Source organism: Streptomyces sp. NPDC049837 (genome assembly GCF_040674455.1).
In the GTDB taxonomy this organism is placed as follows: domain Bacteria; phylum Actinomycetota; class Actinomycetes; order Streptomycetales; family Streptomycetaceae; genus Streptomyces.
Window position 1 is genome coordinate 1 of sequence record NZ_JBFAMP010000010.1, and the last position, 56,537, is coordinate 56,537.

The following is a 56,537-nucleotide window of genomic DNA, read 5'->3' on the forward strand; positions in this document are numbered from 1 at the left end:
TGCCCGGACCTGGAGGACCGCGCCAAGATCGCCGACCTGCTCCGGCCGGAGCGGATCGGGGTGCACCTCTCCGAGGAGTTCCAGCTCCACCCCGAGCAGTCCACCGACGCCATCGTCATCCACCACCCAGAGGCGAAGTACTTCAACGCGCGTTAATCGACGACGCGACGTACACTGGTCGGTCCAGTGCAGGCCGGTCGCTTTCCCACGGCGGAATCCGGGCGGAATCCCAGCGGAATTCCCTGGGACTTCCACCGGGCTCCCCGCCGGGACTTCCCACCGGGGAGAGCGATCGGCCTTCTCGTCCCTCTATGGAGGTGTGCCGGATGACCAGTACGGTCCCCGCGTCCTTGACCCGCATGGCTGAGGGCTCCGCCCTTCAGGCGGTCTTCCTCGACATGGACGGGACACTCGTCGACACCGAGGGGTTCTGGTGGGACGCGGAGGTCGAGGTCTTCGGTGAGCTGGGTCACACCCTCGACGAGTCGTGGCGCGACGTGGTGGTCGGTGGACCGATGACCCGCAGCGCCGGCTACCTCATCGAGGCCACCGGCGCCGACATCACCCTCGCCGAGCTGACCGTGCTGCTCAACGAGCGCTTCGAGGCGCGCATCGGCCGCGGCGTCCCCCTCATGCCGGGCGCCGAGCGGCTGCTCGCCGAGCTCGCCGCGCACAACGTCCCCACCGCGCTGGTCTCCGCCTCGCACCGCCGCATCATCGACCGCGTCCTGCACTCGCTCGGCCGCGACCGGTTCACGCTCACCGTGGCGGGCGACGAGGTGTCCCGTACGAAGCCGCACCCCGACCCGTACCTGCTGGCCGCGCGCGGGGTCGGCGCCGAGCCGGGCAGGTGCGCCGTGATCGAGGACACCGCGACCGGCGTCGCCGCCGCCGAGGCGGCGGGCTGCCGGGTGGTCGCCGTGCCGTCCGTCGCCCCCATCGCGCCGGCCGACGGCCGGGTGGTCGTGCGGTCGCTGGAAGAGATCGATCTCCGTTTTCTGCGCACATTGATCACGTCAATGAACTGATCACGCACTCTGCGTGTGCCGGCGAATAGCGCCGAAAACCCAGCGCAGCGGAACATGCCTTTTCCGTTACGCCGCCAATGGGTTTCGGAGTGAGCTTCGTCACTCAGCGTGGCGTGGACCGCATGGCCGGAAACGCCCGTATGCCCGGAGCGCAACGCTTCGACCCTGCCCATGTGTCCGGATTCATGGAGCGGTGTACGAATCATTCCAGCGCATAGCGATAGCCCCTCACGCATTACTGATCACTGTCTGATGCGGCCTCAACTCGGTCCCGTTCCTGCATGTGTGGCGTTGCCTACTAATCTCTTGCCGAGAACTTCGCCGCAGTTTCCGCGTGTCCCGTCCGGCCACCAAGCCCACGGGAACACAGGATCGATCGCTCTGTATCCCGGCCCGATCGCTCTGCCCCGACCGGGCGGACGCGGCGGAGTGTCCGTACGCCGCTGTACCCAGTGCCGGATGAGGAGAACGTCCAGAATGAACCGCAAGACTTTGGTGCTGCCGGCCGTGCTCGGCCTGCTCGCCCCCGTGCTCGTCGCATGCGGCGGCGCGGACGGCGGCTCCGGCGGTGACGCCATCGTCGTCGGTACCACGGACCAGTTCGCCGCCACCGAGGACGCCTCCGCCCCCTTCGACCCGGCCTTCGCCTACGACACCGGTGTCTGGAACGTGCTCCGCCAGACCGTCCAGACCCTGATGCACGTACCGCGCGGCGGCGGCGCCCCGGTGCCCGAGGCCGCCTCCCAGTGCGGTTTCACCGACCGGGCGAGCGAGAGCTACCGCTGCACCCTGCGGGACGGCCTGACCTTCGCGGACGGCACCCCGGTCACCGCCAAGGACGTGAAGTTCTCCATCGAGCGGGTCCTGGCCATCAAGTCGGACAACGGCGCGGCCGGCCTCCTGTCGAACATCGACACGATCGAGACCAAGGGTGACGACCAGGTCGTCTTCCACCTCAAGAGCCCGGACGCCACCTTCCCGTACAAGCTCTCCACCCCCGTCGCCGGCATCCTCAGCAGCGAGAAGTACGAGGCCAAGAAGCTCCGCGACGGCTTCCAGGTCGACGGCTCCGGCCCGTACACCATGAAGGCCGACGTCAGCGGCGACCGCGTCACCAAGGTCGTGTTCACCCGGAACGACCACTACAAGGGCGACATCAAGGTCCGCAACGACAAGGTCGTGCTGCGGTCCTTCGACGACGCCGCCGCCATGGGCAAGGCCCTGGAAGCCGGCGACATCCACATGATGACCCGCACGATGTCGCCCGAGCAGGTCAAGGACCTCAACGAGAACCCCAAGCCGGGCATCAGGATCACCGAGGTCCCCGGCCTGGAGATCCGCTACCTCGGCTTCAACACCGAGGACCCCTCCGTCAAGGACAAGGCGGTCCGCCAGGCCATGGCCGCCGTCGTCGACCGCAGCCGGATCGCCCAGACGGTGTACGGGGAGACCGCCACCCCGCTGTACTCGCTGATCCCCTCCAGCATCACCGCGCACACCAACTCCTTCTTCAACAAGTACGGCGAGCCGAACAGCAAGAAGGCCGCGGGCATCCTGCGCGACGCCGGCATCAGCACCCCGGTGAAGCTGACGCTCCACTACACCAGCGACCACTACGGCACCGGCACCGCCAAGGAGTTCGCCGCGCTGCGCGACCAGCTCAACGCCACCGGGCTCTTCGACGTCACCGTCGAAGGCGCCAAGTGGTCCGAGTTCCGCCCCGCGCAGAAGCGCGGTGAGTACGCCGTGTACGGCCTCGGCTGGTTCCCCGACTTCCCGGACCCCGACAACTACATCGCGCCGTTCCTCGACGCCGACAACTTCCTGAACACCCCCTACGTCAACAGCGCCACGCGCAGCCGGCTCCTCCCCGAGTCGCGCCGCGCGGCAGACCGTAACGCCGCGTCGTCCGCCTTCGCGCAGATCCAGGACATCGTCGCCACCGACGTCCCGGTGCTGCCGCTGTGGCAGGGCAAGCAGTACGTCGCCGCCCGCGACGACGTGACCGGTGTGGAGTGGGCGCTGAACACCTCCTCGGACCTTCAGCTCTGGGAGCTGGCCCGAGGTATCGCCTGACCCTGCTGTACCCGGCCGGGCACTCGGGCTCGGCCGGCGATGAAGATCCAGAGGCAAGGTTCCTGTGAAGGCACACAACAAGTGGCTGACGGCCCCGCTCGCAGCGGGGCTTGCGGCCGCCCTGCTGAGCGGCTGCGGCGAGGAGAAGAGCGGCGGCGCCGGTGACTCCGGCGGCTCGGTGACCGTCGGCATGTCCGACGAAGTTCTGGCGACGGACCCCGCCGCCGGTTACGACCCGGGCTCGTGGCTGCTGTTCAACAACGTCTTCCAGTCCCTGCTCAGTTTCCCCAAGGGCGCCTCGGTGCCCCAGCCGGAGGCGGCCGACAAGTGCGGCTTCGACCAGGGCGGCAGCAAGGTCTACCGGTGCACGCTGCGCGACGGGCTGAAGTTCAGCAACGGCAACCCCCTCACCTCCGAGGACGTCAAGTTCTCCTTCGAGCGGGCGCTGAAGATCAACGACCCGGCCGGCCCCGCGCCGCTGCTCTCCACGATCGCCAAGATCGAAACGCCGGACGACAAGACGGTCGTCTTCACCCTCAAGGTGCCCGACGCCACCTTCCCGAGCAAGATCGCTTCGGGTGCCGGTTCCATCGTCGACCACCGCGAGTACCAGGACGGGGCGCTGCGCACGGACGGCAAGGCCGTCGGCTCCGGCCCGTACAAGCTGGACTCGTTCGGTGACGGCGAGGCGGTCTTCTCGCCCAACCCCGAGTACCAGGGCGCGGCCAAGGTGAAGAACGGCGGCGTCAAGCTGAAGTTCTTCCACGGCGACCGCAAGGCGCTGGCCTCGGCCATGCAGAAGGGCGAGATCGACGTCGCGTACCGTGGCCTCGCCGCGGCCGACATCGCCGGGATCCAGGCCTCCGACACGTCGGCGGAGGCCGAGTTCGAGGTCATCGAGGGCTCCAGCGCCGAGGTGCAGCACCTGGTGTTCAACGTGGACGACCCGGTCGTCGGCAAGCTCGGCGTACGCAAGGCCATCGCGTACCTCGTCGACCGTGACGCCCTCGTCAACAACATCTACCGGTCGACCGCCACCCCGCTGTACTCGATCATCCCGGCCGGGATCGTCGGCCACAACACGGCCTTCGTCAACGAGTACGGCGACCAGCCGCAGCGCGACAAGGCCGAGCAGGCGCTGCGCTCCGCCGGTGTCGACGGCAAGGTGAAGCTCACCCTCTGGTCGACGCCCAGCCGTTACGGCCCCTCCACCGACGAGGAGCTCAAGGCGATCGCCAAGCAGCTCAACGACAGCGGACTGTTCGAGGCCACGGTCAAGTCCGTCGAGTTCGAGCAGTACGAGAAGGACATCAAGGCCGGCAAGTACGGCGTGTACGTGAAGGGCTGGGTCCCCGACTACCCGGACCCGGACAACTTCACGCAGCCGTTCTTCGGCGAGGGCAACGTCCTCAACAACAACTACGAGAACAAGAAGATCACCGGCACGCTCATCCCGCGTACCGCCGCGACCGCCGACCGTACCGCCGCCGCCGAGGACTTCGGCAAGCTCCAGGACGCGGTGGCCGAGGACCTGCCGATCCTGCCGCTGTGGCAGGGCAAGCAGTACGCGGTCGCCCGCGACGGCGTCACGGGCCTGGAGTGGACGCTGGACGCGTCCACCGTCTTCCGCTTCTGGGAGATCAAGAAGGGCTGATCCGGCCGACACGAAAGCGGGGTGCCCGACCACCGGTCGCGCACCCCGCTTCTCGGTACCGGGCTTCTCGGTACCCCGCTTCTCGGTACCGGCGGGCCGGTCACCGCGGGCCGGCCACCGCCAGGCCGGTCACTGCGCGCCGGGGCGCACCAGGCCGCTCTCGTAGGCGTACACCGCGGCCTGGACCCGGTCGCGCAGACCCAGCTTGGTGAGCACATGACCCACATGGGTCTTCACGGTCGTCTCGCTGACGAACAGGTCCGCGGCGATCTCCGCGTTCGACAGCCCCCGCGCCACCAGCTTCAGCACCTCGACCTCACGGTCCGTCAGCGTGTTCAGCGCGTCCGGCACGGGCTCCTCGCCCGACGGCAGATGGTCCGCGTACTTGTCGAGCAGCCGGCGCGTGATGCTCGGCGCCAGCATCGCCTCACCCGCCGCGACCACCCGGATCGCCTGCACCAGTTCATTGGCCGGCGCGTCCTTCAGCAGGAACCCACTGGCCCCGGCGCGCAGCGCCTCCACCACGTACTCGTCGAGGTCGAACGTCGTCAGCACCAGCACCTTCGCCGGTCCGTCCCGTCCCGGCCCGGTGATCTGCCGGGTCGCCTCCACACCGTCCATGCGGGGCATCCGGATGTCCATCAGCACCACGTCGGGCTGGAGCGCCCGCACCTGGTCGAGGGCCTGGAGGCCGTCGCCGGCCTCACCGACGACCGCGATGTCCTGCTCCGCCTCCAGAATCATCCGGAAGCCGGTGCGCAGCAGCGGCTGGTCGTCGACCAGTAGGACGCGGATGGCCACAGGTACTCCTTCACGGCTGAGCTGACCGTGCCCATTCTGCCCTGACCGCCCCGCTGCGGCTCCGCCGCCTCACTCCGGCCGTGGCGCCGGGACGATCGGGAGCGGATAGACCGGGGGAGTGCCACCGAACTCGGGGCACACCGACTGGTGGTCGCACCACCCGCACAGCTTCGTCGGGCGCGGCCGCCAGTCGCCCGTCGCGGTGGCATGGGCGATGGCGTCCCACAGCGCCTGGAGCTTGCGCTCCACCCGCAGCAGGTCCGCCTCCACCGGGTCGTACGTCAGCACGTCACCGCTGCCCAGGTACACGAGCTGCAACCGGCGCGGCACCACGCCCTTCAGCCGCCAGACCACCAGGGCGTAGAACTTCATCTGGAACAGCGCGCCCTCGCTGTACTCCGGGCGCGGGGCCTTGCCCGTCTTGTAGTCGACGATCCGAACCTCGCCGGTCGGCGCCACGTCGACCCGGTCGATCACCCCGCGCAGCCGCAGCCCCGACTCCAGCTCGGTCTCCACGAACAGCTCCCGCTCCGCCGGCTCCAGCCGCGTCGGGTCCTCCAGCGTGAACCACCGCTCGACGAGCTGCTCCGCCTCGGACAGCCAGCGCGCCAGCAGCTCCCCGTCCGCGTCTCCCTCGAACAGCTCCCCCAGCTCCGGCCGCGACTCCAGCAGCCGCGTCCACTGCCCCGGCACCATCGCCTTCGCCCGCGGCGCGGTCCGCTCCACCGCCGGATCGTCGAAGAGCCGCTCCAGCACGGCGTGCACCAGCGTCCCGCGGGTCGCCGCCACACTCGGCTTCTCCGGCAGTTTGTCGATCACCCGGAACCGGTACAGCAGCGGGCACTGCATGAAGTCGCTCGCCCGCGACGGCGACAGCGACGCGGGCGGCTTGGGGTCCGGGGAGGCGGACGGGCTCGGGGAGCTGGACGGGCTCGGGGAGCTGGACGGGCTCGTGGTCATGGCACAGAACCCTACGGCCCGCCACTGACAACGATCGGCATACCATCGACGCCAGACCCTCCCACACTGCATGATCGTCGTGTGACGCTTCACACCGAAGGGAACCTGTGAACAAGGACGACGAGAGCGGCGAGCACACCCGCCCGCGGTCCGACCCGGCCGGAGCCGCTCCCGACAGCGGAAAACCGCAGCGGCCACGGGAAGGCGGCGGCATCCTGATGGGCCGCCTCTTCGGCGTGCCCGTGTACGTCGCCCCGAGCTGGTTCCTGGTCGCCGCCCTCATCACCTGGGTCTTCGGCGACCAGATCGAGCGGATCCTGCCCGAGCTCGGCAGCGCCCGCTACCTGGTCTCCCTCTTCTTCGCGGTCGCCTTCTACGCCTCCGTACTGGTGCACGAACTGGCCCACACCATCGCCGCGCTCCGCTTCAAACTGCCGGTGCGCCGCATCCAGCTCCAGTTCTTCGGCGGCGTCTCCGAGATCGAGAAGGAGTGCGAGACCCCCGGCCGGGAGTTCGTCCTCGCCTTCGTCGGCCCGCTGCTCTCGCTGGCCCTCGCCGGGGGGTTCTACGCGGCCATGTACGCCGTCGAGCCCGGCACCGTGCCCGGGGTCCTGCTCGCCGGCCTGATGATCTCCAACCTCATCGTCGCGGCCTTCAACCTCCTGCCCGGCCTGCCGCTCGACGGCGGCCGCATGCTCCGCGCCGTCGTATGGAAGATCACCGGCAAGCCCATGAGCGGCACCGTCGCCGCCGCCTGGGTCGGCCGCGCCCTCGCCGTCACCGTCCTCATCGGCCTCCCGCTGCTCACCCACACCGGTGCCCTCGGCAGCGCCTCCCACGAGATCAGCGGCCTGGAGACCGTGATGGACGCGCTCCTCGCCGCCATCCTCGCCGCGATCATCTGGACCGGGGCCGGCAACAGCCTCCGCATGGCCCGGCTGCGCGAGCACCTCCCCGAACTGCGAGCCCGCACCCTCACCCGGCGGGCCGTCCCCGTCGAGTCCGACACCCCCCTGTCCGAGGCCCTCCGCCGCGCCAACGAGGCCGGGGCCCGCGCCCTCGTCGTCGTCGACGGCCAGGGCGAGCCCAAGGCCCTGGTCCGCGAGACGGCCATCGTCGGCGTCCCCCAGCACCGCCGCCCCTGGGTCGCGGTCAGCGGCCTCGCCCAGGAGCTCACCGAGGGCATGCGGGTCCCCGCCGACCTCGCCGGCGAGGCCCTCCTGGACCGGCTCCGCGCGAACCCCGCCACCGAGTACCTGGTGGTCGAGGAGTCCGGCGAGATCTACGGCGTGCTGTCCACCGCGGACGTCGAGCGGGCCTTCGTCCAGGCGATGGCACGGCCGGGTTCCTGAAGCCCATACACTGGTCACATGTCCGAACCGACCGGTGCCGCCCGCCGTCGCGGGCCCTTCGAGGTCGGGGACCAGGTCCAGCTCACCGACCCCAAGGGACGCCACTACACGTTCACGCTCGAGGCCGGGAAGAATTTCCACACCCACAAGGGTTCCTTCCCGCACGACGAGCTGATCGGTGCTCCCGAGGGCAGTGTTGTCCGTACCACGGGAAACGTCGCCTACCTCGCGCTGCGCCCCCTGCTCCCCGACTACGTCCTGTCCATGCCCCGCGGCGCCGCCGTGGTCTACCCCAAGGACGCGGGGCAGATCCTGGCCTTCGCCGACATCTTCCCCGGCGCACGCGTCGTCGAGGCCGGTGTGGGCTCCGGCTCGCTCAGCAGCTTCCTGCTGCGCGCCATCGGCGACAGCGGCATGCTGCACTCCTACGAGCGCCGTGAGGACTTCGCCGAGATCGCCAGGGGCAATGTCGAGCGCTACTTCGGCGGCCCGCACCCCGCCTGGCAGCTCACCGTCGGCGACCTCCAGGACAATCTGTCGGACACCGACGTCGACCGCGTGATCCTGGACATGCTCGCCCCCTGGGAGTGCCTGGAGGCCGTCTCCAAGGCGCTCGTCCCGGGCGGCATCCTCTGCTGCTACGTGGCGACCACCACCCAGCTCGCCCGCACCGTGGAGTCCATCCGCGAGATCGGCTGCTACGCCGAGCCGCAGCCCTGGGAATCGATGATCCGCAACTGGCACGTCGAGGGCCTGGCCGTCCGCCCCGACCACCGGATGATCGGACACACCGGTTTCCTGGTCACCGCCCGCCGCCTCGCGGACGGAGTGGAGCCCCCGATGCGCCGCCGCCGTCCCGCCAAGGGCGCGTACGGCGAGGACTACGAAGGCCCCAACAAGGGCTGATACCCGGGCAGACGCCCCTGGGGCTGACGCCCCGACAACGCACCGGCGCCGCCGTCGAGTTCCCGCCACCCAGCGGGGAACTCGACGGCGGCGCCTTCACGTTCGGCGTCCGTGGAGCGGGCGCGTCCCGCTCGGAGGAAACACGGCCCGACCCCCCTGTTCCGCGCCCGGTGTGACGTATGGCACGATGCTGGGCACCCCCACCGCACAGCCCACAGGAGACACCCCGCGTGCAGCCCTCCGCCCTCCCGGACCTCGCGCACACCCACGCCCGGCCGATCCACTGGCTGGCCACGGCAGCGGCGATGGCCGCGGTGGTCGCCGGCGCCGGAGTGCTCCAGCCCGAAGCCGCCACCGCCTCCCAGGCGGGCGGCATCCGGACCGCGGCCGCTCCCGCCGCCGGCCCCGCCCCCGACCCGGCCGCGGTGACCTATCCGCTCGAATGCGCCGGCGCGCCCAGCGTGGTGTCGAAGCGGGCGACGGGCGACATCGACGGCGACGGCCGGCCGGAGACGGTCGTGGCGGCGCACTGCCGCGCGGGTTCCGGAACACCGCCGAGCGGCCTGTACGTCCTCGCCCGTGGTGCCGGGGCCGGGGCGCGTGTGGTGGCCACGCTGGTGGAGCCCGCCGAGCGGCGCAGTGTGAGTGAGATCTCCGTGCGTGACGGGGTCGTCACCGCGACCCTGCTCGGCTACTCCTCACCGGACGTGCCGAGCTGCTGTCCCGATCAGCGGGAGACGGTCAAGTGGCGGTGGCAGGGCGACAAGTTCGTCCGCTCCGCCCCCGCCGAAGCCCACGGTGTGTGAGCGGTCACTCCGCGTCAGGGCCGTAGAGCTCCACCTTGTCCGAAACGCGACGCACATGGATGCAGTCGCCCGGACACTCCTTCGCGGAGTCGACCACGTCCTGAAGCAGGGGCAGCGGAACGGGCGTGGTGGCGCCCGGGTCCTGGAGCAGCTCGTCCTCGGCGCTCTTCACATACGCCAGGCCGTCGATGTCCAGCTCGAAGACCTCGGGGGCGTACTGCGCGCAGATCCCGTCGCCGGTGCAGAGGTCCTGGTCGATCCAGACCTCCAGGGCCTCGCCGGCGCCCGTGGTCGGAGCCTCGTGCTGCACGGTCATATTCCTGCCTCTGGTGTGGTAAGTCGGGCCAACCCTGACGGGTGTTGACCACTCCGACGATACAACCGCCCGCTTTCAGATGTTGATGGGTGGGTATCCCCCTGGTGCGAGGGAGAGCGCAAGGGTGAAGATCGGACACACCCCGAGAGTCTTTGTGATCTAGGGGTTTCAATCACCACCCACCCAGGTAGGGTCAGGAAGCGTCCAGCTCCCCTTGGAGGAGGTGAGGACCGTGGCAGCCCACGACGACGACATCAACCGCGGCATCCGGCCGGGGCGGGGGTCTGAAGACCCTGCCGGCCAGGTTGCCTATCTCGAGCAGGAAATCGCCGTCCTGCGACGTAAGCTCGCCGACTCTCCGCGTCACACGAGGATTCTCGAAGAGCGGATCGTCGAGCTGCAGACCAACCTGGCCGGCGTGTCCGCGCAGAACGAGCGACTCGCCAATACGCTCCGTGAGGCCCGCGACCAGATCGTGGCCCTCAAGGAGGAGGTCGACCGGCTCGCGCAGCCTCCGGCCGGCTTCGGTGTCTTCCTGCAGGCGAACGAGGACGGCACCTGCGACATCTTCACCGGGGGCCGCAAGCTCCGGGTGAACGTCAGCCCCAGCGTCGAGCTCGACGAGCTCCGGCGCGGCCAGGAACTGATGCTCAACGAAGCGCTCAACGTGGTCGAGGCCATGGAGTTCGAGCGTGCCGGGGACATCGTCACCCTCAAGGAGATCCTCGAGGACGGCGAGCGCGCCCTGGTGATCGGGCACACCGACGAGGAACGGGTGGTGAGGCTCGCCGAGCCGCTGCTGGACACCACCATCCGCCCCGGTGACGCCCTGCTGCTCGAGCCCAGGTCCGGTTACGTCTACGAGGTGATCCCGAAGAGCGAGGTCGAGGAACTCGTCCTCGAGGAGGTCCCGGACGTCGACTACAGCAAGATCGGCGGTCTGGGGAACCAGATCGAGCTGATCCGCGACGCGGTCGAGCTGCCGTACCTCTACCCCGACCTCTTCAAGGAGCACGAACTGCGGCCGCCGAAGGGCATCCTGCTCTACGGTCCGCCCGGCTGCGGCAAGACGCTGATCGCGAAGGCCGTCGCCAACTCCCTTGCCAAGAAGGTCGCGGAGGTGACCGGGCAGCCCGCCGGGAAGAGCTACTTCCTGAACATCAAGGGCCCCGAGCTCCTCAACAAGTACGTCGGTGAGACCGAGCGGCACATCCGCCTGGTCTTCCAGCGCGCTCGTGAGAAGGCCGGCGAGGGCACCCCGGTGATCGTCTTCTTCGACGAGATGGAGTCCCTCTTCCGCACCCGTGGCTCCGGTGTCAGCTCGGACGTGGAGAACACCATCGTCCCGCAGCTCCTCGCCGAGATCGACGGTGTGGAGGGCCTGGAGAACGTCATCGTCATCGGCGCCTCCAACCGCGAGGACATGATCGACCCCGCCATCCTGCGGCCGGGCCGGCTCGATGTGAAGATCAAGATCGAGCGTCCGGACGCGGAGGCCGCCAAGGACATCTTCGCCAAGTACCTGACACCTTCGCTGCCGCTGCACGCGGACGACCTGGCCGAGCACAATGGGTCCAAGGAAGCCGCGGCCCAGGCGATGATCCAGTCGGTCGTGGAGCAGATGTACGCGGAATCCGAGGAGAACCGGTTCCTCGAGGTCACCTACGCCAATGGTGACAAGGAAGTCCTGTACTTCAAGGACTTCAACTCCGGCGCGATGATCCAGAACATCGTCGACCGGGCGAAGAAGATGGCCATCAAGGCCTTCCTCGACCACAACCAGAAGGGCCTCCGGGTCTCCCACCTCCTCCAGGCTTGCGTGGACGAGTTCAAGGAGAACGAGGACCTGCCCAACACCACCAACCCGGACGACTGGGCCCGGATCTCCGGAAAGAAGGGCGAGCGGATCGTCTTCATCCGCACCCTCGTCACCGGAAAGCAGGGCGCCGACACCGGTCGGTCCATCGACACGGTGGCGAATACCGGTCAGTACCTGTAGATCGCATTCCGGCTGCGGGTGCCCGGGCGTCCCCCGCCCCACGGCGGGGGAGGGCATCCGCGGCCGGTTGCTTTCACCGGCCTTTGGCCATCATTCCGACCACACCGCAGCAATGACGCAATTGATCTCCCCACCAGCGCAGAGGCGTTCTAGGCTCTTCCGTACCGCCGAGTCGCGCAGTGCGGGGACGGGCACCGCACACGCACCGGAGAAGAAGCGGTACTTGAGCGCCGTTCCCGAGCGGGGGCGCCGCCGGGCAAGGAGGGCCGCATGACTGTACGGCGAGTAATGGGCATCGAGACGGAGTACGGGATCTCCGTCCCCGGCCACCCGAACGCCAATGCCATGCTCACCTCGTCCCAGATCGTCAACGCCTACGCGGCGGCGATGCACCGGGCGCGGCGCGCCCGCTGGGACTTCGAGGAGGAGAACCCGCTGCGGGACGCCCGCGGCTTCGACCTCGCCCGTGAGGCCGCCGACTCCAGCCAGCTCACGGACGAGGACATCGGCCTGGCCAATGTGATCCTCACCAATGGCGCCCGGCTCTACGTCGACCACGCCCACCCCGAGTACAGCGCTCCGGAGGTCACCAATCCGCGCGACGCGGTCCTGTGGGACAAGGCCGGCGAGCGGATCATGGCGGAGGCGGCCGAGCGGGCGGCCCAGCTCCCCGGCGCCCAGCCGATCCACCTGTACAAGAACAACACCGACAACAAGGGCGCGTCCTACGGCACGCACGAGAACTACCTGATGAAGCGGGAGACCCCCTTCTCGGACATCGTGCGCCACCTGACGCCCTTCTTCGTCTCCCGGCAGGTCGTCACGGGCGCCGGCCGCGTGGGCATCGGCCAGGACGGCCATGAGCACGGCTTCCAGATCAGCCAGCGCGCGGATTACTTCGAGGTCGAGGTCGGCCTGGAGACCACCCTCAAGCGGCCGATCATCAACACCCGCGACGAGCCGCACGCCGACGCCGAGAAGTACCGCCGGCTCCATGTGATCATCGGTGACGCGAACCTCTCCGAGATCTCGACCTACCTCAAGCTCGGCACGACGGCCCTGGTGCTGTCGATGATCGAGGACGGCTTCATCACGGTCGACCTCGCCGTCGACCAGCCGGTGCGCACCCTGCACCAGGTGTCCCACGACCCCTCGCTCCAGTACCTGATCACGCTGCGCAGCGGCCGGACACTCACCGCCGTACAACTTCAGATGGAGTACTTCGAGCTGGCCCGTAAGTACGTGGAGGAGCGATTCGGCGCCGACGCCGACGAGCAGACCAAGGACGTGCTGGTCAGGTGGGAGGACACCCTCAACCGGCTCGAGAACGACCCGATGAGCCTGGCCGGTGAGCTGGACTGGATCGCGAAGCGGGAGCTCATGGAGGGCTACCGGCGCCGTGACGGCCTCGACTGGGACGCGGCCCGGCTGCACCTGGTGGACCTCCAGTACGCCGACGTACGCCCCGACAAGGGCCTGTACAACCGTCTGGCGGCCCGGGGGAGGATGAAGCGCCTCCTGGACGAGGAGTCGGTCGCGCGGGCGCAGGCGAAGCCTCCGGAGGACACCAGGGCCTATTTCCGTGGCCGGTGCCTGGAGCAGTACGCCGACGACGTGGCCGCGGCCTCCTGGGACTCGGTGATCTTCGACCTGCCCGGTCGTGACTCGCTCCAGAGGGTGCCCACGCTGGAGCCGTTGCGTGGTACACGTAACCATGTGAAGGAGCTCCTGGACCGCTGCCGCACGGCCGAGGACCTGGTCCGCGTCCTGTCCGGCGGCTGAGCGGACGCGTACCGGTCGGACCGAATGGGCTTCGGCCGGGGATCTCCGGGAATCATGGGGATACTCCCTGGACGTTGGAGAAAGTACAGGGCCGATGTCAGACCGTCCTTGTAGGGTCTGATCTTGAGAGACCGAACCAAGCGGGCAAACCGAGCGGGGTGAGGGATATGGCGACCAAGGACACCGGCGGCGGACAGCAGAAGGCCACGCGTTCCACCGAGGAGGTCGAGGAGCAGGCGCAGGACGCGCAGGCATCCGAGGACCTCAAGGAGCGCCAGGAGAAGCTGTCCGACGACGTCGACTCCGTACTCGACGAGATCGACGACGTCCTCGAGGAGAACGCCGAGGACTTCGTACGGTCCTTCGTGCAAAAGGGCGGACAGTAGAGCTCGTTGTCCCTCCCGGTGCCGTGGCGAAAGCCGACGGCACCGGGACGGATGACCGGCGACGGCACGGGTAAGGTCCGTGCACAGCACGCATGATCGGCCCGACCGCCGCCGCGGCGGGCCGCCGCCTCATTTCGGAAGGAAACGCGTGGAAGCCAACCCTCGTAGCATCGGGCGTCTGCCGGCAGCCTTCCTGACGCCCGGCTCCTCCTCGTTCATGGACTTCCTGGCCGACCACTCGCCAGAGCTGCTGCCCGGCAGGCGGACCCTGCCGCCCGTGCAGGGCGCCATCGAGGCACCGCACGGCACGACCATCGTCGCCACCACGTTCCCCGGCGGTGTGGTGCTCGCCGGTGACCGGCGCGCCACGATGGGCAACATGATCGCCCAGCGGGACATCGAGAAGGTCTTCCCGGCCGACGAGTACTCGGCCGTGGGCATCGCCGGCACCGCCGGCCTCGCCGTGGAGATGGTCAAGCTCTTCCAGCTCGAACTGGAGCACTTCGAGAAGGTCGAGGGCGCCCAGCTCTCCCTGGAGGGCAAGGCCAACCGGCTCTCCACCATGATCCGCAGCAATCTGGGCATGGCCATGCAGGGCCTGGCCGTCGTTCCGCTCTTCGCCGGCTGGGACGTCGAGCGCGAGAAGGGCCGGATCTTCAGTTACGACGTGACGGGCGGCCGCTCCGAGGAGCACGGCTTCGCGGCCACCGGCTCCGGTTCGATCTTCGCCCGGGGAGCCATGAAGAAGCTCTACCGCGACGACCTCACGGAGCAGCAGGCCATCACCCTGGTCGTGCAGGCGCTCTACGACGCGGCGGACGACGACTCGGCGACCGGCGGCCCGGACGTGGCCCGCCGGATCTACCCGATCGTCACGGTGATCACCGACGAGGGCTTCCGGCGGCTGACCGAGGCGGAGTCCTCCGAGACCGCCCGCGCGATCCTGGAGCGCCGCCTGGAACAGCCCGACGGCCCGCGCGCCGCGCTGCTCTGAGCCGCTCTGATGTTTGTCCACCTGAAGAAAGGGACGGATAGCCGGTGACGACGCCGTTCTATGTCTCGCCCGCACAGGCCATGCAGGACCGGGCGGAATACGCCCGCAAGGGCATCGCCCGTGGACGCAGCCTGGTTGTGCTGCAGTACGCCGACGGCATCGTCTTCGTCGGTGAGAACCCGTCCCGTGCGCTGCACAAGTTCAGCGAGATCTACGACCGGATCGGTTTCGCCGCGGCCGGTAAGTACAACGAGTACGAGAACCTGCGGATCGGCGGCGTGCGGTACGCGGACCTGCGTGGCTACACCTACGACCGCGACGACGTGACGGCCCGTGGGCTCGCCAACGTCTATGCCCAGACGCTGGGCACCATCTTCTCCAGCGCGGGCGAGAAGCCGTACGAGGTGGAGCTGGTCGTCGCCGAGGTGGGGACCTCCCCCGAGGGCGACCAGATCTACCGGCTGCCGCACGACGGCTCGATCGTGGACGAGCACGGCTCGGTCGCGGTCGGCGGCAACGCCGAGCAGATCAGCAGCTTCCTCGACCAGCGGCACCGCGACGGGATGTCGCTCGCCGAAGCGCTGAAGCTCGCCGTGCAGGCGCTGTCCCGGGACACCAACGGCAGCGAGCGGGAGATCCCCGCGGAGCGGCTGGAGGTGGCGATCCTGGACCGCACGCGCCCGCAGCAGCGCAAGTTCAAGCGGATCGTCGGCCGCCAGTTGTCCCGCCTGCTGGAGGCGGACGCCTCGGCCTCCACCCCGACGGACGCCCCCTCGGACGAGGAACCGGAGGAGCCGGGCCAGTCGGAGGACTGACGGCTCTCCCTCCCGCCATCGGTGCCCCGGACCGCCCGCGCGCGGCCCGGGGCACCGGCGCGTCAGAGGCCCTGCTGCGCGGCGTCGGGGCCCGCGGCGGGCTGCTGAGCCCCGGGGGGCTCGTGACGCGGGGCCCTGGCCGCCCCGGGCCTCGTGCGCTGGGTCAGGAGGCCGGGGGCGGGCCCGAGGAGCCGCGGGGCATCAGGGTGACCGGAAGGTCGCCGCGCTCCGGGGGGCGGCCTGCGAGGACGTCCAGCAGGGCCGTCATCCCGCGCTCGCCGATCCGTTCCGCGGGCAGCCGTACCGTGGTCAGCTCCGGTTCCACCGCCGTGGCGAGCGCCAGGTCGTCGAACCCGGTGACCGACACGTCCTCCGGAACCCGCAGCCCCAGCCGCCGTACCGCCTTGCAGGCACCCGCCGCCACGATGTCGTCGTCGCAGACCAGGGCCGTCGGGCGCGGCCCCGGCGCCGTCAGCGCGCGCTCGGCGGCCTCCCGGGCGCCGTCCACCTCCAGCGGCGCCGGAACGGTCCGCACGGAGACCCCCGGTACGCCGCCCAGGCACGCGGCCAGGGCCCGGTCGCGTACGTCGAAGGTCCAGGACGGCACCGCTGACGACAGGTGCACGAAGCGGCGGTGACCGAGGGCCAGCAGATGGTCCGTCACCTGCCGCATGCCGTCGGCGATGTCGAGGTTCACGTGCGCGGCGGCACCCGGGTCGGCCGGGTCGCTGTCCAGCATCACCAGTGGCAGGTCCGTTCCGCGGATCGCTCGCAGCGCCTCGGCGGCCATCGACGAGGCGATCACCCCGTCCAGCGCCGCCCGCGCCGAGGCGAACGGGTCCTTCGCCGGGCCGATGCCCTCGGGGGAGGGGTACAGGACCACACCGAAGCCGTGCTCGGCGGCGACCCGGGCGGCGCCCGTGTAAACGCGGGCGAAGAACTCGTTGGTGAGGGCGGGCACCACCAGCAGCGCGGTCCTGGTACGCCCCAGGCGGAGGTTGCGCGCCGCGAGGTTGGGCCGGTAGCCGAGCTCGTCGGCCGTCTCCCGCACCAGCCGTGCCGTGCGTTCCGAGACCCGCCCGCGCCACTTCTCGCCGAGCACCAGCGACACGGTGGCCTGCGAGACCCCCGCGACCCGGGCGACGTCCCGGCTGGTGGGGCGCGCCTGGCGGGGCGCCGGGTCGGGAACCGCTGGGTCCGGGTGGTGCACGCACGCCTCCGCTTCGACGATCACGGCCGCGAGGGTGGACCCGCGGGATGCCGTCATGGTACGTATGACGAAGGACGTTATACGTAAAACCTCGGCCGGGTGCCGGGGGAGAGGGGCAGCACATGGCCGCCGCACCGGGCGGATACGCCGACATCCTGAAGGCACCCCATGCCGCCAGGCTCCTCATAGGCACCCTCATAGGACGCCTCCCCAACGGCACCGGCCCCATCGCGATCATGGTGTTCACGCGGGCCGAGGGCGGCAGCTACAGCCTGGCCGGCGCACTCGCCGCCGTGTACGGCATCGGCAACGCCATCGGCCAGCCCCTCCTCGGCCGCGCCGTCGACCTGTACGGCCAGCCCCGCGTCCAGCTCCCGGCGGCCCTGGTGTCCGCCCTCGGCATGGCCCTGCTGGTCCTCGCCGGCATCGATCCCCTGCCGCTCACCTACGCGGCCGTCGCCGTCGCCGGGCTGTTCACCCCGCCCCTGGAGGGCGGCCTGCGCGCCCTGTGGCCGAGCGTCCTCGGCCGCGAGGACCGCGTCCACCGGGCGTACGCCATGGACGCGGTCGCCCAGGAGGTCATGTTCACCGTCGGCCCCTTGCTGGTCACGCTGCTCGTCTCGCTCTGGTCGCCCGCCGCCGCCCTGCTCGTCATCAACGCGATCGGGGTGCTCGGCGCCCTGTCCGTCGTCCTGTCCGAACCCTCCCGCGCCTGGCGCTCCGCGCCCCGCGAGGCCCACTGGCTCGGCGCGCTGCGCTCACCGGGGCTGCTGGCCCTGCTCGCCTCCTTCTTCTTCGTCGGCCTCGCCCTCGGCTCCATCACGGTCGCGGCCTATTCGTACGCCGAGGACCACGGCCGTGAGTCCGTCTACGGCTGGCTGATGGCCGCCCTCGGCCTCGGCGCGCTCATCGGTGGCGCGGTCTACGGAGCCCGGCACTGGGCAGGCGCCCCGGAACGCCGCCTGCGCGTGCTCGTCGGCCTGCTGGCGCTCGGTTACCTGCCGCTGATGCTCACGCCCGGTGTGGTGTCCATGACGGCTCTGGCCGCCCTGTCGGGGGTGTTCCTGGCGCCCGCCATCGCGTGCGCGTTCATCGTCGTCGACCGGCACGCCCCGCGCGGCACGGTCACCGAGGCGTTCTCCTGGCTGGTCACCACCTTCGGCGTGGGAGCCGCCGCCGGAACGGCCGTGGCCGGCCCGGTCGTCCAGCACTCCGGCACCACCGCGAGTTTCGCCGTGGCGGGCGCCGGCGGTTTCGTCGCCCTGCTCGTCCTGCTGGCCACCGGGCGCGTACTGGCAGTTCCCCGCCGTGGAGCACAACACGCCGAAGATGTCGTGGCGGCATCGGAAAATGATCGAAACGGTGCCGTCGAACCCGGTTTCAGCACACCGCATCAGGCGTAATGTTCAGTCATGGACCGCCGCATTTTCGGGCTGGAGAACGAGTACGGCGTCACGTGCACGTTCAGGGGACAGCGCCGACTGTCTCCTGACGAAGTGGCGCGCTACCTCTTCCGCCGTGTCGTGTCATGGGGCCGCAGCAGCAACGTCTTCCTGCGGAACGGCGCCCGCCTCTACCTCGACGTGGGATCGCATCCGGAATACGCAACTCCCGAATGCGACAACGTGACCGAACTGGTCACCCACGACAAGGCCGGCGAGCGCATTCTCGAGGGCCTGCTCGTCGACGCCGAACGCCGCCTGCACGAGGAGGGAATCGCGGGCGACGTCTATCTCTTCAAGAACAACACCGACTCGGCGGGAAACTCCTACGGCTGTCACGAGAACTATCTCGTCGCCCGTCACGGAGAGTTCTCGCGGCTCGCGGACATCCTCATTCCGTTCCTCGTCACCAGGCAGTTGCTCTGCGGCGCCGGAAAGGTGCTGCAGACCCCGCGCGGCGCCGTCTACTGCGTCAGCCAGCGCGCCGAGCACATCTGGGAGGGCGTCAGCTCCGCGACGACCCGCTCCCGGCCCATCATCAACACCCGCGACGAACCGCACGCGGACGCCGAGCGGTACCGCCGCCTGCACGTGATCGTCGGCGACTCGAACATGTCCGAGACGACCATGCTGCTGAAGGTCGGCGCCACCGACCTCGTCCTGCGCATGATCGAGGCGGGCACGGTGATGCGCGACCTCACCCTGGAGAACCCGATCCGGGCGATCCGCGAGGTCAGCCACGACATCACCGGACAGCGCAAGGTGCGGCTCGCCAGCGGACGCGAGGCCTCCGCCCTGGAGGTCCAGCGCGAGTACTACGAGAAGGCCGCCGACTTCGTCGACCGGCGTGGCATCCGTACAGGCACGGTCGCGCAGGTCCTGGAGCTGTGGGGCCGCACGCTGGACGCCATCGAGGAGGAGGACCTCGACCGCATCGGCACCGAGATCGACTGGGTCATGAAGTACAAGCTGCTGGAGCGGTACCGGGCCAAGCACAACATGACCATGTCGCACCCGAGGGTCGCCCAGATAGACCTCGCCTACCACGACATCCACCGCCGGCGCGGGCTTTACTACCTGCTGGAGAAGAAGGGCCAGGCCGCCCGGATCTGCAACGACCTGAAGATCTTCGAGGGCAAGTCGGTGCCCCCGCAGACCACCAGGGCACGGCTGCGCGGCGACTTCATCCGCCGTGCGCAGGAGCAGCGGCGGGACTTCACCGTCGACTGGGTGCACCTCAAGCTCAACGACCAGGCGCAGCGCACAGTGCTGTGCAAGGACCCCTTCCGGTCCGTCGACGACCGGGTGGAGAAGCTCATCGCCGGAATGTGAGGCTCCGCGGACCGGACGCCGGCCGGGACACCGGGATCTGCGCTGGGAGGCGCCGTGCGTTGCTCGTACGGCGCCTCATCCACGCCGTACAGTCACGCCGTAGAGTGACCGACACCCCTCGCGAACTCGACAGCGAAGACCTATAGATCCGAGATCCCGACCAAGATACGAGGCATTCCGTGCGCCGTCGCTCCCTCCTACTCGCCGTCCCCGCCGGCCTGCTCACCCTCGCGGGCTGCGGTGACGACAAGCCCGACCAGGCCAAGACCGACAAGAGCCCGTCCACTCCCACGGAACCCTCCGCGAAGATCGTGGAGGGCCCGCTGCCCGCCATCACGGCGGGGACGAAGTTCGGTCAGAAGCCGACCGTCGCCAAGGGCCCGGGCAAGCCGTCGTCCGACCTCGCGGTGAAGACGGTCGTCGCGGGCACGGGCCAGACGGTCGCCAAGGGTGACTTCCTCCAGTTCGACTACCTCGGGCAGGTCTGGGACTCGGCGAAGGTCTTCGACAACTCCTACGACCGCGGCGTGCCGCTGACCTCGCGGATCGGCGTGGGCCAGCTCATCCCGGGCTGGGACCAGGCGCTGCCCGGCAAGAAGGTCGGCAGCCGGGTCGAGCTGGCCATCCCCCCGGCGCTCGGCTACGGCACGCAGGGCAACCCGCAGGCCGGCATCAAGGGCACCGACACGCTGGTGTTCGTCGTCGACATCCGCGGCTCCTTCAACGGCAAGAGCTCCGCCAAGGGCAAGGAGGTCGCCCAGGACAACATCGACCTGCCCAAGGTCGGCACCAACACCGACGGCAAGGCCCCCTCCATCGACGTACCGAAGAAGGCCGCGCCCAAGGACCTGGTCGCGAAGTACGTCCTGGAGGGCGACGGCCCGGCCGTCAAGCCCACGGACAAGCTGCTGCTCCAGTACAAGGGTGTCCTGTGGGACGGCGGCAAGGAGTTCGACGCCAGCTACAAGCGGGGCGAGCTGGCCGAGTTCCCGCTCCAGAGCCTGATCAAGGGCTGGCAGCAGGGCCTCGCCGGCAAGAAGGTCGGCAGCCGCGTGATGCTCGTCGTCCCGCCCGAGCTGGGCTACGGCGCCCAGGCGTCCGGCGACATCCCCGCCAACTCCACCCTGGTCTTCTCACTCGACATCCTGGCCGTGATGTAAGACTGTCCCGGTTGATCAGTACATCTCTGAGGAGCACTGTTTTTCGTGAACATCGACAAGCCCGAGATCGACTTTCCCGAGGGCCCGGCGCCGACCGAGCTCCAGATCGAGGACATCTGGGAGGGTGACGGTCCCGAGGCCAAGGCCGGTGCCACGGTCCAGGTCCACTACGTGGGCGTGGCCTTCTCCACCGGTGAGGAGTTCGACGCGTCCTGGAACCGCGGCAAGCCGCTGGCGTTCCAGCTCGGTGCCGGCCAGGTCATCCAGGGCTGGGACCAGGGCGTGCAGGGCATGAAGGTCGGTGGCCGCCGCAAGCTGACCATCCCGCCGCACCTCGCGTACGGCGACCGCGGCGCCGGTGGCGGCGTCATCGCGCCCGGCGAGACGCTGATCTTCGTCTGCGACCTGGTCGCCGTCTGACGGTCACCCCGAGGGCCCGTGCCGCCAGGTACGGGCCCTCGGCCTTGCCACGAGGCCCGGTGCGGCGGCCGGACGCGACTTTTGCCGCGACACCCCGGGGCGGTACGTTGAGCGGTAAAAGTGACTCCATAAGAAGAGGTGCAGGGCGTCGATGGCCATTGCCAAGGCCGAGCGGCTGATGAATCTGGCGCTGTGCCTGCTGGGAACCCGGCGCCCGCTCAGCAAGCGGGAACTGCGCAGCTCGATCGAGGCCTACCTGGAAGCCGGCTCCGACGACTCCTTCAACCGGATGTTCGAGCGCGACAAGGACGATCTGCGCGAGCTCGGCCTGGTCATCGAGACCGTGGAGAACCTGGACGGCGAGACCGGATACCTCGCCCGCCGCGACTCCAACCGGCTGCCCCCCATCCAGCTCGACGCCGAGGAGGCCGCCGCGCTGGGCCTCGCCGCCAAGGTCTGGCAGCAGGCCCGGCTGGCCGGCGCCGCCAGCGGCGCCCTCCAGAAGCTCCGCGCGGCCGGCATGCCCGAGGCGGAGGACTCCTACGACATCCCGCACAGCGCCCTCGAACCGCGCATCCCGGTCCACGAGGCCGCCTTCGAGCCGCTGATGCTGGCCTGCCGGGACCGGCGCCCCGTCGTGTTCGAGTACCGCAAGGGCAACGCCGCCCGCCCCGAGACCCGGCACGTCGAGCCGTGGACGCTGGAGTGCTGGCGCGGCCACTGGTACCTGGCCGGCTGGGACCGCGACCGGGGCGCCGAGCGCGTCTTCCGGCTCTCCCGGATCACCGGCAAGGTCCGCTCCCGCGCCGGGGCGTTCACCGCGCCCGTACCGGACGTGTCGACCGTGCGCGAGACCGTCGAGAGCTGGGCGGGGGAGACGGCGACGCGGTCCGCCCGCATCCGGCTGCGCACCGACTGCGGCTACCCGCTGCGCGCCCGCGCCCTGTCGGTACGGGAGCTGGGGGACGGCTGGGACGAGCTGGAGATTCCGTACGGGCACGGACTGGACGCCTGGCTCGTCGAGTTCGGCCCGGACGTCGTCGTACTGGAACCGGCCGATCTGCGGGCCGATGTGGTGGACCGGCTGCGCGCCGTGGCCAAGGGCTGAGGGGGACGGAAAGACGATGGCCGCGAACGCGATCGACCAGACCAGGCGGATGCTGTCCCTGGTGACCTATCTGCGTGAGCGCCCCGGCGCCCACGTCGGGGACGTCGCACGGGCGTTCGGCATCACTGAGGACGAGCTGATCTCCGACCTCGACGTACTGCCCATGTGCGGGACCAGTTTCCGGGGCGGTGACCTGCTCGACATCGACACGGACGGCGAGCAGATCTGGTGGCACAACCCCGACGACGTCGCCGAGCCGCTGCGGCTCGCCGCCGACGAGGCGACCGCGCTGCTGGTCGCGGCGCGGGCCGTCGCCACCCTGCCAGGGCTGCGCGAGGGCGACCGGGAGGCGCTGCTGCGCGCCACCGCCAAGCTGGAGGCCGCGGCGGGGGAGGCGGCGGGCGCGAGCTCCCGGCTGTCGGTGACGTTCGAGTCCGAGGGCGGTGTGTTCGCCGAGGTCGACCGCGCCATCTCGGAGCGGCGCCGGCTGTGGCTGCGTTACTACTCGCCCGCGCGGGACGAGCTGACCGAGCGCGAGGTCGACCCGATCCGGCTCTTCGCCGTCGGCCACACGTACATGGAGGCCTGGTGCCGCCTGTCCGAGGCCCGGCGCACCTTCCGCCTCGACCGGGTGGCCGAGATCCGGCTGCTGGACGAGCCCTCCGCGCCGCCGGAGATCGAGCTGCGCGATCTGTCCGAGGGCCTGGTCCAGCCCTCCGCCGACGACCCGGAGGTCGTGGTCGAGGTGGGGCCGGGCGGCCGGTGGGTGGCCGAGTACTACCCCCACGACAGCGCGGAGGAACTGCCCGACGGGGGCTTGAGCATCACGCTGCGCACGCCGGACCCGGCGTCGCTGCGGCGGCTCGCCCTGCGCCTGGGCAGGGAGGGCCGGATCGTCTCCCCGCCGGAGCTGGCGGCGAGTGCCCGGCAGGCGGCGTGCGAGGCGCTGGCCGCGTACGACGACCAGGAGCAGGACCAGGAGTAGGCGGAACCGCGCCGGTCGAGCCGCGGTACAGGCCCCGTACAGGTCCCGTACGAACCCGCGTACGGGCCCGGTACAGCCGCAGTACAGCCCCAGTTCAGGCAGCCGTTGAGGAAATTGATGGAATTGAGGGATTCGTCCGTGATGTCCGGAGTCTTCTCGTCGCCGTCGGCCCCGGTCGCCCCGGTCCTCTTCAAGGCCGCCTGCCCCGAGTGCCAGGCCCGCTTCGAACTCTCGGCCGGCTCCCTGCGGCTGGCCATCGGTGCCAGTCGCCGCACCACCTTCTACTCCTTCACCTGCCCCGAATGCGGCTCGGCCGTGCGCAAGCCCGCCGGCGAGCGCATCGTCGAGCTCCTCACCGGCGGCGGAGTGCGGACGCTGCGCCTCCACTCCACTGTCTGAGTGTCGTCTAGGCTCTGCGCATGTTCTGGCCCATGCTCGCCATCGCCCTGGGGTTCCTCGGTATCGCCGTCCTCGGCGTCCTCGGCATCCGGGTGTTCATCGAGGCGCAACGCCTCGGTCGCCAAGTGACGCACACCACACAGCGGATCAATCGCGCCGCCGAGGACCTGGAGCGGGCGGCCACCGATCTCGCCCGTACCGGCGACAGTTTGCGATGACGCGCGGTCTCCTCGCACGCAGGTGCGGGAGGTACGCTGCTGATTCCGGCGCGGGTGTTCCCTGGTGTTGAGGTGCCTGCCCGGAACGCGGAGTATGCACGGGGATTGCCCGGCGTTTACCCGTGCGAGTTACGATCCTTGCAGCATGGGGCTGGACAACCGTCCGGTCGCACAGGTAAGTCCCACTCCCCCAGCCGCCTCGGTGAGAAGGAAGTAGCACATGATCGGCAATCTGAAGCCCCTCGAGATCGTTCTGATCATCGTCGTCATCCTGCTGCTTTTCGGCGCCAAGAAGCTTCCTGAGATGGCTCGTTCGCTGGGCAAGTCGGCTCGCATCCTCAAGAGCGAGGCGAAGGCCATGAAGAAGGACGACGCCGAGTCCGCCCCCGCGCCCACCACGGACACGACGGCCCAGCAGCAGCCCGCCCCGCGCACGATTCAGGCCGCCCCCGGCGACGTGAGCAGCGCCCGCCCGGTCGCGGAGCAGAACACCACCAAGAGCTGACGCACACGCGCGCGGATTACGCGCTGCGCGTTACGCGCTGACGGCTGCCGCACATCGCACGAGACAAGGGAAGTGGGTTGCTCAAGTCTGCCCGCAAGCGGGAGAAGAACGACGAGGGGCGGATGCCCCTTGTCGATCATTTGCGTGAACTGCGGAACCGGCTGCTGAAGTCGGTAATCGCCATTGCGGTAGCGGTGATCGTCGCGGCCTTCTTCCAGAAGGCCATCTTCGAGTTCCTGATGGAGCCGATCCTGGAGTCGGTCGGCTGCACGGGAGGCCGGGTCGTCACCAAGGACGGCAGGCCGTGCGCGGACATGACGACCAACGGTCTGCTGTCGCCGTTCACGATCGCGCTCAAGGTGGCGCTGATGGCGGGCGTCCTGGCGGCCACCCCGGTCTGGCTCTACCAGCTCTGGGCGTTCGTGGCCCCGGGCCTGCACAAGCAGGAGAAGCGCTACGCGCTCGGCTTCGCGGCCATCGGCGTCCCGCTCTTCCTCCTCGGGGCGTGGGTCGCGTACACGATCCTGCCGCAGACGGCGGAGATCATGCTGAGCTTCACGCCGGACGGCGCGAAGAACCTGATCCCGCTCGACGACTACCTCGACCTGATCACCCGCATGGTGATCGTCTTCGGTCTGGCCTTCGAACTGCCGCTGCTGCTGATCCTGCTGAACTTCACGGGCGTCCTCACCGGGCGGCGCATGCTCCGCTGGTGGCGGGGCATGATCATCGGCCTTACGGCGTTCGCCGCGATCGCCACCCCCGGCGGTGACCCGCTCTCGATGATCCTGCTGGCCGGTCCGCTGGCGGTGCTCTACTTCATCGCGGTCGGCATCTCGCTGCTCAACGACCGGCGCCGGCAGTTCAGGAACCCCGACCGCGGGCTCTCCGACGACGAAGCCTCCGCGCTGGACCTCACCCCCGCGGCCATCGACGCGGCCGAGCCCATCCCCTCCGTCCCGGCGCTGCCCGAGCAGGCGGACGGCAGTCGCTCACAGCGGGTGAACGGGTACGACGACATCACCTGACCTGTGCGCCCCCGGCGCACGCCCATGCGGAACGAAGGCCCTCCAGGAGCCCCCTGGTGGGCCTTCGGCCGTTCTCGCTGCGTAGCCCCATGGTCACGGGCCGGCGGGCCGATTAAAGATCGGCTGACTGTCAGTGCCGGCGGGTAGGCTCGATAGCAAGATGACAGAAGAACTCACACCCGCGGAGGCGTACGCGGCCGCCAGGCTCCGCGCCGCCGAGCAGGCAACCGCGCTCGCTGCTTTCCGCGCCCTCTACGACTTCGAGCTGGACCCGTTCCAGGTCGAGGCCTGCCGTGCCCTGGAGGACGGCAAGGGAGTACTCGTCGCGGCGCCCACCGGCTCGGGCAAGACCATCGTCGGTGAGTTCGCCGTGCACCTCGCCCTGGAGCAGGGGCGCAAGTGCTTCTACACCACGCCCATCAAGGCCCTGTCGAACCAGAAGTACGCCGACCTGGTCAAGCGGTACGGACCGGGCAAGGTCGGCCTGCTGACCGGCGACAACAGCGTCAATTCCGAGGCCCCGGTCATCGTGATGACCACCGAGGTCCTCCGCAACATGCTGTACGCGGGCTCGCAGTCCCTCCGGGGCCTGGGCTATGTGGTGATGGACGAGGTGCACTACCTCTCCGACCGGTTCCGCGGAGCCGTCTGGGAGGAAGTGATCATCCACCTCCCGGAGTCCGTGACCCTGGTGTCGCTCTCCGCGACGGTGTCGAACGCCGAGGAGTTCGGCGACTGGCTCGACACCGTCCGTGGCGACACGGAGGTGATCGTCTCCGAGAGCCGGCCGGTGCCGCTGTGGCAGCACGTCCTGGCGGGGCGCCGGATCTACGACCTCTTCGAGGAGGAGACCGACCACGGCGGCCGTGGGTCCGCCCGGCGGGAGGTCAACCCGGACCTGGTCCGCCTGGCCCGCATGGAGAACTCGCGCCCGTCGTACAACGGCCGTGACCGGCGCCGCGGCCGGGAGGCCGACCGCGAGCGGGAGCGGCGGCAGCGGTCGCGGATCTGGACGCCCGGGCGGCCCGAGGTCATCGAGCGGCTGGACGCCGAGGGGCTGCTGCCCGCCATCACGTTCATCTTCAGCCGGGCCGGCTGCGAGGCCGCCGTTCAGCAGTGCCTGTACGCGGGCCTCCGGCTCAACGACGAGGAGGGGCGCGCGCGGGTCCGGGAGATAGTCGAGGAGCGCACCGCCTCCATCCCCACCGAGGACCTGCACGTCCTCGGCTACTACGAATGGCTCGAAGGCCTGGAGCGGGGCATCGCCGCGCACCACGCGGGCATGCTGCCGACCTTCAAGGAGGTCGTCGAGGAGCTGTTCGTACAGGGCCTGGTCAAGGCCGTGTTCGCCACCGAGACGCTGGCGCTCGGCATCAACATGCCCGCCCGGTCGGTGGTGTTGGAGAAGCTGGTCAAGTGGAACGGCGAACAGCACGCCGACATCACCCCGGGTGAGTACACCCAGTTGACCGGGCGCGCGGGCCGGCGCGGCATCGACGTCGAGGGCCACGCGGTGGTCCTCTGGCAGCGCGGCATGGACCCCGGCCACCTCGCGGGCCTGGCCGGTACGCGTACGTATCCGCTGCGCTCCAGCTTCAAGCCCTCGTACAACATGGCGGTCAACCTGGTCGACCAGTTCGGCCGGCACCGCTCGCGCGAGCTGCTGGAGACGTCGTTCGCGCAGTTCCAGGCGGACCGGTCGGTCGTCGGCATCTCCCGCCAGGTCCAGCGCAACGAGGAGGGGCTGGAGGGCTACCGGGAGGGCATGACGTGCCACCTCGGGGACTTCGAGGAATACGCGCGGCTGCGCCGCGAGCTGAAGGACCGTGAGACGGAGCTGGCCAAGCAGGGCGCCGCACAGCGCAGGGTGGCCGCCGCCACGTCCCTGGAGCGGCTCAAGCCGGGTGACGTCATCCATGTGCCGACCGGCAAGTTCGCCGGGCTGGCGCTGGTGCTGGACCCGGGCCTGCCGGCCGGGCGGTCCAACGGCCACCGTGGCTTCGAGCACGTCGACGGGCCGCGCCCGCTGGTCCTCACCGCCGAACGGCAGGTCAAGCGGCTGGCGTCGATCGACTTCCCGGTGCCGGTCGAGCCGCTGGAACGGATGCGCATCCCGAAGTCGTTCAACCCGCGTTCCCCGCAGTCGCGGCGCGACCTGGCGTCCGCGCTGCGCACCAAGGCCGGGCACATAGCCCCGGAACGGCACCGCAAGCAGCGCTCCGCGGCCGCCGACGACCGCGAGATCGCCCGCCTGCGCACCGCGCTGCGCGCGCACCCGTGCCATGGGTGCAGCGAGCGGGAGGACCACGCGCGGTGGGCCGAGCGGTATCACCGCCTCCAGCGCGACACACGCCAGTTGGAGCGGCGCATCGAGGGGCGGACGAACACGATCGCCCGCACCTTCGACCGGATCGTCGCGCTCCTGACCGAGATGGACTACCTGCGCGGCGACGAGGTCACCGAGCACGGCAAGCGGCTCGCCCGGCTCTACGGCGAACTGGACCTGCTGGCCAGCGAATGCCTGCGCGACGGCGTCTGGGAGGGCCTCAACCCGGCCGAGCTGGCCGCGTGCGTCTCGGCGCTGGTCTACGAGGCCCGGCAGGCGGACGACGCGGTCGCGCCGAAGCTCCCGTCGGGCAAGGCCAAGGCGGCGCTCGGCGAGATGGTGCGGATCTGGGGCCGGCTGGACGCGCTGGAGGAGGAGTTCCGGATCAACCAGGCCGAGGGCGTCGGCCAGCGCGAACCGGACCTGGGCTTCGCCTGGGCCGCCTATCAGTGGGCCTCCGACAAGAGCCTCGACGAGGTGCTGCGCGAGGCCGAGATGCCGGCGGGCGACTTCGTCCGCTGGTGCAAGCAGGTCATCGACGTGCTCGGCCAGATCGCGGTGGCCGCGCCCGGCGAGGGCAGCACGGTCGCCAGGAACGCCCGCAAGGCGGTCGACGCACTGCTGCGGGGCGTCGTCGCCTACAGCTCGGTGGGCTGACGCGCCCGTCGTCCTACATCAGGGCCCGGCCGGGCTTCCCGGCCGGGCCCCGCGCGTCACCGTGGGGGACCGGCCGCGAGGGCCTCGGCCAGCGCGACGAGTTCCGGCGCGCGCAGCACCCGCCCGCCGTGCCCCGGCAGCGGCACGTGCAGGGCGGCCACCCAGCGCCCCGGAACCGCCCCGGCCCCGTACACCGCACCCGCCAGCATGCCAGTGACGGCCGCGACCGTGTCGGTGTCACCGCCCAGGTCGATCGCCGCCGCCAGGGCGTCCTCGAACGAACCGGTCGTCCGCAGCGCCCAGAGCGCCGAACCCAGGCACGGCCACACCGCCCCGTTGAACTCGGTGGCCCGGTCCGGGGTGCCAGTCGGGTGCCAGGACGGTTGACCAGCGGGCCCGGTGATCCGCGTGGACGGCGGCCAGGGCGTCCGGCACGGCCGCCAGAGGGTCGCCCCCGTCCAGGGCGACCCGGGCCAGCTCGTGCAGTACGGCCGCGCCCCTCCCACGCGGCACGGTCGCCGTGCGTGAGCGCCGCGAGCCGCCGGGCGGCGTCCATGGTCCCGGTGCGGCCGGCGTTCGCGAAGTACACGGCGGATGTGGAGGCCCGCATCAGCGAACCGTTGCCCGCGGCGCGCCCGTTCGACCGGAAGTGGAGCGCGGCCGCGCGGTTCCAGGGCTCGCCGTTCGTCAGGACGTCCTCGGTCTGGAGTCCGATGTCCTTCGGCTCACCGGCCGCCCACCGCCGGAACCGGTCGAAGACGTCCGGGAGGTCGAGCCCATGGCGTTCCAGCAGTGACTCGCCGACGAGGACGGCCATCTGTGTGTCGTCCGTGGCCTCGCCCGGGTCCCAGCCGCCCCCTCCGCACATCTCGCCGGCGCCGTCCGGGAAACGGGCGGAGTGGACACCCGGCAGGCCGAACTCGAAGGGCGCGCCGAGCGCGTCACCGACGGCGGACCCCAGGACGGTGCCGATGACGCGGTCGGCGCGGCCGGTGGGGTGGGCGCGGCCGGAGGGGTGGGCGTGGCCGGTGGGCTCTGTCGGGCCGGTGCGGCCGAGGCGGTCGGTGGGGCCGGGGGCTGACATGCGGTCAGCCTAGGGGCCCGCTGTGTCAGGCGGCGGCCGGTGGGGTTTCCTGCTCGCGTTCCACCTGCTCGTTCCAGTCGCGCTTGATGGCGCGCCAGGCCTCGTCCGTCTTGCCCAGGCGCCAGTAGCCGGAGATGGAGAGGCGTTCGCGCGGCACCTGGCGCTCCAGGCGGAGGTGGCGGCGCAGGTCCTTGACGAAGCCGGCCTCGCCGTGGACGAAGGCGTGCACGTCGCCGGGCGGGAAGTCCAGGGCCTGGACGGCGGACAGCAGCGCGTCGCCGACCGGGCGGCCGGCGCGGTGGAGCCAGCGGAGCTCGACGCCGGCCGGCAGGGCGATCTTCTGCTCGTCGTCGGGCGACTCGACCTCGATGAAGGCGTGCCCGACGGCGCCCTCCGGGAGCCGTTCCAGCGACGCGGCGATCGCGGGCAGGGCGCTCTCGTCGCCCACCAGGAGGTGCCAGTCCGCCGCCGGGTCCGGCGCGTAGCCACCGCCCGGCCCCAGGAAGCGGACCGTCTCGCCCACCCGGGCCCGCGCCGCCCACGGGCCGGCCAGGCCCTCGTCGCCGTGGACGACGAAGTCGACGGTCAGCTCCCGCTGGGCGGGGTCCCACGCCCGTACCGTGTACGTACGCGTCGTGGGCCACTGCTCGCGCGGGAACTCCTCCCGGATCCGCGTCATGTCGAACGGCTCCGGGTAGGTCACGCCCGGCGCCGGGAAGACCAACTTGATGTAGTGGTCCGTGAACTCGTCCGCGGCGAACCCGGCCAGCCCCTCGCCGCCGAGGACGATGCGCACCATGTGCGGCGTGAGCCGCTCGGTGCGCACGACACGCGCCTCCTGCGCCTTGGGTGCCTTACGGGCCGGCTGTTCCGCCACGGTGGTCTCCCGGGGAGTGTGGTTGCTTAGGCTTACCTAAGCTAACACCTCAGCCCCGGAGCGTCGTGAGAAGCCGCTCCAGGGAGCCTCCCAGCCCCCACCGCGCCGCCAGCTCCTCCAGCGCCGCCGCGTCGCGCGGCTGCGCCGGCAGCGCCGGGTCGAACTCCGGCAGCGGCACGTCACCGGCGACCCGCACCACCTTCGGCGCGACCGCCAGATAGTCCCGGGACTCGTCCAGTCGCCTCCGCTGCGCGGGCGTCAGCTTCGAGCGCGGATCGTCCACCGCCGCCATGATCCCGGCCAGGTCGCCGTACGTGTCGAGCAGCTTGGCCGCCGTCTTCTCACCGATGCCCGGCACGCCCGGCAGCCCGTCGCTCGGGTCACCGCGCAGCAGCGCCAGGTCCGCGTACCCCGGCCCGTCCACCCCGTACTTCGCGCGCAGCCACGCCTCGTCCGTCACCTGGAGCGTGCCCACCCCCTTGAGCGGGTACAGCACCCGCACGCCCCGGGCGTCGTCCACCAACTGGTACAGGTCCCGGTCACCCGTCACGATGTCCACCGGCCCCGCCGCCCGCCCGGCCAGGGTGCCGATCACGTCGTCCGCCTCGTACCCGGCGACGCCCACCCGGGCGATCCCCAGCGCGTCCAGCACCGCCTCGATCACCGGCACCTGGGGTGACAGCGTGTCCGGGATCTCCTCCTCGTCGGGGCCCACTTCCGTCTCCTCGGCGACCCGGTGCGCCTTGTACGACGGGATCAGCTCCACCCGCCAGGCCGGCCGCCAGTCCGCGTCCATGCAGGCCACCAGGTCGTCCGGCCGCCGGTCCTGCACCAGCCGGGCGATGAAGTCCAGCAGCCCGCGCACGGCGTTGACCGGCGTGCCGTCCGGTGCCCGCACGGAGTCGGGGACCCCGAAGTAGGCGCGGAAGTAGAGAGAAGCGGTGTCGAGGAGCATCAGGCGTCGCGTCACATCTCCGATCATGCCGCACCCCACTGACACCCGGCGGCGCGTGACGTGACGCCGCGTGAAGTGGATCACCTTTCCGTTTGTCCGGTGTGCGCAAGGGCAGGTGCGGCACCGGAGCGGGCTCTGTCCTGTTTCAACCGACCCGTTCCGTTCGTTCCCACGCGTGAGGTGTATGTGAGCAGGCTCCAGGCGGAGCACCTGTACAAGGTGTTCGGCAGACGACCCGACGAAGCGGTGCGCAGGCTCCAAGCCGGTGCCGGCCGCGACGAGTTGCGCGCCGACGGGACGACCGCGGCGGTGATCGACGCCTCGTTCGCCGTCGAGCCGGGCCAGATCTTCGTCGTGATGGGTCTGTCCGGATCCGGCAAGTCCACGCTGCTGCGCATGCTCAACGGACTGCTGGAGCCGACCGCCGGACGCGTCCTCTTCGACGGCGAGGACCTCACCGCCCTCAGCCCGCGCGAGCTGCGCCGCGTACGCTCCACGAAGATCAGCATGGTCTTCCAGCACTTCGCGCTCTTCCCGCACCGCAGCGTGCTGGAGAACGCCGCCTACGGCCTCGAAGTGCAGGGCGTCGCGCGCGCCGAGCGCGAACGGCGCGCCGCCGAGGCCCTGGAGCTGTGCGGCCTGGGCGGCTGGGAGACGTCCTGGCCGGACGAGCTGTCCGGCGGCATGCAGCAGCGCGTCGGCCTGGCCCGAGCGCTCGCCACCGACGCCGACCTGCTGCTGATGGACGAGTCCTTCAGCGCCCTCGACCCGCTGATCCGCCGCGACATGCAGGACCAGCTCCTGGAGCTCCAGAAGCGGCTGAAGAAGACGATCGTCTTCATCACCCACGACCTCAACGAGGCCATGCGCCTCGGCGACCGCATCGCCGTCATGCGCGACGGCCGGATCGTCCAGCTCGGCTCCGCCGAGGACATCCTCGTCCGGCCCGCGAACGACTACGTCGCCTCCTTCATCCAGGACGTCGACCGGTCACGCGTCCTGACCGCCGGCGCGATCATGGCCGACCCGGACACCGTGTTCGGCACCGCCGACGAGAGCGGCGAGGGACCGCGTACCGCCGCCGACGTCCTGGCCGCCGCGCCCGCCACGGTCCCGCTCGACACGCCGCTGGCCGAGCTGTTCACCCCCTGCTCCACCAGCGGCGCCGCGGTCGCCGTCACCGACGGCACGGGCGAGCTCGCCGGCGTGATCACCCGCGCCCGCCTGCTCGCGGCCCTCGGCGAGCCGGCCGCGGAGCGCTCGGCCACCGACCAGCCGGGCACTGTGCAGCCCGTCGCCGACCAGCCGGCCGACGAACCGACCCCCGGTCGGTCGTCCCCCGCCCGGCCCGTGGCGGAAGAGCCCGCGACCATCACGGCCACCATCACCACCACCGCCACCACGACCCCGACGACCACCACCAAGGAGGCGCCCCGTGCCCAGGCTTCCGCTCGGTGACTGGGTCGACCGTGGTGTCGACTGGCTCCAGTCCCACCTGTCCTGGCTCTTCGACGCCATCAGCTCGGTCGTCACCGGCATGTACGACGGCATCGACGCCGCCCTCTCCGCGCCCGAGCCGCTGCTCTTCGCCGGAATCCTCGCCGTCCTCGCCTGGTGGCTGCGCGGCCTGCTGGCCGGCGTGCTCGCCTTCGCGGGCCTTGCGCTGATCGACTCCGTCGACCTGTGGGACGACGCCATGTCGACCCTCAGCCTGGTGCTCGTCGCCACCGTCGTCACGCTGGCCATCGCCGTCCCACTGGGCATCTGGGCCTCGCGGTCCAAGGCCGTCAGCGCCGTGACGCGGCCCGTCCTGGACTTCATGCAGACCATGCCCGCCATGGTCTACCTGATCCCCGGGATCATCTTCTTCGGCGTCGGCGTGGTCCCCGGCATCATCGCCACCATCATCTTCGCCCTGCCGCCCGGCGTGCGGATGACCGAACTCGGCATCCGCCAGGTCGACAAGGAGCTGGTGGAGGCCGCCGAGGCGTTCGGCACCACCCCGCGCAACACCCTGCTGCGCGTCCAACTGCCGCTCGCCCTGCCCACGATCATGGCCGGTATCAACCAGGTGATCATGCTGGGCCTGTCCATGGTCGTCATCGCCGGCATGGTCGGCGGCGGGGGACTCGGCGGCGCGGTCTACCGGGCCATCGGCAACGTCGACATCGGCCTCGGCTTCGAGGCCGGCATCTCCATCGTCATCCTCGCCATGTACCTGGACCGGATCACCGGGGCGCTCGGCCGCCAGGTGTCGCCCCTCGGCCGCCGCGCCCTGGCCAGGGCGAAGGCCCTCACCGGGGGCCGCGCGACGGTCCTCAACCACCGTCCCCGGCCGGCCGTCGCGGTCGTCGGCGCCGTCGTCCTCGCCCTCGTGGCGGGCGGCATGAACGTCTTCGGCGGCGCGGCCACGTCCACCGCCGCCGGCGGCACGGACGTCGGCCAGGGCCGGAAGATCTCCCTGGGCTACATCCCGTGGGACGAGGGCATCGCCTCCACCTTCCTCTGGAAGGAGGTCCTGGAGCGGCGCGGCTTCGAGGTCGACGCCAGGCAGTACGAAGCCGGCGCCCTCTACACCGGAATGGCCAATGGCCAGATCGACGTCCAGACCGACTCGTGGCTGCCCGTCACGCACGCCACCTACTGGGACAAGTACCACGACCAACTGGAGGACATGGGCGCCTGGTACGGCCCCACCTCCCTGGAGCTGTCCGTCCCCTCGTACCTGAAGGGCGTCGACTCCCTCGCCGACCTCAAGGGCGAGGCGGACCGCTTCAAGGGCCGGATCATCGGCATCGAGCCGAGCGCCGGAATGATGGGCCTGCTCAAGGACAAGGTCCTGAAGGAGTACGGCCTGGAGGGCGAGTACGAGGTCGTCGACGGCTCCACGCCCGGCATGCTGGCCGAGCTGAAGCGCGCGTACGCCAAGAAGGAGCCGGTCGTCGTCACCCTCTGGTCGCCGCACTGGGCGTACTCCACCTACGACCTGAAGAAGCTCAAGGACCCGAAGGGCACCTGGGGCAAGGGCGACGGCGTGCACACCCTCGCCCGCGAGGGCTTCACCGCCGAGAACCCCGAGGTGGGCCGGTGGCTGAAGAACTTCCGCATGACCGAGCGGCAGCTCACGAGCCTTGAGGCGACCATCCAGCGGACCGGCAAGGGCAAGGAGCAGGAGGCCGTCCGCACCTGGCTGGACGCCAACCCGGGCGTCGCCGACAAGATGGCCCCCGTGTAGCCGTCCGGTGGGGCGGGCCCCGTCGCGGGCCCGCCCCTCCACGGCTTTCCCTCCCGTTGCGCTACTCGGCGGTACCGCCGCTGCGTAAGGTGGTCGCAGAGGGAGGGAGCCGAGGAGATGGACGACAAGGAAACGCTTCGGGTGGGCGTGGCCGTCCGCAGAAGGCGAAGAGCCATGGCGCTCACCCTCGCCGCGGTCGCCGAGCGCAGTGGGCTGTCCGTGCCCTTCCTGAGCCAGATCGAGAACGAGCGCGCGCGGCCCAGCGAGCGTTCGCTCCAGCAGATCGCCGACGCCCTGGAGACCACCACGGTGGCGCTGCTGGACGCCGCCGACCCGGCCCGCACGGTCGATGTCGTACGCGCCGCCGACGACCCCGGCCGGCCCGGCGCGCGGGCCCTGGTGCGCGGCGAGCACCAGATGCACGCCGAGGAGTTCACCGGCGAGCACGACGCCGGCCGGGAGCTGGTGCTGCGCAACGACGCCATGCTGTACGTCGCCGACGGCGCCGCCCAGGTGGAGGCCGAGGGCCGGGCGTACCGGCTGGAACGCGGCGACACCCTGTACCTCTCCGGCGGCGTCCGCCACCGCTGGCGGGCCGGCGACCCACGCACGCGTGTCCTCGTCGTCTCGGTCGCCGACCACATCGAGACGATGACACCGGCCACGCCGACGACGCCGCCCACCACGCCCCCGGCGACCTGATGCGGGTCGTCTCGCTCGTCCCCTCCCTCACCGAGGCCGTCGCCGTCACGGCCCCCGGCCTGCTGGTCGGTGCCACGAACTGGTGCACCCACCCCGCCGGGCTCGATGTCACCCGTATCGGCGGAACCAAGAACCCGGACGTCGCCGCGATCGTCGCCCTCCGCCCCGACCTGGTGGTCGCCAACGAGGAGGAGAACCGGGCCCCCGATCTCGCCGCGCTGCGCGCCGCCGGGCTGGACGTCCTGGTCACCGAGGTCCGTGACCTGGACCAGGCGTTCACCGAACTGGACCGGGTGCTGCGCGCCTGCGGGGTGCGGACCCGGCCGCGCTGGCTGGACGCGGCGGAGGCGGCCTGGGCGGCGGTGACACCGGACCCGTACCGCCGTGCGATCGTGCCCATCTGGCGCCGCCCCTGGATGGTGCTGGGCCGCGACACCTTCGCGGGCGACCTGCTCGCCCGCCTCGGCGTCGGCAACGTGTACGCGGACCACGCCGAGCGCTATCCGCGCGTCCCGCTCGACGAGCTGCGCGCCTCCGGGGCCGACCTCGTCGTCCTGCCGGACGAGCCGTACCGCTTCACCGCCGACGACGGCCCCGAGGCGTTCGGCGGGCTGCCCGCCGCGCTCGTCGACGGGCGGTACCTCACCTGGTACGGGCCGTCGCTGGCCGGGGCGCCGGAGGCGCTGCGAGAAGCGCTCCGCCGGCCAGTCCCCGGGCCGTCCTGACGGCCGCCGTCAGCCACGCCGCCACCAGCAGGGCGTACAGCCCCACCGCCAGCCACCGCAGCGCCGCCAGCCCGGTGTGCTGGGCCAGCCCCGCCGCGCCCGTCACGCACGTCCCCACCGGGAAGGTGAACGCCCACCACGTCATCGCGAACCCCATGCCCCGGCGCCGGGCCCGCAGCACCATCGCACCGGCCAGCGCCAGCCACATCAGGGCGAACCCCATCACGGGCACCCCGTACAGCACCGCGATCTCTCCCGCGTACGCCACGCCCGGCGCCGCGTCGGCGAACTTGGTGGCGGCCGTCGTGGACTGGCCGAGCGGCCCCAGCACCAGGAACAGCGTCGGCGTCAGGGCGAGCGGCAGCGGCCCGCCGGTCATCAGCCGGCCGAAGACCAGCGGCAGCATCACCAGCGTCGCGAGCAGGCTCAGCCCGAACATCCCGTAGCAGGCGATCAGCAGCGTCCGCTGCCACTGCCCCGGCGGGAGATGCGGAACGAGGAGGGGGCCGAGCGCGGCGGACACCATGGGCGACACGACGGGCAGCAGCCACACCGGCGAGGCCGACTCGGCCCTGTGGTGCACCACCATCAGGTACGGGATCGTCACGGCGGCGGTCAGGCCGATCGCCGTCCCCGCCACGAACAGCGCCGCGTCGAGGGCGACCGCCGCGTCCGTCCCGATCCAGTCCTCGCCGACGACGAGGGCGCCGCCGCCGACCGAGACCAGCGCCATGGCCAGGCACCCGTAGAACGGGGCAACGGCCGGATCCAGGAGGTGGGCCCGGGCCTGGTCCCCATGGTGCGTCCAGTGCAGCGTGCGCGCCGCGAGGAGGGCGAGCAGCATCAGCAGGGACAGCGCCCACACGGCGGCGCAGGCGGTGCGGAGGCCCGGTACCCGGAGGGGCAGCGTGGCGCCCGCGCTGGCGACGATCGCGGTGCCCATCACCGTCGCGTACCAGTTGGGTCCGAGGTGCCGGACGGCCGTGGTGCGGGACACGCGGGGGAGTGGTGGGTGCTGCGCCAGGATTGCCATGGGCACACCCTGACCTGCGGTGATGCCCCCCACCAGAGATCACGTCCCTATGACGTCATAAACTTAATTTATGAGCGTCTCGCATCGCGTGCCCGATCTCGGGGCCCTGGAACTGCTTCTCGCCGTGGCCCGGCACGGCAGCCTGGGCCGGGCCGCGCGCGAGGTCGGGATCACCCAGCCGGCCGCCAGCAGCCGCATCCGCTCCATGGAGCGGCAACTGGGCGTCGCCCTGGTGGACCGCTCCCCGCGCGGGTCCCGCCTCACCGACGCGGGGGCTCTGGTCACGGACTGGGCGCGGCGCGTCGTCGAGGCCGCCGAGGCGTTCGACGCGGGCGCCCAGGCGCTGCGCGACCGGCGTGACTCGCGGCTGCGGGTCGCCGCGTCCATGACCATCGCCGAGTACCTGCTGCCCGGCTGGCTCATCGCCCTGCGCGCCGAGCGCCCCGACACGGCGGTCTCGCTCCAGGCGGGCAACTCGACCGCCGTCGCGGCCAGCCTGCTCGCCGGGGAGGCGGACCTGGGGTACGTCGAGGGCCTCGCCGTTCCGGAGGGCCTGGACGCGGTCGTCGTCGCCCACGACCGGCTGGTGGTGGTCGCGGCACCGTCCCACCGCTGGGCCCGCCGCCGCGCCCCGCTGACGCCCGCCGAACTGGCCGCCACCCCGCTCGTGCTGCGCGAGTACGGCTCGGGCACCCGCCAGGTCCTGGACGCGGCACTGGCCGAGCACGGCGGCCTCGCCGACCCGCTGCTGGAGCTCGCCTCCACGACGGCCGTGAAGGCGGCCGCGGTCACCGGCGCGGGTCCGGCGGTGCTCAGCGAACTCGCGGTCACCGAGGAGCTGGCCTCCCGCCGCCTCGTCGAGGTCCCCGTCGAAGGCGTCCACCTGAACCGCGCCCTCCGCGCGGTCTGGCCCACGGGCCCCCTCCCCACCGGCCCGGCCCGCGACCTGCTGTCCCTGGCGCGGGGCTGAGCTGGCCGTATCCCTGGCGCGGGGCTGAGCCGGCCGTCATGAGGAAGCGGCGACCAGCCCCTCCATCACCCGCAGGTCGTCGCCCATCTCGGGGTGCCACTGCACGCCCAGGGCCCAGCGCACGCCCGCCAGTTCGACCGCCTCGACGGTGCCGTCCTCCGCGTGGGCCGAGGGGGTCAGGCCGTCGCCGAGCCGGTCCACGGCCTGGTGGTGGTACGTCGGGACCGCCGTCGCCTCGCCGACGAGCGAGGCGTACCGGGTGCCCGGGACCGGCTTGACGGTGTGGGTGCCGAAGACGCCGACGCCGCCGGTGTGGCCGTCCAGGTGCTGGAGCAGGGTGCCGCCGAGGGCCACGTTCAGCAGTTGCATGCCACGGCAGATGCCGAGCAGGGGCGTGCTGGTGGCCAGGGCCGCCTGGATCAGGGCGAGCTCCCAGGCGTCCCGCTCGGCCGCTTCCGGGCCCGTACGCGGGTCGCGGTCCGCTCCGTACCGGGAGGGGTCGACGTCCGCGCCGCCCGCGACGACGAGGCCGTCGAGGCGGGCGACCACGTCGGCGGCGAGGGACGGCGCGTCCGGCGGGAGCATCGCGGCGATGCCGCCCGCCGCCTGGACCAGGCGGGGGTACGCCTCCGGGAGCAGGGCGGCGGGCAGCTCCCACACGCCCCACTTCGCGGGGTCCAGGTAGGTCGTGACGCCGATCAGCGGCTTGGGCACGTTCGGGTTCCTCTCAGGTGCGGTCGAGGGTGCGGTCGAGCTCGGCCTCGGCCGCGGCCAGCGCCGCGAACTCCTCCTCGGGCGCGCTCGCGACGAGACGGTGACGACTGTAGAAGGCGAAGTAGGCGAGGGCGACCACGTAGACGCCCAGCGCGATGAACGCCGCGTCCTTGTCCACCAGGAACGTCGCCACCAGCGCGGCCAGCGCCAGCACGAAGGCGACGGAGGACGTCACGATCCCGCCGGGCGTGCGGTACGGGCGCGGGAGGTCCGGCTCGCGGCGCCGCAGCACGATGTGGGACAGCGCCATCAGGGCGTACGAGATGGTGGCGCCGAACACCGCGATGTTCAGCATCCGCCCGCCGTTCCCGGTCCCGGCCGCCAGCGCGAAGCCGAGCGCGCCGGGGATCAGCAGGCCCAGGTACGGGGACTTGCGGCGGCTGGTCAGGGACAGGAACCGGGGCAGGTACCCCGCCCGGGACAGGGCGAACAACTGGCGGGAGCCCGCGTAGATGAGGGAGAAGAAGGAGGCCACCAGGCCCGCGAGCCCCGCGTAGTTGACGAACCGGCTCAGCGCCGTCGGGTCGCCGTCCCCCTGGAGGGCCACCACCAGCGGGTTGCCCGCGTCCTGGATGGCGGCCGAGCCGCGCACGCCCGTCGAGGCGAAGAACGTCAGCACGGCGAGCAGCACCAGGATCAGCATCGACAGCGACAGCGCCCGAGGCATGGACCGCACCGGGTCCTTCGCCTCCTCGGCGGCGAGCGGTACGCCCTCGACGCCCAGGAAGAACCACATCCCGAACGGGACCGCCGCCCAGATGCCGAGCAGACCGTACGGCAGCCAGGAGTTCGCCCCGAACGCCGCCGGATCGGCCGGGATGTCGTTGAGCCCGTCGGCGTTGAACTCCGTGAACGCGCCCACCGCGAAGATGAGCAGCGCCGCCACCGCGATGGCCGTCACGATCAGGCTGAAGCGCAGCGCCTCGCCGACGCCCCACAGGTGGATGCCGATGAAGATGACGAAACAGGCCAGGTAGACCGGCCAGCTCGACTCCAGGCCGAACAGGCCGAGGGATTCGACGTAGTCGCCGATGAAGATGGAGATGGCGGCCGGGGCGAGGATGTACTCGATGAGGATCGCCGTCCCCGTGAGGAACCCGCCCCAGGTGCCGAGCGCCCGGCGCGCGAAGCCGTAACCGCCGCCCGCCGCCGGCAGGATGGCGGACAGTTCGGCGAGCGCGTAGACGAGACAGGCGTACATCACGCCCATCAGGACGGTGGCGATGGCCAGCCCGCCGAAACCGCCCTCTTGGAGGCCCATGTTCCAGCCGGCGTAGTCGCCGGAGACGACGTACCCGACACCGAGCCCGGTGAGCAGCAGCCAGCCGGCGCTGCCCTGCCGCAGGGCCCGGCGCTTCAGATAGTCGTCGGCGGCGGCCGGTGTGTCCTTGGTTTCTTCCAGCGTCATGGCAGCGTGCTCCCGCGTCAGTGGTCGGGATTCAATGGAGTGGTGCCATACCTTTGCGGTGCTCGGGGTGGAACGCAAGACCCGTGCGTTACTTTCGGGTTACGCCGCCGGCCCGGCCGGGGCCGCGCCGCTACGTCAGGAACCCACGCAGCAGCGCCGCCGTCCCCGCGCAGTGCTCCCGCATCACCTCGCGCGCCGCGTCCGCGTCCCCGTCCAGGACGGCCTCCACCAGCGCGGTGTGCTGGTGCTGCGAGTGCTCCAGGTTGCGTACGAGCAGGGGGATGCAGTCGAGCAGGTCGTTCACCGACGCCCGTACCGCCGCGTACTGCGCCGTGAGTGTGGGCGAACCGGACAGTTCGGCCAGCGTCAGGTGCAGCAGCGTGTCCTGCCGCCGGTAGTCGTCCAGTGGTGCGTCGTGCGTCGCCCGCAGCGCCGTACGCAGCCGCTGCGCGCCCTCGTCCGACAGCCCGTGCGCCGCGCACAGCCCCGCCGCGCCCACCTCCAGCACCTCGCGGAAGCGCAGCGTGTCCTCGACGTCCACCGACGCGATCCGGCGCCGCAGCTCCTCCTCCCCGGAGTCGCCGGCCGCGCGGTCCCGGTGCAGCACGAACGTTCCTCCGTAGCGGCCGCGCCGGCTCTCCACCAGGCCCTGCTCCTGGAGCACCTTGAGCACCTCGCGCAGCGTCACCCGGCTGATCCCCATCCGGTCCGCCAGCTCCCGCTCCGCGGGCAGCCGCTCGCCGCCCGGCACCAGGCCGAGCCGTACGACCTGGAGGATCTGCTCCAGCGCCTCCTCGAAGCCGTTGCCCGCACGCACCGGCCGCAGCACGGGCGCCAGCCGGTCCTCGGTCCCGTTCCCCGAGCTCTTCTTCGCCACCTCGCGGTTTCCCCTTCCCAAGCAATGGTCTTCCGCAATACCTTATGGCTCCCGGCTGACCGAAGGAGGAGTAATCCCGTGGCAGACCGCAAACCCCCGCTCGGTGTCGAGGAGCTGCGTGCCCTCGTCGCGAGCGGTGAGATCGACACAGTGGTCCTGGCCTTCCCCGATATGCAAGGGCGGCTCCAGGGCAAGCGGTTCGCCGCACCGTTCTTCCTCGACGAGGTGCTGGAGCACGGCACCGAGGGCTGCAACTACCTGCTCGCCGTGGACGTGGAGCTCAACACCGTCGACGGCTACGACATGTCCTCCTGGGCCAAGGGCTACGGCGACTTCGCCATGCGCCCGGACCTCTCCACCCTGCGCCGCGTCCCCTGGAACGAGGGCACGGCCATGCTCGTCGCCGACCTCACCTGGAACGACGGATCACCCGTCGTCGCCGCACCCCGCCAGATCCTGCGCCGCCAGTTGGAACGGCTCGCCGAGCACGGCTACACCGCCCACGTCGGCACCGAACTCGAATTCATCGTCTTCAAGGACACCTACGAGCAGGCCTGGAACGCGGACTACCGCGACCTGACCCCGGCGAACCAGTACAACATCGACTATTCGATCCTCGGCACCGGCCGCATCGAACCCCTCCTGCGCCGCATCCGCAACGAGATGGCCGCCGCCGGGCTCACCGTCGAGTCCGCCAAGGGCGAGTGCAACCCCGGCCAGCACGAGATCGCGTTCAAGTACGACGAGGCCCTGGTCACCTGTGACCAGCACGCCATCTACAAGACCGGCGCCAAGGAGATCGCCTCCCAGGAGGGCGTCTCGCTCACCTTCATGGCGAAGTACAACGAGCGCGAGGGCAACTCCTGTCACATCCACCTGTCGTTGCAGGACGCCGACGGCCACAACGTCATGGCGGGTGACGGGCCCGGCGGCATGTCGCCGGTCATGCGGCACTTCCTCGCCGGACAGCTCGCCGCGCTACGGGACTTCTCCCTCCTCTACGCGCCCAACATCAACTCCTACAAGCGCTTCCAGCCCGGCTCCTTCGCGCCCACCGCCGTCGCCTGGGGCTACGACAACCGCACCTGCTCCCTCCGGGTGGTCGGCCACGGCCGCTCCATGCGCTTCGAGAACCGCCTCCCCGGCGGCGACGTGAACCCGCACCTCGCCGTCGCGGGCCTGGTCGCGGCCGGCCTGTACGGCATCGAGCAGGAGCTGGAACTGCCCGAGCCGTGCGACGGCAACGCGTACACCGCCGACTACGCCCACGTCCCCACCACGCTGCGCGAGGCCGCCGAGCTGTGGGAGAACAGCCCCATCGCGAAGGCCGCCTTCGGCGACGAGGTCGTCGCCCACTACCGCAACATGGCGCGCGTCGAGCTCGAAGCGTTCGACGCCGCGGTGACCGACTGGGAGCTGCGCCGCTCCTTCGAACGCATGTGAGGCCCCTGCCTTGACCACCGAGCACCTCGTACTCAACCCCGCCACCGAAGAGGTCATCGCGACCGTCCCGGCCGCCACCGCCGCCGACGTCGACGCCGCCGTCGCCCGCGCCGCCAAGGCCCAGCGCGACTGGGCGGCCGCCGCGCCCGCCGACCGCGCCCGCCTCCTGCGCCGCTTCGCGGCCGTCGTCGACGAGCACGTCGAGGAGCTGGCCCGGCTGGAGGTCCGCGAGGCCGGCCACACCCTGGGCAACGCCCGCTGGGAAGCCGGCAACGTCCGCGACCTGCTCGACTACGCGGCCGGGGGAGTGGAACGCCTCAACGGCCGCCAGATCCCCGTCCCCGGCGGCCTCGACGTCACCATCCTGGAACCCCTCGGCGTCATCGGCGTGATCGCCCCGTGGAACTTCCCCATGCCCATCGCCGCCTGGGGCACCGCCCCCGCCCTCGCGGCCGGGAACGCGGTCGTCCTCAAGCCCGCCGAGACGACCCCCCTCACCGCGCTGCGGCTCGCCGAACTCGCCCTGGAGGCCGGGCTCCCCGAACACCTCTTCCAGGTGCTCCCCGGAGCGGGCGACGTCGCCGGGAACGCCCTCGTCGAACACCCCGGCGTCGCGAAGATCGTCTTCACCGGCTCCACCCGCGTCGGCAAGGGCATCATGGCCAAGTGCGCCGACCGCGTGAAGCGCGTGACGCTCGAACTCGGCGGCAAGAGCCCCAACATCGTCTTCGCCGACGCCGACATCGAAGCCGCGGCCGCCGCCACCCCCATGTCCTTCCTCGACAACTCCGGCCAGGACTGCTGCGCCCGCACCCGCGTCCTCGTCCAGCGCACCGTGTACGACCGGTTCCTGGAGCTCCTCACGCCCGCCATCGAGGAGATCGTCGTCGGCGACCCGTCCGACGAGAAGACCCAGATGGGCCCCCTCATCTCCCGCGCCCAACTGGAGAGAGTGCGGGGATACGTCCCCGACGACGCGGCCGGCATCCGCGGCAAGGCCCCCGAAGGCCCCGGCTTCTGGTTCCCGCCCACCGTCCTCACCGGCCTCGCGCCCGACGCGCCCGCCGCCGTCGAGGAGGTCTTCGGACCCGTCGCCGTCGTCCTGCCCTTCGACGACGAGGACGACGCCGTCCGCCTCGCCAACGCCACCGAGTACGGCCTGTCCGGCTCCATCTGGACCCGCGACGTCGGCCGCGCCCTGCGCGTCTCCGGCGCCGTCCGGGCCGGCAACCTCTCCGTCAACTCCCACTCCAGCGTCCGCTACTGGACCCCGTTCGGCGGCTACAAGCAGTCCGGCCTCGGCCGCGAACTCGGCCCCGACGCCCTCACCGCCTTCACCGAAACCAAGAACGTCTTCATCAGCACGGAGGCCTGACCCGACATGACCGAGAACACTGTGTGCCGCCGCCTCGTGGGCCGTACCGCCGTCATCACCGGCGCCGGCAGCGGCATCGGCCTCGCCACCGCCCGCCGCCTCGCCTCCGAGGGCGCCAACGTCGTCTGCGGCGACATCGACGAGAAGGCCGGCAAGGCCGCGGCCGACGAGGTCGGCGGCACCTTCGTACGCGTCGACGTCACCGACGCCGACGACGTCGAGGCGCTCTTCAAGACCGCCTACGACACCTACGGCAGCGTCGACATCGCCTTCAACAACGCGGGCATCTCCCCGCCCGACGACGACTCCATCCTCACCACCGGCCTGGAGGCCTGGAAGCGGGTCCAGGAAGTCAACCTCACCTCCGTCTACCTGTGCTGCAAGGCCGCCATCCCCTACATGCAGCGCCAGGGCCGGGGCTCCATCATCAACACGGCCTCGTTCGTCGCCATCATGGGCGCGGCCACCTCCCAGATCTCGTACACCGCCTCCAAGGGCGGCGTCCTCGCCATGTCCCGCGAGCTGGGCGTGCAGTTCGCCCGCGAGGGCATCCGCGTAAACGCCCTGTGCCCCGGACCGGTGAACACCCCGCTCCTCCAGGAGCTGTTCGCCAAGGACCCCGAGCGGGCCGCCCGCCGCCTCGTCCACATCCCGGCCGGCCGCTTCGCCGAGGCCGAGGAGATCGCGGCCGCCGTCGCCTTCCTGGCCAGCGACGACTCGTCGTTCATCAACGCCACGGACTTCCTCGTCGACGGCGGCATCTCCGGGGCGTACGTCACCCCCCTGTAGTTCACCCGCCTTCCATCATCCCGACAGCCGGGCGTCGCACGACGCCCGGCTGTCCTGCGTAGACCAGGAGCGTGTACGTGACAGACATACGCCGCTGGGCGGCCGCCGTAGCCGCCCTCACCCTCACGGTCACCGGCCTCACCGCCGCCTCGTCGGCGGCCCGGACGAAGGCGCCCAAGTGCCCGGTCCTCACCGTCGCCGACGGCTGGTACGGCGACAACAAGGCCCGGCTCCAGCAGATGATCGACCGCCACGGCCACTGCGGAGACAACCGCACGGGCGGGCAGAAGCCCGTCGCCGTCTTCGACTGGGACAACACCGTCATCAAGAACGACGTCGGCGACGCCACCATGTTCTGGCTGCTCCGCAACAGCCGCATCCGCCCGCCGCAGGGCGGCGACTGGCACACCACCAGCCGCTACCTCACCGACGCGGCCGCCGCCTCCCTCGCCGCCGCCTGCCCCACCGGCGTACGAACCCTCCCCACCGGCACCGACACCGACTGCGCCGACGAGATCAGGAGCGTGTACGCGGACGGCGAGACGACCGGCGGTCAGGCGGCCTTCACCGGCTTCGACCACCGGCGCATGGAGCCGCAGTACGCCTGGCTCGCCCAGCTCCTGCGCGGCTGGACCACCCGCCAGGTGGAGTCCTTCGCGGCCGCCGCCCGCGCCGAGAACCTCGCCGCGCCGATCGGCGCCGAACAGCGCGTCGGCAGCGGCACGGCCACCGGCTGGGTCCGCTACTACGACCAGCAGCGCGACCTCGTCCGCACGCTCCAGAAGGCCGGGTTCGACGTGTGGATCACCTCCGCCTCGCCCGAACCGGTCGTCGACGTCTGGGCGAAGGGCGTCGGCATCAAGCCGTCCCACGCCATCGGCATCCGGAACGTGACCGAAGCCGGCCGCCTCACCGGCCGGCTCCAGGGCTGCGGCACCGTCCGCGACGGCGACGACTCGATGATCACGTACATCGACGGCAAGCGCTGCTGGATCAACCAGGAGATCTTCGGCGTGCGCGGCCCCGCCGCCGAACAGGTCCAGCCCGCCGACCGCAGGCAGGTGTTCGCCGCCGGCGACTCCGACACCGACGTCTCCTTCCTGCGCGACGCGACCGCCCTGCGCCTGGTCCTCAACCGCAACAAGGACGAGGTGATGTGCCGGGCGTACGACAACGGCGACGGCCGCTGGATCGTCAACCCCATGTTCATCCAGCCCAAGCCGCGCAAGGCCACCCCGTACCCGTGCGCCACGTCCGGCCACACCGCCGCCGACGGCACCCCAGGTCCCGTACGCAGGGCCGACGGCAGCGTCGTACCGGACCAGTGGGACACCGTGCACGCCCCCTAAAGTGGCCGCATGAGCATGACGACCCCTCCCGGCTGGTACCCGGATCCAGGCAACCCGGCCGTCGAACACTGGTGGGACGGCACCGCCTGGACCGGGCACACCCGGGCCGCCTCCCCCGCGACCGTCGTCATGGCCCCGGGCCCGGGCCCGGCCCCGGCGCGGCGGACCGGCCGCCTGATCGCCCTCGCCGCGGCGGGCGTCGCGGTGGTCGCGGCGGTCGCCGTGGCGGCGGTCGTCCTCGGTTCCGGCGAGGAGCCGGCCGTGGAGGCCAAGAACAGTCCCGCGCCGCCGCCCGTGAGCTCCGCGCCCGCGCCCGCGTCGGCGTCCCCGTCCGCCTCGGCCGACACCACGGTCGTCACCGACCAGCTCAACGGCATCACCCTGCCCATCCTCGACGGCTGGGAGAAGCCGGAGCACACCACGGACGACCTGCCGACCGTGTCGACGGTCGCCGACGACCCGTGCCCGGCCGCGACCAGCCGCTCCTGCAAACGCGGCTCGGTCTTCTCGTTCACCGCCACGGCCACCGGAAGCACCGACCCGCGCGCCATCGCCGAGGAGGACATCAAGGAGGCCGCCGACCGCGCCTTCGAGGAGGACACCCTCGGCGTACGGCCCCACGGCGGCATCCGCTCCCACCAGGTGCTCGCCGAGCGGCCCACCGTCGTCGCCGGACGCTCCGGCTACCTGGTCCGCTGGCGGGTCACCACCAACCAGGGCCCCGGCGGCTACGTCCAGTCCCTCGTCTTCCCGTCGTCGCTCGGCAGCGAGTCGCCGGTCGTCGTGCGGTTCGTCTTCTCCGCCGGACCGGACGCCCCGCCACCCGCCGTCATGGACGAGATCATGAAGGGCATCCGCCCGATCGGCAGCTCGACCGGCGGGGGAGTCGGCAGCACCATCGGGCCGTGACGACTACAGGAAGGTGCGGCCCTCGCCCCGGTACGTCGGTACGGTCGCCGTGACCCGGTCGCCCTCGATCAGGTGCAGCGCGTCGAACCGCTCACACAGCTCGCCCGCCTTCGCGTGCCGGAACCACACCTTGTCGCCGATCAGCAGGTCGTCGGCGGGGGAGCCCAGCAGCGGGGTCTGCACCTCGCCCGCACCCTCCTGCGGGTCGTAGCGCAGCCCCTCCGGGAGGTACGGCACCGGCAGCCGGTCGCAGCCGGCCGCACCCGACGCGGGGTACCCACCGCCCAGCACGGTCACCACGCCCACGCCCGGCCGGCGCACCACGGGCTGCGCGAACAGCGCCGCCGGACGGCCCGTGAACGACGTGTAGTTGTCGAACAGCCGGGGCACGTACAGCCCCGAACCGGCCGCGATCTCGGTCACCGCGTCCTCGGCCGCCGTGTGCTGCACGCTTCCCGTCCCGCCCCCGTTCACGAACTCCAGGTCCGGCGCCACCGCCCGTACCGCCGCCACCACGGCCGCCCGCCGCGCCGCCAGCTCCCTGCGGGCCGCCGCCTGCATCAACCGCACCGCGCGGGAGCGGAGGGGCCGCCCGGCGATCGCGTCACCGACCCCGGCGACATGCCCCTCGTACGCCATCAGCCCCACCAGCCGGAACCCCGGCCGGCGCGCGACCGACCGCGCCACCTCCGCCACCTGCGCCGGCGTGCGCAGCGGCGAACGCCGGGCCCCGATCCGTACCCGGCCGCCCAGCAGGTGCAGCGACGTGTCGAGCTCCAGACAGACCCGGACCTCCTCCGCGCCACCGTCCCGGGCCCGGTCGATCAGGTCCAACTGCGCCGGGTCGTCCACCATCACGGTCACCGCGCCGGCGAGCTTCGCGTCCCGCGCGAGCTCCGAGTATGCGGCCCGGTCGGCCGACGGGTACGCCAGCAGTACGTCGTCGAATCCGGCGCGCGCCAGCCACAGCGACTCGTCCAGCGTGAACGACATGATCCCCGCGAACCCGTCCCGTGCCAGCACCCGCTCCAGCAGCGCCCGGCAGCGCACGGACTTGCTCGCCACCCGTACCGGCTTCCCGCCGGCCCGGCGGACCAGATCGTCGGCGTTCGCGTCGAACGCCTCCAGGTCGACGACGGCGACAGGCGCGTCGAGATGGGCGGTGGCCCGGTCGTACCGGGCTCGGTCAGCGGCACGCGGAGTCATGGCCAGAGCCTGCCAGACCTGCCTACCTGGGGGTAGGGGGATGTTCCGGTCAGATCCGCCCCGACCTGCGGCCTCGTTCCCGTGCAGGCGGCCGCAGCCCGTAGAGTTACCCGCACGCGCTGACGAACGGGCCTGCCCCGCAAGGCGATCCGGACGACACCGAGGGGGGCGGATGAGCACCGAGGCACGACACCCCGCGCGTACCTCGATACCGCCCACCACGCCCCCGGCCGACGAGCCCCCGGTCGGCCTACACCCCCGCCGCGACCCCGAGCCGCCCGCGCCCACACGGCCCGCGCCGTCCGCCGCCGCACCAGCCCCGGCCACGCCGCCCGCGCCCCCACGGCCCGCGTCGCCCGCGCCGACCCTGGCGCCCACCACCGCCCCGGCTGCGCCCGCGCCACCCACAGCACCGCCGGTGCCCACCGCACGGCCCGCGCCTGCCGCACCCCCCACCGCACCCCCGGTACCTCCCACCCCGCCACCGCCCCCGTCCACCCGGCGGCGGCCCGTCGGGGCCGTCGACATGACTCCCCGTCCGGAGGCCGCCGCCGCGCCGCAGGGGCCCCGGGCGCACTGGGTGCCGCCGGAGTCGGCCGTGGAGACCACCACGCGTCTGCGGCCGGTTCGCAGCCGGCACCCCCTTCGCGCGGCCGCCGCCGTGGCGTGCCTCGTGCTCGGGCTCGGGCTCACCGGCGGGGCCGCCGCCGGGGCCTGGCTGGTGGGCGACTCGGCGGCCCAGACGTCCGACGGGGACCGGTTCGCCGAGGCCCGAGGCCTCTGGCACACCGCGCCCGTCGACACGCTCTTCCCCCGCACCCTCCACGGTGAGGGCGCCGGACCCGGCGGTGCGGACCGGACGTGGACGCGCGTCGCCGTCGCGCCCGACGGGCCGTGCGCCGGGGCCTTCGACCCGCTGCTGCTGCGGACCCTGCGACCGGTGGGCTGCGAGCGCGTGCTGCGCGCCACGTACACCGACGCCACCTCCACCAGCGTCACCACCGTCGGCATGGTGTTCACCGACGCCGACCGCCCCGGCATGACCGCGCTGCGCGACCGCTTCACCGACGAGAGCCTCGACGAACGCACCGACCTCCTGCCCCGCACCCTCGCCGGCCCCGGCACCGTGGCCGCGGGCTTCGGCGACGCGCAGCGCGCGAGCTGGCGGGTGAGCGTCCTCACCGACGTACCCGTCATCGTCTACGCGGTGTCCGGGTTCGCCGACGGCCGCACCGTGGAGGACCCCCAGCCCGCCGCCGAGGCGATGGCCGAGGGCCAGACCAGCACGCCCGCCCAGGCGGGGCTGGGCCACGACGCCGACGGCATCGCCGACCGGATCGAGCGCGGCCTCCGTACGACGGCGACCACCGGAAAGGCCACGCAGAACCACCGATGACGTACCGACGCCGGACCGCGGCCGCCCTCGCCGCCATCGCGTTCGCCGTGCTGCCCGCCACCCCGGCCCACGCCGACGCCATCCGCGCCCAGCAGTGGGGCCTCGAAGCCATGAACACGGCCGAGGCCTGGCGCACCACCAAGGGGGAGGGCATCACCGTCGCCGTCCTCGACACCGGTGTCGACGCCACCCACCCCGACCTGGTGGGCAACGTCCTGCCCGGCAAGGACCTGATCGGCTTCGGCGCCAAGCAGGGCGACCGCGCGTGGGCCCGCCACGGCACCGCCATGGCCGGCATCATCGCGGGCCACGGACATGGGTCCGGCCGCGAGGACGGTGTCCTCGGCATCGCGCCCGAGGCGAAGATCCTGCCCGTCCGCGTCATCCTCGAAGGCGGCGACCCGGCCCGCACCAAGGCCCGCAACACCCGGGGCACCGCCCTCGCGCAGGGCATCCGCTGGGCCGTCGACCAGGGCGCCGACGTGATCAACCTCTCCCTCGGCGACGACAGCGAGTCCGCGCACCCCGACGCCGGCGAGGACGCCGCCGTCCAGTACGCCCTCTCCAAGGGCGCCGTCGTCGTCGCCTCGGCCGGCAACGGCGGCGACAAGGGCGACCACATCTCGTACCCCGCGGCCTACCCCGGCGTCATCGCGGTCACCGCCGTCGACCGGTACGGCACCCACGCAGCGTTCTCCACCAGCCGCTGGTACGCCACCGTCAGCGCGCCCGGCGTCGACATCGTGATCCCCGACCCCGACCGCAAGTACTACCAGGGGTGGGGCACCAGCGCCGCGTCCGCGTTCGTCTCGGGCGCCGTCGCCCTCGTCAAGGCCGCCCACCCGGGCCTGACCCCGGCTCAGGTCAAGCGACTGCTCACCGACACCGCCCGCGACCGGCCCGAGGGCGGCCACGACATCGACAAGGGGTACGGGACGGTCGACCCGGCCGCCGCGATCAAGGCGGGCGGGAAACTGCGCCCGGCCGACCTCAAGGCCGCCACCGCCGGCTACACCAAGCGGTACTTCGGCACGGGGCCCGCCGCCGAGCCCGAGGAGGACCGGGGCGTCGGCCTGCTCGCGCCCGTCACCGGTGGCATCGGCGTGCTCCTGCTGGCCGCCGCGGTGGTCCTGTGGCGCGGGGGCCGCGCCGCGGGGCGCTGAGCCGCGCGGTTAGGCTCGTCGCGTGGCGCTCAAGAACATCCCGGACCCCGGTTTCTCCGACGACGACGGCTCCGCCGACCCCGAGCTCAGCGCGGCCCTCGCCGCCTGGGCCCAGGACCGGGCCGCCGAGCCCCGCGTCCTCGCGGCGCTCAGGGGCGCCCGGCTGCTCGTGCCCGTCGTCGCCGTCCTCGGCGAGGTCGAGGAGGACGAGGAGACCGGTCTGCGCCGCGAGAAGACCAGCGACATGGCCGTGCCGACGCTCACCGCCGGCGACCGCCGCGCGCTGCCCGCCTTCACGTCCACCGAGTCGCTGGCCCGCTGGGACCCGGCCGCCCGCCCCGTCGCCGTACCGCTGCACCAGGCGCTCCAGGCGGCCGCCCACGAGAAGGCGGACACGCTCGTGCTGGACCTTGCCGGACCCGTGCCGTACCAGGTGACCGGCCCCGCGCTGCTCGCCCTCGCCGAGGGCCGCGCCTCCGCCGACCCGCTCGCCGACCCGGCCGTCACCGAGGCGGTACGAGCCGTGGTCGCCGCCGAGCCCGCGGTCCTCCGCGCCCACCTGGGCCCCGGCAGCGCGGACGGCACCCTCGCCCTGGTCCTCGCCCCCGACGCACCCCCCGCCGAGGCGGCCGGGCGCGTCGCCCGCGCCCTGGCGGCCGACGACACACTGAGGGCCCGCCTGGTGCGCGGCCTGGACCTGGCACTCCTGCCGTCCACGGCCACGCCCCCGGGCGAGCCCTTCTACGTACGGGACTGATACTCAGCCGTACACCGCTCCCGTGTACTTCTCGCCCGGCCCCTGGCCCGGCTCGTCCGGGACGAGGGACGCCTCGCGGAAGGCGAGCTGGAGCGACTTCAGCCCGTCGCGCAGCGGTGCCGCGTGGAACGAGCTGATCTCCGTCGCGCCCGCGTCCAGCAGGCCCGCCAGGGCGTGGATCAGCTTGCGGGCCTCGTCGAGGTCCTTGTACTGGTCGCCCTCCTCGGTGAGACCGAGCTTGACGGCGGCGGCGCTCATCAGGTTGACGGCGACCGTCACGATCACCTCGACCGCGGGGACCTCCGCGATGTCGCGGGTCATGGTCTCGAAATCGGTGTTCTGGGCGGCGGAGGCGTTGCTCGGCGTGGCGTCACTCATGCCCCACACGATATGCGGCCCGCGCCCCGTTAGCCCCACCCACCAGGAGCTGCTAACCTGGTGTGACGACCGGCTGGACACGACTCGTGATCCGGCCCACAAGTGGAGGCTCCGATCTCCCACCTGGCCGTCCTCCGGGACGGCGGGTCACCGGTCAGGTGGCGCCCATCGTTCCGTACGGACGATGGAGCCGCCCGATGTGCGCCCCGCGGTACGCCGTGGCGGTGCTCCGGTAACACGAGGAGCCCCGCCTGTGTCCCGTCCGGGGCATTTTTCATGCACCGGCGCGGTTGGTCTTACTAAACAGACGTTACGCGTCCGTCCGCCAGGCGGTCGCGTGGTGCTACCGAGGAGGATCCATCAGCGCCGAGCCCCGCATCAACGACCGGATTCGCGTTCCCGAGGTGCGACTTGTCGGTCCCAGCGGCGAGCAGGTCGGGATTGTTCCGCTTGCCAAGGCCCTGGAGCTTGCGCAGGAGTACGACCTCGACCTCGTCGAGGTCGCGGCGAACGCCCGTCCGCCGGTCTGCAAGCTCATGGACTACGGGAAGTTCAAGTACGAGTCGGCCATGAAGGCCCGTGAGGCGCGCAAGAACCAGGCGCACACGGTCATCAAGGAGATGAAGCTCCGGCCGAAGATCGACCCGCACGACTATGACACCAAGAAGGGTCACGTCGTCCGGTTCCTCAAGCAGGGCGACAAGGTCAAGATCACGATCATGTTCCGTGGTCGCGAGCAGTCCCGGCCGGAGCTCGGCTACCGGCTGCTCCAGCGGCTCGCGGAGGACGTCCAGGACCTCGGTTTCGTCGAGTCGAACCCGAAGCAGGACGGCCGGAACATGATCATGGTTCTCGGACCGCACAAGAAGAAGACCGAGGCAATGGCCGAGGCCCGTGAGGCGCAGGCCGCTCGCAAGGCGGAGCGCCAGGGCCAGCCCGCCCAGGCGGAAACGCCCGCCGACGAGGCTGCCGAGGCCTGATTCCCGGGCACCCGCCCAGGATTCAACCGACACATCTGACGCTCCCGCGTGCCGGTCCCCGGACCGGCTGGGAGCGCCACTGACGAGGAGAGAACGGCGCTATGCCGAAGAACAAGACGCACTCCGGTGCCAAGAAGCGCTTCAAGGTCACCGGCTCCGGCAAGATCCTGCGCGAGCGCGCCGGCAAGCGCCACCTGCTCGAGCACAAGTCGTCCAAGCTGACGCGTCGCCTGACCGGCAACGCCGAGATGGCCCCGGGTGACAGCGCCAAGATCAAGAAGATGCTGGGCATCTGATTGACCTCCCGCCCTCGGCGACGAGGGCAGCCCGACACCGGGATCCATATCGTTTCCGGGCCGTGTGAGTCCACCCACGGCCCCGCTACAAGGAGTTAACAAGTGGCACGCGTCAAGCGGGCAGTCAACGCCCACAAGAAGCGCCGGGCGATCCTCGAGCAGGCCAGCGGCTACCGCGGTCAGCGTTCGCGCCTGTACCGCAAGGCCAAGGAGCAGGTCACCCACTCGCTGGTCTACAACTACAACGACCGCAAGAAGCGCAAGGGCGACTTCCGTCAGCTCTGGATCCAGCGCATCAACGCCGCTGCCCGCGCCAACGGCATGACGTACAACCGCCTCATCCAGGGTCTGAAGGCCGCCAACATCGAGGTGGACCGCAAGATCCTGGCCGAGCTCGCGGTCAACGACGCCAACGCGTTCGCCGCGCTCGTCGAGGTCGCCCAGAAGGCGCTCCCGAGCGACGTCAACGCCCCGAAGGCCGCCGCCTGATCCGCCAGGCCGCAGTTCTTCCCTCCGGACCCGCAGGCCCCGAGCCTGCGGGTCCGGTCTGTTCGACCCCAGCGTGTACGAGAAGCGCGTACGAAGAAGAGAGCCGCCGACCACCATGGGCACCCCCGAGCTGATCTCCCCCCGTTCCCCCCGCGTCATCGCGGCCCGGCGGCTCGCCAAGCGCAACTTCAGGGGCAAGGAGCGCCGGTTCATCGCGGAGGGCCCCCAGGCCGTGCGCGAGGCCGTCGCGCACCGCAGCGGCGGGGAGCCCACCCTGGTGGAGCTGTTCACCACGGTCGAGGCCGCCGAGCGGTACGCCGACATCGTCGAGGCCGCCCGCGCCACCGGCGCCCGCGTCCACCACGCCTCCGACGCCGTGCTCGCCGACGTCTCGCAGACCGTCACCCCGCAGGGGCTGCTCGGGGTGTGCCGGTTCCTGGACTCGCCGTTCGAGGAGATCCTCAGGAACCGCCCCAAGCTCGTCGCCGTCCTCGCCCACGTCCGCGACCCCGGCAACGCCGGGACCGTGCTGCGGTGCGCCGACGCGGCCGGCGCCGACGCCGTCGTCCTCACCGACGCCTCCGTGGACCTCTACAACCCCAAGGCCGTGCGCGCCTCCGTCGGCTCGGTCTTCCACCTGCCGGTCGCCGTGGGCGTGCCGGTCGAGCAGGCCGTCGCCGGGCTGAAGGGCGCGGGCGTGCGCATCCTCGCCGCCGACGGGGCGGGCGAGGACGACCTGGACGCCGAGCTCGACGCGGGCACCATGGGCGGGCCCACCGCCTGGATCTTCGGCAACGAGGCGTGGGGCCTGCCCGAGGAGACCCGCGCCCTCGCCGACGCCGTGGTGCGCGTCCCGATCCACGGCAAGGCCGAGAGCCTGAACCTGGCGACCGCCGCGGCCGTATGCCTCTACGGCTCCGCGCGTGCGCAGCGTGCTGCCGGAGGGTGCCGCTCCGTCACCTCCAGCTAGTAGGGTGGCGGGCTCGGGGGCCCACTGCGTGACACGGAGGGGTGGGAGACGGGGATGACGGTCGGCACCAGCAGGCCCGCGGTACGGGAGGGCGCCTTAGTGGGCGTGGGCGCTCCCGCCGGTCCCGGCGTGCCCGGGATCGACCCGGACGACCTTCCCGACGGGCTGGTCGTCGCCGACGAGAACGGCCGGGTGGTGTGCTTCAACGCCGCGGCCGTGCGCCTCACCGCCGTATCGCGCGCCGAGGTGCTGGGGCGGCCCCTGGAGCAGGCGCTGCCGCTGGAGGACCTCAAGGGCAGGCGCTGGTGGGCGCTCACCGATCCGTACGGCGGCCTCGCGATCCGCGCCGGGCAGCCCGAGCGCAACCTGCTGCTGCCGGGCAACCGTGAGGTCCTCGTCGCCGCCCGCTACGTGCGCGACGAGCCCCTCGGCCCCGTACGCAAGGTCGTCGTCACGCTGCGCGGCACCGAGGCACGGCGCCGCACCGAGCGCAGCCACGCCGAGCTGATCGCGACCGTCGCCCACGAGCTGCGTTCGCCGCTCACCTCCGTCAAGGGCTTCACGGCGACGCTGCTCGCCAAGTGGGAGCGGTTCACCGACGACCAGAAGCGGCTGATGCTGGAGACGGTCGACGCCGACGCCAACCGGGTGACCCGGCTGATCGCCGAGCTCCTCGACATCTCCCGAATAGACTCCGGCCGCCTCGAAGTGCGCCGCCAGCCGGTCGACATCGCCGCCGCCGTCGGCCGCCACATCCAGGCGCACACCGCCCGCGGCCAGTCCCCGGACCGGTTCTTCGTCCGGGTACGCCGCCCGCTGCCCGATCTGTGGGCAGACCCGGACAAGATCGACCAGGTCCTCGGCAACCTGCTCGAAAATGCCGTGCGCCACGGTGAGGGAACCGTCACCATCGAGGTGGCACCCACCGGCCCGCACGACGACGAGAAGGGAACGGCCGTCACCGTGAGCGACGAAGGCCCCGGCATCCCCGAGGAGTCGATGGGCCGTGTCTTCACCCGCTTCTGGCGGGGGAGCAAGCGCGGCGGGACCGGCCTCGGCCTGTACATCGTCAAGGGCATCGTCGAGGCCCACGGCGGCACGATCACCGTCGGCCGGGGACCCGCCGGTGGCGCCCAGTTCCGATTTACGTTGCCCGTGGGCGCCCCCTCGTACCTCACGTAACAGAGGGTCCAGGACGTCCACGGGCTGATCCGCGGCTCATCCGCCTGCCCACACCCCGTTAGACTCGTCCTTTGGCACCTTTGCGTCCTCGGTCGTCGAGCGGGGGCCCCAGCCAGCCCATCGGAAGTACGGGAAGAGATGTCGGCACCGAACAAGTCGTACGACCCAGTCGAGGTCGAGGCACTGAAACCGGAAGAGATCGAGCGCATGCGGGACGAGGCGCTCGCCGCCTTCGCCGCCGCCGGTGACCTCGACGCCCTCCACGAGGCCAAGGTCGCCCAGACCGGCCCCACCTCGCCGCTCGCGCTCGCCAACCGGGAGATCGGCGCCCTGCCGCCGCACGCCAAGGCCGAGGCCGGCAAGCGTGTGGGCCAGGCCCGGGGTGCCGTGAACAAGGCCCTGGCCGCCCGCCAGGCCGAGCTGGAGGCGGAGCGCGACGCGCGCGTGCTGGTCGAGGAGGCGGTGGACGTCACCCTGCCCTACGACCGCACCCCGGCCGGCGCCCGCCACCCGCTGACCACCCTCATGGAGCGCATCGAGGACATCTTCG

General features: G+C 71.5%; 55 protein-coding genes and 1 pseudogene (1 of these 56 running past the window's edge). 43 read left to right on the forward strand and 13 right to left on the reverse strand.

Features of this window, described 5'->3' with window-relative positions:
* Nucleotides 1-9 precede the first annotated feature (9 nt).
* The 4 genes from AB0J57_RS25385 to AB0J57_RS25400 all read left to right on the forward strand — a co-directional run bounded on the left by AB0J57_RS25385 (nt 10) and on the right by AB0J57_RS25400 (nt 4,758).
* A complete protein-coding gene (locus tag AB0J57_RS25385; RefSeq protein ID WP_366130823.1) occupies nt 10-156 on the forward strand; it encodes a vitamin B12 dependent-methionine synthase activation domain-containing protein in 147 nt (48 codons plus the stop codon).
* Nucleotides 157-326: 170 nt separating this feature from the next.
* Nucleotides 327-1,028: an HAD family phosphatase gene (locus AB0J57_RS25390; RefSeq protein ID WP_366130592.1), complete on the forward strand. Its 702-nt coding sequence runs from the start codon at nt 327-329 to the stop codon at nt 1,026-1,028.
* A gap of 477 nt (nt 1,029-1,505) precedes the next feature.
* On the forward strand, nt 1,506-3,104 hold the full coding sequence (locus AB0J57_RS25395) for an ABC transporter substrate-binding protein (protein ID WP_366130593.1): 1,599 nt from the start codon (nt 1,506-1,508) through the stop codon (nt 3,102-3,104).
* A gap of 64 nt (nt 3,105-3,168) precedes the next feature.
* The gene (locus AB0J57_RS25400) at nt 3,169-4,758 is read left to right on the forward strand and encodes an ABC transporter substrate-binding protein (RefSeq protein ID WP_366130594.1); all 1,590 of its coding nucleotides are present in this window, start codon (nt 3,169-3,171) and stop codon (nt 4,756-4,758) included.
* Between the two features lie 129 nt (nt 4,759-4,887).
* Here the strand turns inward: AB0J57_RS25400 and AB0J57_RS25405 are convergent, their stop codons facing one another.
* Together AB0J57_RS25405 and AB0J57_RS25410 are read right to left on the reverse strand one after the other, a co-directional pair.
* Nucleotides 4,888-5,559 carry a response regulator transcription factor gene (locus AB0J57_RS25405; protein ID WP_064069109.1) on the reverse strand — a complete coding sequence of 224 codons (672 nt, stop codon included), beginning with the start codon at nt 5,557-5,559 and terminating at the stop codon, nt 4,888-4,890.
* Nucleotides 5,560-5,628: 69 nt separating this feature from the next.
* Nucleotides 5,629-6,519 (reverse strand): RecB family exonuclease, encoded by an 891-nt coding sequence (locus AB0J57_RS25410; RefSeq protein ID WP_366130595.1) that lies wholly within the window; start codon nt 6,517-6,519, stop codon nt 5,629-5,631.
* 107 nt (nt 6,520-6,626) lie between these two features.
* On the opposite strand from AB0J57_RS25410, the gene AB0J57_RS25415 reads away from it, so the two are divergent.
* The 3 genes from AB0J57_RS25415 to AB0J57_RS25425 all read left to right on the forward strand — a co-directional run bounded on the left by AB0J57_RS25415 (nt 6,627) and on the right by AB0J57_RS25425 (nt 9,583).
* On the forward strand, nt 6,627-7,871 hold the full coding sequence (locus AB0J57_RS25415) for a site-2 protease family protein (RefSeq protein ID WP_366130596.1): 1,245 nt from the start codon (nt 6,627-6,629) through the stop codon (nt 7,869-7,871).
* Between the two features lie 18 nt (nt 7,872-7,889).
* The gene (locus AB0J57_RS25420) at nt 7,890-8,777 is read left to right on the forward strand and encodes a tRNA (adenine-N1)-methyltransferase (protein WP_064069112.1); all 888 of its coding nucleotides are present in this window, start codon (nt 7,890-7,892) and stop codon (nt 8,775-8,777) included.
* A gap of 230 nt (nt 8,778-9,007) precedes the next feature.
* Nucleotides 9,008-9,583, forward strand: coding sequence for a hypothetical protein (locus AB0J57_RS25425; RefSeq protein WP_366130597.1), 576 nt, complete (start codon nt 9,008-9,010; stop codon nt 9,581-9,583).
* 4 nt (nt 9,584-9,587) lie between these two features.
* On the opposite strand, the gene AB0J57_RS25430 is transcribed toward AB0J57_RS25425, so the two are convergent.
* Nucleotides 9,588-9,899 carry a ferredoxin gene (locus AB0J57_RS25430; protein WP_366130598.1) on the reverse strand — a complete coding sequence of 104 codons (312 nt, stop codon included), beginning with the start codon at nt 9,897-9,899 and terminating at the stop codon, nt 9,588-9,590.
* Between the two features lie 232 nt (nt 9,900-10,131).
* On the opposite strand from AB0J57_RS25430, the gene arc reads away from it, so the two are divergent.
* From arc to prcA, 5 genes are all read left to right on the forward strand, one after another.
* Nucleotides 10,132-11,898 (forward strand): proteasome ATPase, encoded by a 1,767-nt coding sequence (gene arc / locus AB0J57_RS25435; protein WP_366130599.1) that lies wholly within the window; start codon nt 10,132-10,134, stop codon nt 11,896-11,898.
* Between the two features lie 270 nt (nt 11,899-12,168).
* The gene (dop, locus tag AB0J57_RS25440; protein ID WP_366130600.1) at nt 12,169-13,680 is read left to right on the forward strand and encodes a depupylase/deamidase Dop; all 1,512 of its coding nucleotides are present in this window, start codon (nt 12,169-12,171) and stop codon (nt 13,678-13,680) included.
* Between the two features lie 167 nt (nt 13,681-13,847).
* Nucleotides 13,848-14,066 (forward strand): ubiquitin-like protein Pup, encoded by a 219-nt coding sequence (locus AB0J57_RS25445; RefSeq protein ID WP_016325855.1) that lies wholly within the window; start codon nt 13,848-13,850, stop codon nt 14,064-14,066.
* 148 nt (nt 14,067-14,214) lie between these two features.
* Nucleotides 14,215-15,060 (forward strand): proteasome subunit beta, encoded by an 846-nt coding sequence (gene prcB / locus AB0J57_RS25450; protein WP_366130601.1) that lies wholly within the window; start codon nt 14,215-14,217, stop codon nt 15,058-15,060.
* Nucleotides 15,061-15,104: 44 nt separating this feature from the next.
* Nucleotides 15,105-15,875: a proteasome subunit alpha gene (gene prcA / locus AB0J57_RS25455; RefSeq protein WP_366130602.1), complete on the forward strand. Its 771-nt coding sequence runs from the start codon at nt 15,105-15,107 to the stop codon at nt 15,873-15,875.
* Nucleotides 15,876-16,038: 163 nt separating this feature from the next.
* Here prcA and AB0J57_RS25460 read toward each other — a convergent pair whose 3' ends face one another.
* A complete protein-coding gene (locus AB0J57_RS25460; protein ID WP_366130603.1) occupies nt 16,039-17,142 on the reverse strand; it encodes a LacI family DNA-binding transcriptional regulator in 1,104 nt (367 codons plus the stop codon).
* A 65-nt stretch (nt 17,143-17,207) separates the two neighbouring features.
* Here AB0J57_RS25460 and AB0J57_RS25465 point away from each other — a divergent pair, with 65 nt between their 5' ends.
* The 11 genes from AB0J57_RS25465 to AB0J57_RS25515 all read left to right on the forward strand — a co-directional run bounded on the left by AB0J57_RS25465 (nt 17,208) and on the right by AB0J57_RS25515 (nt 28,665).
* Nucleotides 17,208-18,488: an MFS transporter gene (locus AB0J57_RS25465; RefSeq protein ID WP_366130604.1), complete on the forward strand. Its 1,281-nt coding sequence runs from the start codon at nt 17,208-17,210 to the stop codon at nt 18,486-18,488.
* A 9-nt stretch (nt 18,489-18,497) separates the two neighbouring features.
* On the forward strand, nt 18,498-19,859 hold the full coding sequence (gene pafA, locus AB0J57_RS25470; protein ID WP_073758312.1) for a Pup--protein ligase: 1,362 nt from the start codon (nt 18,498-18,500) through the stop codon (nt 19,857-19,859).
* Between the two features lie 179 nt (nt 19,860-20,038).
* Nucleotides 20,039-21,019: an FKBP-type peptidyl-prolyl cis-trans isomerase gene (locus AB0J57_RS25475; protein WP_366130605.1), complete on the forward strand. Its 981-nt coding sequence runs from the start codon at nt 20,039-20,041 to the stop codon at nt 21,017-21,019.
* A gap of 45 nt (nt 21,020-21,064) precedes the next feature.
* Nucleotides 21,065-21,439, forward strand: a complete 375-nt coding sequence (locus AB0J57_RS25480) for an FKBP-type peptidyl-prolyl cis-trans isomerase (protein ID WP_366130606.1) — start codon at nt 21,065-21,067, stop codon at nt 21,437-21,439.
* A gap of 151 nt (nt 21,440-21,590) precedes the next feature.
* Nucleotides 21,591-22,547 (forward strand): WYL domain-containing protein, encoded by a 957-nt coding sequence (locus AB0J57_RS25485; protein ID WP_366130607.1) that lies wholly within the window; start codon nt 21,591-21,593, stop codon nt 22,545-22,547.
* 16 nt (nt 22,548-22,563) lie between these two features.
* Entirely contained in the window at nt 22,564-23,532 is a 969-nt protein-coding gene (locus AB0J57_RS25490; protein ID WP_366130608.1) for a WYL domain-containing protein, read from the forward strand.
* Between the two features lie 141 nt (nt 23,533-23,673).
* Nucleotides 23,674-23,931, forward strand: coding sequence for a hypothetical protein (locus tag AB0J57_RS25495; protein ID WP_366130609.1), 258 nt, complete (start codon nt 23,674-23,676; stop codon nt 23,929-23,931).
* A gap of 20 nt (nt 23,932-23,951) precedes the next feature.
* On the forward strand, nt 23,952-24,149 hold the full coding sequence (locus tag AB0J57_RS25500; protein ID WP_366130610.1) for a hypothetical protein: 198 nt from the start codon (nt 23,952-23,954) through the stop codon (nt 24,147-24,149).
* Nucleotides 24,150-24,369: 220 nt separating this feature from the next.
* Nucleotides 24,370-24,654, forward strand: a complete 285-nt coding sequence (gene tatA / locus AB0J57_RS25505; protein ID WP_366130611.1) for a Sec-independent protein translocase subunit TatA — start codon at nt 24,370-24,372, stop codon at nt 24,652-24,654.
* Nucleotides 24,655-24,731: 77 nt separating this feature from the next.
* Nucleotides 24,732-25,682 carry a twin-arginine translocase subunit TatC gene (gene tatC / locus AB0J57_RS25510; protein ID WP_366130612.1) on the forward strand — a complete coding sequence of 317 codons (951 nt, stop codon included), beginning with the start codon at nt 24,732-24,734 and terminating at the stop codon, nt 25,680-25,682.
* Nucleotides 25,683-25,842: 160 nt separating this feature from the next.
* On the forward strand, nt 25,843-28,665 hold the full coding sequence (locus AB0J57_RS25515) for a DEAD/DEAH box helicase (protein WP_366130613.1): 2,823 nt from the start codon (nt 25,843-25,845) through the stop codon (nt 28,663-28,665).
* Nucleotides 28,666-28,721: 56 nt separating this feature from the next.
* Here AB0J57_RS25515 and AB0J57_RS25520 read toward each other — a convergent pair.
* A pseudogene (locus AB0J57_RS25520) lies at nt 28,722-29,638 on the reverse strand (ADP-ribosylglycohydrolase family protein).
* On the opposite strand from AB0J57_RS25520, the gene AB0J57_RS25525 reads away from it, so the two are divergent.
* A complete protein-coding gene (locus AB0J57_RS25525; protein WP_366130837.1) occupies nt 29,564-29,746 on the forward strand; it encodes a hypothetical protein in 183 nt (60 codons plus the stop codon). The pseudogene AB0J57_RS25520 and the gene AB0J57_RS25525 sit on opposite strands and share 75 nt — an antisense overlap.
* Nucleotides 29,747-29,774: 28 nt before the next feature.
* On the opposite strand, the gene AB0J57_RS25530 is transcribed toward AB0J57_RS25525, so the two are convergent.
* Complete coding sequence (locus AB0J57_RS25530; RefSeq protein ID WP_366130614.1) at nt 29,775-30,626, reverse strand: siderophore-interacting protein; 852 nt, start codon at nt 30,624-30,626, stop codon at nt 29,775-29,777.
* A gap of 49 nt (nt 30,627-30,675) precedes the next feature.
* Entirely contained in the window at nt 30,676-31,581 is a 906-nt protein-coding gene (locus AB0J57_RS25535) for a 5'-3' exonuclease (protein WP_366130824.1), read from the reverse strand.
* A gap of 186 nt (nt 31,582-31,767) precedes the next feature.
* On the opposite strand from AB0J57_RS25535, the gene AB0J57_RS25540 reads away from it, so the two are divergent.
* From AB0J57_RS25540 to AB0J57_RS25555, 4 genes are all read left to right on the forward strand, one after another.
* Nucleotides 31,768-33,039 (forward strand): glycine betaine/L-proline ABC transporter ATP-binding protein, encoded by a 1,272-nt coding sequence (locus tag AB0J57_RS25540; protein WP_366130615.1) that lies wholly within the window; start codon nt 31,768-31,770, stop codon nt 33,037-33,039.
* Nucleotides 33,017-34,816 (forward strand): ABC transporter permease/substrate binding protein, encoded by a 1,800-nt coding sequence (locus AB0J57_RS25545; protein WP_366130616.1) that lies wholly within the window; start codon nt 33,017-33,019, stop codon nt 34,814-34,816. Before AB0J57_RS25540 ends, AB0J57_RS25545 begins: the two co-directional genes overlap by 23 nt.
* Nucleotides 34,817-34,933: 117 nt before the next feature.
* Complete coding sequence (locus AB0J57_RS25550; protein ID WP_366130617.1) at nt 34,934-35,518, forward strand: helix-turn-helix domain-containing protein; 585 nt, start codon at nt 34,934-34,936, stop codon at nt 35,516-35,518.
* Nucleotides 35,518-36,243 carry a helical backbone metal receptor gene (locus AB0J57_RS25555; RefSeq protein WP_366130618.1) on the forward strand — a complete coding sequence of 242 codons (726 nt, stop codon included), beginning with the start codon at nt 35,518-35,520 and terminating at the stop codon, nt 36,241-36,243. The genes AB0J57_RS25550 and AB0J57_RS25555 overlap by 1 nt, the downstream gene beginning before the upstream one ends.
* On the opposite strand, the gene AB0J57_RS25560 is transcribed toward AB0J57_RS25555, so the two are convergent.
* The gene (locus tag AB0J57_RS25560) at nt 36,161-37,276 is read right to left on the reverse strand and encodes a TDT family transporter (protein WP_366130619.1); all 1,116 of its coding nucleotides are present in this window, start codon (nt 37,274-37,276) and stop codon (nt 36,161-36,163) included. The genes AB0J57_RS25555 and AB0J57_RS25560 overlap by 83 nt on opposite strands.
* 70 nt (nt 37,277-37,346) lie before the next feature.
* Between AB0J57_RS25560 and AB0J57_RS25565 the strand changes: the two genes are divergently transcribed.
* The gene (locus tag AB0J57_RS25565) at nt 37,347-38,246 is read left to right on the forward strand and encodes a LysR family transcriptional regulator (RefSeq protein WP_366130620.1); all 900 of its coding nucleotides are present in this window, start codon (nt 37,347-37,349) and stop codon (nt 38,244-38,246) included.
* Between the two features lie 36 nt (nt 38,247-38,282).
* Here AB0J57_RS25565 and AB0J57_RS25570 read toward each other — a convergent pair whose 3' ends face one another.
* The 3 genes from AB0J57_RS25570 to AB0J57_RS25580 all read right to left on the reverse strand — a co-directional run bounded on the left by AB0J57_RS25570 (nt 38,283) and on the right by AB0J57_RS25580 (nt 41,305).
* A complete protein-coding gene (locus AB0J57_RS25570; RefSeq protein ID WP_366130621.1) occupies nt 38,283-38,960 on the reverse strand; it encodes a gamma-glutamyl-gamma-aminobutyrate hydrolase family protein in 678 nt (225 codons plus the stop codon).
* 13 nt (nt 38,961-38,973) lie between these two features.
* The gene (gene eat, locus AB0J57_RS25575) at nt 38,974-40,428 is read right to left on the reverse strand and encodes an ethanolamine permease (RefSeq protein WP_366130622.1); all 1,455 of its coding nucleotides are present in this window, start codon (nt 40,426-40,428) and stop codon (nt 38,974-38,976) included.
* A gap of 130 nt (nt 40,429-40,558) precedes the next feature.
* Nucleotides 40,559-41,305 (reverse strand): FCD domain-containing protein, encoded by a 747-nt coding sequence (locus AB0J57_RS25580; RefSeq protein ID WP_366130623.1) that lies wholly within the window; start codon nt 41,303-41,305, stop codon nt 40,559-40,561.
* A 78-nt stretch (nt 41,306-41,383) separates the two neighbouring features.
* Here AB0J57_RS25580 and AB0J57_RS25585 point away from each other — a divergent pair, with 78 nt between their 5' ends.
* The 5 genes from AB0J57_RS25585 (at nt 41,384) to AB0J57_RS25605 (ending at nt 47,170) form a co-directional block, all read left to right on the forward strand.
* Nucleotides 41,384-42,748, forward strand: coding sequence for a glutamine synthetase family protein (locus AB0J57_RS25585; protein ID WP_366130624.1), 1,365 nt, complete (start codon nt 41,384-41,386; stop codon nt 42,746-42,748).
* Nucleotides 42,749-42,758: 10 nt separating this feature from the next.
* The gene (locus AB0J57_RS25590) at nt 42,759-44,123 is read left to right on the forward strand and encodes an aldehyde dehydrogenase family protein (RefSeq protein ID WP_366130625.1); all 1,365 of its coding nucleotides are present in this window, start codon (nt 42,759-42,761) and stop codon (nt 44,121-44,123) included.
* A 6-nt stretch (nt 44,124-44,129) separates the two neighbouring features.
* Nucleotides 44,130-44,912, forward strand: a complete 783-nt coding sequence (locus AB0J57_RS25595) for a 3-oxoacyl-ACP reductase (protein WP_366130626.1) — start codon at nt 44,130-44,132, stop codon at nt 44,910-44,912.
* A gap of 77 nt (nt 44,913-44,989) precedes the next feature.
* Nucleotides 44,990-46,261, forward strand: a complete 1,272-nt coding sequence (locus AB0J57_RS25600; protein WP_366130627.1) for a haloacid dehalogenase-like hydrolase — start codon at nt 44,990-44,992, stop codon at nt 46,259-46,261.
* Nucleotides 46,262-46,270: 9 nt separating this feature from the next.
* A complete protein-coding gene (locus tag AB0J57_RS25605; protein WP_366130628.1) occupies nt 46,271-47,170 on the forward strand; it encodes a DUF2510 domain-containing protein in 900 nt (299 codons plus the stop codon).
* Between the two features lie 3 nt (nt 47,171-47,173).
* On the opposite strand, the gene AB0J57_RS25610 is transcribed toward AB0J57_RS25605, so the two are convergent.
* The gene (locus tag AB0J57_RS25610; RefSeq protein WP_366130629.1) at nt 47,174-48,376 is read right to left on the reverse strand and encodes an amino acid deaminase/aldolase; all 1,203 of its coding nucleotides are present in this window, start codon (nt 48,374-48,376) and stop codon (nt 47,174-47,176) included.
* Between the two features lie 526 nt (nt 48,377-48,902).
* Between AB0J57_RS25610 and AB0J57_RS25615 the strand changes: the two genes are divergently transcribed.
* From AB0J57_RS25615 to AB0J57_RS25625, 3 genes are read left to right on the forward strand one after another with little or no spacing between them, the layout of a single operon-like run.
* On the forward strand, nt 48,903-49,772 hold the full coding sequence (locus AB0J57_RS25615) for a hypothetical protein (RefSeq protein WP_366130630.1): 870 nt from the start codon (nt 48,903-48,905) through the stop codon (nt 49,770-49,772).
* On the forward strand, nt 49,769-50,935 hold the full coding sequence (gene mycP / locus AB0J57_RS25620; RefSeq protein ID WP_366130631.1) for a type VII secretion-associated serine protease mycosin: 1,167 nt from the start codon (nt 49,769-49,771) through the stop codon (nt 50,933-50,935). The genes AB0J57_RS25615 and mycP overlap by 4 nt, the downstream gene beginning before the upstream one ends.
* 22 nt (nt 50,936-50,957) lie before the next feature.
* Complete coding sequence (locus AB0J57_RS25625) at nt 50,958-51,692, forward strand: SseB family protein (protein WP_366130632.1); 735 nt, start codon at nt 50,958-50,960, stop codon at nt 51,690-51,692.
* Between the two features lie 3 nt (nt 51,693-51,695).
* Here the strand turns inward: AB0J57_RS25625 and AB0J57_RS25630 are convergent, their stop codons facing one another.
* The gene (locus tag AB0J57_RS25630) at nt 51,696-52,070 is read right to left on the reverse strand and encodes a DUF1844 domain-containing protein (RefSeq protein ID WP_366130633.1); all 375 of its coding nucleotides are present in this window, start codon (nt 52,068-52,070) and stop codon (nt 51,696-51,698) included.
* A 290-nt stretch (nt 52,071-52,360) separates the two neighbouring features.
* On the opposite strand from AB0J57_RS25630, the gene infC reads away from it, so the two are divergent.
* The 6 genes from infC to pheS all read left to right on the forward strand — a co-directional run.
* Nucleotides 52,361-53,050: a translation initiation factor IF-3 gene (infC, locus tag AB0J57_RS25635; protein ID WP_366130634.1), complete on the forward strand. Its 690-nt coding sequence runs from the start codon at nt 52,361-52,363 to the stop codon at nt 53,048-53,050.
* 101 nt (nt 53,051-53,151) lie between these two features.
* Complete coding sequence (gene rpmI, locus AB0J57_RS25640; RefSeq protein ID WP_041128339.1) at nt 53,152-53,346, forward strand: 50S ribosomal protein L35; 195 nt, start codon at nt 53,152-53,154, stop codon at nt 53,344-53,346.
* 102 nt (nt 53,347-53,448) lie between these two features.
* The gene (rplT, locus tag AB0J57_RS25645) at nt 53,449-53,835 is read left to right on the forward strand and encodes a 50S ribosomal protein L20 (RefSeq protein ID WP_064068121.1); all 387 of its coding nucleotides are present in this window, start codon (nt 53,449-53,451) and stop codon (nt 53,833-53,835) included.
* Nucleotides 53,836-53,950: 115 nt separating this feature from the next.
* Entirely contained in the window at nt 53,951-54,805 is an 855-nt protein-coding gene (locus tag AB0J57_RS25650; protein WP_366130825.1) for an RNA methyltransferase, read from the forward strand.
* 54 nt (nt 54,806-54,859) lie between these two features.
* Nucleotides 54,860-55,987 (forward strand): ATP-binding protein, encoded by a 1,128-nt coding sequence (locus AB0J57_RS25655; RefSeq protein WP_366130635.1) that lies wholly within the window; start codon nt 54,860-54,862, stop codon nt 55,985-55,987.
* Nucleotides 55,988-56,125: 138 nt separating this feature from the next.
* Nucleotides 56,126-56,537: the start of a phenylalanine--tRNA ligase subunit alpha gene (gene pheS / locus AB0J57_RS25660; protein ID WP_366130636.1), read on the forward strand. It continues 713 nt past the right edge of the window; 412 of the gene's 1,125 nt are visible here — the first part of the coding sequence; it begins with the start codon at nt 56,126-56,128; the stop codon falls past the right edge of the window.

Bases quoted from the DNA above. Each gene is read 5' to 3' on its own strand.
- AB0J57_RS25550 (WP_366130617.1), top strand. From the start codon at position 34,934: ATGGACGACAAGGAAACGCTTCGGGTGGGCGTGGCCGTCCGCAGAAGG.
- AB0J57_RS25430 (WP_366130598.1), bottom strand. From the start codon at position 9,899: ATGACCGTGCAGCACGAGGCTCCGACCACGGGCGCCGGCGAGGCCCTG.
- pafA (WP_073758312.1), top strand. From the start codon at position 18,498: ATGGACCGCCGCATTTTCGGGCTGGAGAACGAGTACGGCGTCACGTGC.
- AB0J57_RS25605 (WP_366130628.1), top strand. From the start codon at position 46,271: ATGAGCATGACGACCCCTCCCGGCTGGTACCCGGATCCAGGCAACCCG.
- AB0J57_RS25410 (WP_366130595.1), bottom strand. From the start codon at position 6,519: ATGACCACGAGCCCGTCCAGCTCCCCGAGCCCGTCCAGCTCCCCGAGC.
- AB0J57_RS25630 (WP_366130633.1), bottom strand. From the start codon at position 52,070: ATGAGTGACGCCACGCCGAGCAACGCCTCCGCCGCCCAGAACACCGAT.
- AB0J57_RS25650 (WP_366130825.1), top strand. From the start codon at position 53,951: ATGGGCACCCCCGAGCTGATCTCCCCCCGTTCCCCCCGCGTCATCGCG.
- mycP (WP_366130631.1), top strand. From the start codon at position 49,769: ATGACGTACCGACGCCGGACCGCGGCCGCCCTCGCCGCCATCGCGTTC.
- AB0J57_RS25560 (WP_366130619.1), bottom strand. From the start codon at position 37,276: ATGGCAATCCTGGCGCAGCACCCACCACTCCCCCGCGTGTCCCGCACC.
- AB0J57_RS25595 (WP_366130626.1), top strand. From the start codon at position 44,130: ATGACCGAGAACACTGTGTGCCGCCGCCTCGTGGGCCGTACCGCCGTC.
- AB0J57_RS25555 (WP_366130618.1), top strand. From the start codon at position 35,518: ATGCGGGTCGTCTCGCTCGTCCCCTCCCTCACCGAGGCCGTCGCCGTC.
- dop (WP_366130600.1), top strand. From the start codon at position 12,169: ATGACTGTACGGCGAGTAATGGGCATCGAGACGGAGTACGGGATCTCC.
- AB0J57_RS25490 (WP_366130608.1), top strand. From the start codon at position 22,564: ATGGCCGCGAACGCGATCGACCAGACCAGGCGGATGCTGTCCCTGGTG.
- AB0J57_RS25655 (WP_366130635.1), top strand. From the start codon at position 54,860: ATGACGGTCGGCACCAGCAGGCCCGCGGTACGGGAGGGCGCCTTAGTG.
- tatA (WP_366130611.1), top strand. From the start codon at position 24,370: ATGATCGGCAATCTGAAGCCCCTCGAGATCGTTCTGATCATCGTCGTC.
- AB0J57_RS25390 (WP_366130592.1), top strand. From the start codon at position 327: ATGACCAGTACGGTCCCCGCGTCCTTGACCCGCATGGCTGAGGGCTCC.
- AB0J57_RS25565 (WP_366130620.1), top strand. From the start codon at position 37,347: ATGAGCGTCTCGCATCGCGTGCCCGATCTCGGGGCCCTGGAACTGCTT.
- AB0J57_RS25445 (WP_016325855.1), top strand. From the start codon at position 13,848: ATGGCGACCAAGGACACCGGCGGCGGACAGCAGAAGGCCACGCGTTCC.
- AB0J57_RS25610 (WP_366130629.1), bottom strand. From the start codon at position 48,376: ATGACTCCGCGTGCCGCTGACCGAGCCCGGTACGACCGGGCCACCGCC.
- eat (WP_366130622.1), bottom strand. From the start codon at position 40,428: ATGACGCTGGAAGAAACCAAGGACACACCGGCCGCCGCCGACGACTAT.
- AB0J57_RS25420 (WP_064069112.1), top strand. From the start codon at position 7,890: ATGTCCGAACCGACCGGTGCCGCCCGCCGTCGCGGGCCCTTCGAGGTC.
- AB0J57_RS25615 (WP_366130630.1), top strand. From the start codon at position 48,903: ATGACTCCCCGTCCGGAGGCCGCCGCCGCGCCGCAGGGGCCCCGGGCG.
- AB0J57_RS25515 (WP_366130613.1), top strand. From the start codon at position 25,843: ATGACAGAAGAACTCACACCCGCGGAGGCGTACGCGGCCGCCAGGCTC.
- AB0J57_RS25460 (WP_366130603.1), bottom strand. From the start codon at position 17,142: ATGACGGCATCCCGCGGGTCCACCCTCGCGGCCGTGATCGTCGAAGCG.
- AB0J57_RS25500 (WP_366130610.1), top strand. From the start codon at position 23,952: ATGTTCTGGCCCATGCTCGCCATCGCCCTGGGGTTCCTCGGTATCGCC.
- AB0J57_RS25395 (WP_366130593.1), top strand. From the start codon at position 1,506: ATGAACCGCAAGACTTTGGTGCTGCCGGCCGTGCTCGGCCTGCTCGCC.
- AB0J57_RS25495 (WP_366130609.1), top strand. From the start codon at position 23,674: ATGTCCGGAGTCTTCTCGTCGCCGTCGGCCCCGGTCGCCCCGGTCCTC.
- AB0J57_RS25465 (WP_366130604.1), top strand. From the start codon at position 17,208: ATGGCCGCCGCACCGGGCGGATACGCCGACATCCTGAAGGCACCCCAT.
- AB0J57_RS25535 (WP_366130824.1), bottom strand. From the start codon at position 31,581: ATGCTCCTCGACACCGCTTCTCTCTACTTCCGCGCCTACTTCGGGGTC.
- AB0J57_RS25485 (WP_366130607.1), top strand. From the start codon at position 21,591: ATGGCCATTGCCAAGGCCGAGCGGCTGATGAATCTGGCGCTGTGCCTG.
- rpmI (WP_041128339.1), top strand. From the start codon at position 53,152: ATGCCGAAGAACAAGACGCACTCCGGTGCCAAGAAGCGCTTCAAGGTC.